Below are 48,876 nucleotides of genomic sequence, written 5' to 3' on the forward strand. Positions count from 1 at the left end.
GCACTGTCCACCGACCCCACCACACCCACCGATCTCACCCCGCCGTCCCGGCCACACCTCGATACCGCAACAGCCCCTGGGACGACCAGAAAGGCGCACGGGCGCGAAGCGCCTAATGCAGGCGGTTCTGCGCCGCCTCGAGCCCCACGCGCAGGACCAGTTCGACGGCGTCGGCGGATTCCTCGCAGACGAGGTCGAGTTCCTTGCGTTCCACCGACGAGAACGGCTTCAGCACGTACGACGCCGGATCCATGCGGCCGGGGGGACGGCCGATCCCGACGCGGGTGCGCAGATAGTCCTTGGTGCCGAGTGACTGCGAGATGGACCGCAGTCCGTTGTGCCCGCCCTCGCCGCCGCCCTGCTTGAGGCGGATGGTCCCGAAGTCGAGGTCGAGTTCGTCGTGGATGACGACGATGTTGCCCGGGTCGACGGAGAAGAAGCGGGCCAGCCCGGCGACGGCGGAACCGGACAGGTTCATGAACGACCGCGGTTTGGCGAGGATCGTCGGCCGGCCCTCGAGCCGTCCCTGGACGATCTCGGCGCCGCTCTTCTTGTGCGCGCTGAACTTGCCACCCATGCGCGCGGACAGCACGCCGGCCACCATGAAGCCGACGTTGTGCCGGGTCTTCTCGTACTGCGGTCCGGGGTTGCCCAGACCCACCACCAGGGCGGTGTCTTCACTCACCGACAGGGTCCTTCCGTGCGTGAGGGGGTCGTGTCAGACGACAGCGGCGCGTCACCCCGGGACAATCCGGGACGACGCGCCGCCGACATCAGTGCGGTTGCGAGAGGATCAGCTCTCGGCGCCCTCTTCGGCCGGAGCCTCGGCGGTCTCGGCCGCGGCTTCGCCGGTCTCCTCTTCGAGGTCGGCAGCGGTCGGGGCTGCGACGACGTTCACGATGAGCAGTTCCTCGTCGGCCTGCAGGGTCGAACCCTTGGGCAGCTCGAGCTGGTTGGCCAGGATCTGGGTGCCGACCTCGAGGCCCTCGACCGAAACCTCGATCTGCTCGGGGATGTGCAGCGCGTCCGCTTCGAGGGAGATGGTGGCGGCGTCCTGCGCGACGAGGGTGCCGGAAGCGGCTTCACCGGTGACGACGACGGGGACGTCGACGGTGACCTTCTCGCCCTTCTTGATGACGAGGAGGTCGGCGTGCTCGATGTAGTTGCGGATCGGGTGAACCACGACCGACTTGGTGAGCGCGACCTGCTCCTTGCCCTCGATGTCGAGGGTCAGGATGGCGTTGGTGCCGTGCGCGCGCAGGATGGCGGCGAAGTCGCGGGAGGGCACGTTCAGGTGGCGGGGATCCTCACCGTGGCCGTACAGGACTGCGGGGACCTGGCCGTCGCGGCGTGCGCGGCGGGCGGCGCCCTTGCCGAACTCGGTGCGCACGGCGGCTACGAGGCGATTTTCGTCAGACATGGTGAAACGGCTCCTACAACTCACGGTGGTAACTGGCGGGCGGTTCGAGTCGGCGAGGGACGAACGCGCGACGGCCAGGAGCGAAACGCTCGAGCAGAGCCGTAGCCGCGTCGATCACGGTGAGCCAGCCAATTGGAACTTTCTGGTTCACCCTCGCCGAGACAACTTATGGAACTCTACCGGATGGGCCGCTGACCTGCTAATCGGGTGTCCTCCGGCGGGTGGCGCGGCCACCACGGTCCGGCGGCGGGCAGTGGTGTGGCTCACAACGCTGCGGGTAGCCTCGGCGTTGTGAGCACTGAACGTCCGACCGCCGACCGGCTGACCGCAGTGGCGACCGGTGTGGATCTGCCGCGGCATGCGCGGCTGCTCAGCCAGGTGCACGACGCCGTGCTCTCCGGGCAGCGGCCACCCGCGCTTCCGCGGGACGTGGTGGCTCGGTCGTGGTCCCGTCTGCAGGCGGGCGGTATGAGCCCGGACCACTGCGCGGACGTCGAGCCCGCCGATTTCTCCGAGATCGAGGCGCGGCGCACCCGGACGGCGCTGCGCACCGTGCTCCCGGAGTTGCGCAGCACGCTGACGCAGGTCGCGGAGGACGCGAATTTTATCGTCGTCATCGCCGACGCCGACGGTGTCCTGTTGTGGCGGGAGGGTTCTCGCGGGGTTCGGAAAGCGGCCGACGCGCTCGGGTTCACGGAGGGTGCGCGCTGGGCCGAACAGGCCGTGGGCACCAACGCGATCGGCACGGCCCTGATCGAAGATGCTGCGGTGCAACTGTTCTCGGCCGAACACTACGCGCCCACGCACCACGGCTGGTCCTGCACCGGGTCGCCGGTGCACGACCCGCGCACCGGCGAGATCCTCGGCGTGGTCGACATCAGCGGGTCGGCGATGTCCGTCCACCCGACCACCGTCGCGCTGGTCCGCACCGCGGTGCGACTGGCCGAGGCGACGTTGTGGCGTGAGCACACGGCGCAACTGGACAGGCTGCGCGGCCGGGCGGCACCGCTGCTCGCGTCGGCGGGAGGTCCGGCGCTGGTCGTCGACAAGCACGGGTGGGTCGCGGAGGCGAGTGGCATCGCGGCGCCGGAGCGCGTCGCGCCGCCGAGCCTCGACAAACCGCTACTCGTCCCGGGCCTCGGGTTGTGTGTGCCCGAACCGCTCGGCGACGGCTGGCTGGTGCGCCGCCGCGTCGACGGCGCGGCCATCGAACTGGAACTCGACCTCGGCGATGCGCCGCAGGTGACGGTCCGCGGCGACGTCAACTGGACGCGGGCGCTCTCGCCGCGGCACGCCCAGATCCTGCGGGTGCTGTCGGCGGCCGGAACGGCGGGCGTCGACGCCGCCTCGCTCAGTGAAGCGTTGTTCGGCGACCGCGACCACGTGGTGGCGGTCCGCGCCGAGGTCTCGCGTCTGCGCAAGAATCTCGGCGCGGTCCTGAGCACTCAGCCGTACCGGTTCGCGGCCGGTGTGACGGTCCGGCGCGTCGGGTAGGTTCGGTCCGGGGGGTGGGTCCGGTCAGGCCTGCTTCGCCGCACTGATGCCGGCGCGGCGACCGTAGAAGCTGCCGTCGCCGAGGGACGTGCCGCTCGCGTAGCCGCCGGCGCACACCCCGGACGTGCACCGTCCCGCCGCGAAGAGGCCGGGGATGGGTTCACCGGAGACGTGCAGGACCTCGGAGTTCACGGTGGTCCGCAGGCCGCCGAGGGTGAAGCCGAGCGTGAACCCGCGCAGGTCGAGGGCGGCGACGGGGGAGCCGATCGGCTTCACCCACTCGGACTTCTTGTGCAGCAACGGGTCCGACCCTTCGACGGCGTGCTGGTTGTACACCTCGACGGTCGACTGGAGTGCGCCTGCGGGCAGGCCCATATCGGATTCGAGTTCCTCGACGGTCTCCGCGGCCCACTTCGGCTGGGCGCGCAGGAACGGCGTTGCCGTGGTCGCGGCCGCGCCCTCCTCGTACGACGCCTCGTCGATGACGAGGAACGCCTGGTTGTCCTGGTGGAACAGGGTCATCTGGCCGATCCGACCGGAGTAGGTGTCCTCCGGGACGTAGCGCTGCCCCCGGCCGTTGACGAGGATGCCGCGGACGACCAACTGGGGGTCGCAGAGGAACGCGACCTCGGTGGCGTCCATGTGGGCGAGATCGGCGCCGAGGGCCTGCGCCATGAGGATCGAGCGTCCGTCGTGCTCCTCGATGGCGGCGCCGGGGCGGCCGATGAGCCGCGGCGCGTGGGCCTCGATCATCTTGTCGTTGTACGCGAAGCTGCCGGTCGCGAGGACGACGCCGCGACGCGCCCGCACGGCCGCCTCCTTGCCGTACTGTTTGGCGACGATCCCGACGACGCGTCCGGTGTCGTCGGTGACGAGCGTCTGGACGCGCATGTCGTATTCGGCTCGGACCCCGAGCTTTTCGGCGGTCTCGACGAGCGGCTTCATCAGCATGTAGCCGCCGCCCTTCTCGCCGGTCCGCTTGCCGTCCATCTGCGGAACGTGCCCGCGCGGTGCGGGGGTGGCGATCTCGTTGAACGGCGCCGCGTTCTCGCCACCGGAGTACATGAGCCCGTCGTCGAACGGCGGCTCCCAGCCGGGTTCGCCCCAGAAGCTCTCCTTGAACGGGACCCCGCAGTCGACGAGCCAGTTGTAGTGCGCGACGCTGCCCTCGCAGTAGTCGGTGATCTTCTCCTCGTCGGCGCCCGGGCCGAGCGCCGCCATCATGAACGTCTTCATGTTCTCGACGGAGTCGTCGAACCCGCACGCCTTCTGCAGCGGCGTCCCGCCGCCGAGGTAGATGAAGCCGCCGGCGAGTGCGGCGGCACCGCCCCATCCGCTGGTGCGCTCGAGGACCAGGACGTCGGCGCCGGCTCGTGCCGCCTCGATGGCGGCGGACACACCGGCGATGCCGTAACCCGCGACCACGACGTCGGCCTCGTACTCCCACTCGGTGACCGTTGCTGCGGACCGGGGGCGGATCGGTGTGGCGTCGACCATGGGTGGAAGTCCTCTCGGGCGGTCACGGGGAATGTGACGTGGGTTACCCTCGAACTGTAACCTGTTACAAAACCCGATCCGGTGGATCTCCCGGTGAGTGGGACGCGGTGCCGGGAGGTCGGCTATCCGGGCAGGTCCGTGACGCCGGACAGCTCGTAGTGCAGGGTCGGAGTCCGCGCCAGACGGTGCGCGAGATGAACCCCGATCCGCTGCACCACGGGATACTTCTTGTCGATCAGCGCGCCCGCGGCCCGCGCCTCCTCACCGGACAGCAGTCGCGCCGTGGCCTGCGCCGGCGGACCCGTGGGCTTCCCGGACCACGTGCACGGGCGGATCCGGACGTCCGGGAAATTGCGCAGCCGCTTGTTCTTCGACGCCCGGCCCGGGGTGCGGAAGTACGCCCGATCGCCCTTCACGGCGATATTGACCGGGGTGTCCACCCACGACCCGTCGCGTTTGCGTGTCTGTAATTGCACGACCTTCTCCGCGGCGAAGCGTCGCAGCGCCGGTGATGCCTCATCGGTCATCTCGAAGTCCTGAATCTCGGGTGTATTCCAGCCTACTGCGCTAATTCGCGAGTGTCCGGACCTCGGCGAGGAACCGGTCGAGATCGTCGGGGGAGCAGAAGTAGTGCGGCGACGCCCGCACCACGGCGTCCAGTCCGCGGGCGCTCATGTCCAGCAGCGTCGAACCGCGCAGACTGGCCGTGACGGTGACGTCGCGGGCGGCCAACTGTTTCCGGACGTCGCCCGGATCGAACCCGTCGACGGTGAACGAGACGATTCCGCAGCGGCGGGCGCCGAGGTCGCGCACGGTGACCCCCGGGATCGCCGCGAGCCCCGACCGGAGGTGCTCGGCCCCGGCCACCACGGCCGCCTCGACCTCGTCCACTCCGAGGGCGAGGAGATAGTCGGCCGCCACCCCGAGTCCGAGGCGGGCGGCGACGTCGCATTCCCAGAACTCGAACCGGCTGGCATCGGTCGCGAGGCGGTACGCATCCGCCGCGGTCCACTCCGCGCTGTGGAGGTCGAGCGAGGCCGGCTCGAGCGTCGCGGCCAGATCCGGCCGGACGTACAGGAAGCCGGTGCCCCGCGGCGCGCGCAGCCATTTGCGTCCCGTGGCGGAGAGCGCGTCGACGCCGAGTTCGCCCACGTCGAGGGCGATCTGGCCGACGGACTGGCACGCGTCGAGCAGCACGAGTGCGCCGTGTGCGTGTGCCAGTTCCGTCACCTCGCGGACGGGGTTGACCAGGCCGCCGTTGGTGGGCACGTGCACGAGGGACACGAGACGGACCCGGTCGTCGAGGAGCGTCCCGAGCGCGGCGACGTCGATCTGGCCCGCGGGGTCGCTGGGAACGACGTCGACCGTCGCGCCGACGGACCGGGCCCGCTGCAGGACGGCGATGGCGTTGCTGGCGTACTCGACCTCCGAGATCAGGACGCGGTCACCGGCCTCGAGCGGGACGGCGTGGAAGAAGTCGTTCCAGGCGGTGGTGGCGCTGTCCACCAGTGCGATGCCGTCGGCGCCCGCCCCGATCAGGCGGCCCAGCGACGACTTCACGGCTGCGAGATCGTCGGCTCGTTCCGCCGCCGCGACGTAGCCCCCGACGTCGGCCTCCCGGCGCAGGTGCGCGAACACCGCGTCCAGGACCGGGGCCGGAGGAAGCGAGGAGCCCGCGCTGTCCAGGAACACCTTGTCGAGGCACCCGGGGGTGTCCCGTCGCGCCTGCTCGAGGTCGAGCATGTCCGATACCTCCCGTTTTGCGGTAATTGGACTCGAACGTACCCGTGAGGTTCCTCGAAAAGTATGCCGATGGGGCGTGCATCGACGGCCGAGGCGCTCTAATGTCGATAACGACGTTCAGGCGGCGCCCGAAGGGGAGGGTCGAATGGCTACTGCAGTTCAGTCCGTCGAAGCAACGTGTCTCACGTCGCGACCGGCGGCGGAGGCGTATCTGGGTGGTGTGTGCTTCAAACTGGGGCCACCGCAGTTGATCGGCGCGGAATTGGAGTGGCTGACCGCGCAACTGCCGGAATACGTGCGTCCCGACCTCGCCGCTCTCGCCGAAGCTCTCGGGCCGCACACCCCCAGAACCATCGATCCCTCTTCTCCTGCCCAGCCCCTTCCCGGTGGCAGCGCCGTCACGGTCGAACCTGGCGGACAGATCGAACTGTCCAGCGCCCCCTATCACTCCGCACGGGAACTGTGCGACTACCTCGCCGCCGATCAGGCGGTACTCGCCGAACTGTTGTCGGCGCGGTCGATTCAGATGTCGTCCGAGGCCGCGGACACCCGCAGGCCCGCTCAGCGTCTCCTCCAGTCACCGCGGTACTGCGCCATGGAATCCCGCTTCACCGGCATCGGGCCCTTCGGCAAACTGATGATGTGCAATACCGCCGCCACCCAGATCAGCGTGGACGCCGGAGTCGATCCGGTTGCCGTGGAGAAGCGGTGGCACCTGCTGCATGCGGTCGGACCCGCGCTGATCGCGGCGTTCGCGTGTTCACCGCGGCTCTACGGGGTACCCGACGGGCAGTGGGCGTCGCAGCGGATGCGGACGTGGCTCGAACTCGATTCGCCGCGAACCACCGGGCCCCCGCACAGCGCGGACTATGCGGCGTGGGTGCTGGACGTTCCGTTGCTGTGCATCCGCAACGACGGACCGGACTGGACGGCGCCCGACGGTGCAACTTTCGCGGACTGGGTGGAGGGGGCGCTGGACGACGTGATCGGACGCCCGACGTCCGCCGACCTCGACTATCACCTCACCACGCTGTTCCCGCCGGTTCGCGCAGCCGGGCATCTCGAGGTGCGCTACCTCGACGCGCAACCCGGTGACCAGTGGCGGGTCCCGATCGCAGCTATCGACGCACTGCTGTCGGGACCGGGAGCGATGGCCGAGGCGCTCGCCGCGGCCCTGCCCACCGCCGAACGCTGGCGGGACGCCGCCGAGTTCGGCCTGGCCGACCTCGAACTGCGTGCTGCGGCAACAGCTCTGCTGTCGCTGGCGGCGGCGTACTCGCCCGACCCCGAATTCGTCAGACTGCTCGACACCGCCGCCGAACGATGTTGCCGGGGCCAGGCCCCGAGCGAGGAACGCTGATGGGAACTCGCGAGAAGATCGAGACGGTGCTGACACGGGCACGGGAGCGCACCGCCGGGTTGACGGACTGTGTCGACGGGGAAGACCTCGTCGCGCAGCATTCCCCGCTGATGAGCCCGCTCGTGTGGGATCTCGCGCACATCGGCAACCAGGAAGAACTGTGGCTCGTACGGGACGTCGGCGGCCGCGAACCCGTCCGCCGCGACATCGACGAGTTGTACGACGCGTTCAAACATTCCAGGAACTCGCGGCCCTCCCTGCCGCTGCTGAACCCGGACGAGGCCAGGGAATACCTCCGTACCGTCCGAGACAAGGCGTGGGACGTCCTCGACGGCAGCACGTTCCGGGGCCGCCCGCTCGAGGAGAACGGATTCGCGTTCGGCATGATCGCGCAACACGAGCAGCAGCACGCCGAGACGATGCTCGCCACCCACCAACTACGTTCCGGTGCAGCGGTGTTGACCGCGGAAAGCGCGCCGCGTGTCGGTGGGGCGATCGCCGAGGACGAGGTGGTCGTTCCGTCCGGCGAATTCACGATGGGAACGTCGGACGATCCGTGGGCGCTCGACAACGAGAGGTCCGCACATCCGGTGCACGTTCCGGCGTTCGTGATCGACGCCGTCCCCGTCACCAACGGCCGCTACCTCGAGTTCGTCGACGACGGCGGGTACGCGCGCCCCGAGTTGTGGAGCGAGCGGGGGTGGGCCCATCGCCTCGACGCGCGGCTGGAAGCACCCCAGTTCTTGGAGAACGACGGCTGCGGAACGTGGTGGCGCCGCAGGTTTGGGGTCACCGAGCCGATTCATCCCCAGGAACCGGTGGTGCACGTCTGCTTCTTCGAGGCCGAGGCGTTCGCGCGCTGGGACGGCAAGAGGCTGCCGACGGAGGCCGAATGGGAGAAGGCGGCGCGGTGGGATCCCTTCAGCGGCCGTTCGCGCCGATTCCCCTGGGGGGACGGCGAACCCGACGCGTCGCTGGCCAACCTCGGGCAGCGCCACCTCGGACCCGCGGTGGTCGGGGCATATCCGTCGGGGGCGTCCCCGCTCGGCGTGCATCAGCTGATCGGGGACGTATGGGAGTGGACGTCGTCGCCCTTCGAGCCCTATCCCGGTTTCGCGGCGTTCCCGTACCGCGAATACTCGGAGGTGTTCTACGGCGGCGACTACCGCGTACTGCGCGGCGGTTCGTTCGGCACCGATCCGGTGGCGTGCCGCGGGACGTTCCGCAACTGGGACCACCCGATCCGCAGGCAGATCTTCTCCGGATTCCGCTGTGCCCGGGACCTTCCGGGAGACGACCGCTGAGATGTGCCGACACCTGGGCTATCTGGGACCGGAACGATCAGTGGCCGACCTCGTCGGTTGCGGCGAGAACTCGCTCCTGCACCAGTCCTACGCGCCACGCGACATGAGGGGCGGCGGAACCGTCAACGCCGACGGGTTCGGCTTCGGGTGGTGGGGCGCGGACGGATTCTCCCGCTACCGCAGTGCCGCGCCGCTGTGGTCGGATCCCGTCGTGCGAGAGATGTTGCCGAACATCCGCTCCCACGCCGTGGTCGCCGCCACCCGGTCGGCGACGATCGGTATGCCCGTGCAGCACACGGCCTGCGCACCGTTCTCCGACGACACCTGGGCCTTCAGTCACAACGGGGTGGTGCGCGGGTGGCCCGAGTCGCTCGCCGGGATCGCCGCGGAACTGCCCGTGGCCGATCTGCTGCAACTCGAGGCGCCAACCGATTCGGCCGCGCTGTGGCTGCTGCTGCGCCGGGCGCTAGGCGAGCAGGACCCCGAGAAGGCGATGAGTGCACTCGTCCAGTCCGTCGTCGCTGCGGCCCCGAACTCGCGACTGAATCTGCTGCTGGGCAACGGCACGGAACTGTGGGCCACCACCTGGCATCACTCGCTGTCGGCGCTCGTCGACGACGAACGGGCCATCGTGATGTCCGAACCCTACGACGACGACCCCGCGTGGCAATCGATTCCGGACCGTCACTTCGTCAGCGCACGTCCCGGACACCTGATCGTCACCCCGCTCGAGATGGGAGCACGATGACCACCACACCGACCCTCGAGGTGTACCTGCAGCCCGAACAGCTGAAGGCCGCACTCCGCAAGGACGCCACAGTCGGGCTCACGTCGAGCCCGAAGTGGCTGCCGCCCAAATACTTCTACGACGCCCGCGGCAGCGAACTGTTCGAGCAGATCACCGCGTTACCCGAGTACTTCCCGACGCGCACGGAACGGGAACTGCTCAGAAGATATTCGGGGGAGATCGCCGAGGTCGCGGCGCCGGAGATCCTCGTGGAGCTCGGGTCGGGGTCCTCGGAGAAGACCCGGCTGCTGCTCGACGCCGGCACCCGGCACGGAACCCTCCACACCTACGTGCCGCAGGACGTGTCGGTATCCGCGCTCGAGGGGGCGGCGGAGCAGATTGGAACGGAGTTCCCGAATCTGACCGTACGCGGTGTCGTCAGCGACTTCACCGAGTCGTTGCACCATCTTCCGCGCGGTGGTCGCCGCACGATCGCATTCCTCGGGGGCACCCTCGGAAACATGGTGCCCGCCGAGCGTGCCGAGTTCCTCTCCGGGATCGCCGACGTCCTCGAACCCGGGGAGCACCTCCTCCTCGGCGTCGGGCTGGTCGTCGATCCCGGCGTTCTCGTCCCCGCATACGACGACGCCGCCGGGGTGACCGCACAGTTCAACCGCAATGTGCTGCAGGTACTCAACACTCAACTCGACGCGGACTTCCCGGTGGACGAGTTCCGGCACGTCGCGCTGTGGGACGCCGGCAACGAGTGGATCGAGATGCGGCTCGAGGCCGAGCGTGCGATGTCGATCCGCATCGCCGAGCTTGATCTGGACGTCGAGTTCGCCGCGGGTGAGCAGCTGCGGACGGAGATCTCCGCCAAGTTCACCCTCGACGGCATTCGACTGGAGTTGGCGGAGGCGGGATTCGGCGTCGACCGTGTCTGGACCGACCCGGACGCGCGATTCGCGCTGGTGTGCGCCGCGCGGAGGTGACCCCCACGTGAGTGGCGTAGTGTGCCGCCGCACGCTTTGCCGCTCACCTGCCCTACGAACGGGACGCTCGTCGCGTCAGATCGAACGGGCGTCCCGTTCGTCCGCATCGTGTGCGGCCAGTGCTGGGGCGACGAACTGCTCGAGCATGGTGCGTTCGTCGGTGTCGTCGACGCCCGGGACGGTGAGCAGGGAGACGATGATCCGGACGAGCCAGCGGGCCTTCCGGGACGTCTCCTCTCCCGAGAACCCCGCCTGCCCGAGGAAGGCGGTGCCCAACGACTCGATGACGTCCGACGAGTGCGCGATCTGCGCGGCCAGGCCCGAGTCGCCGAGCTGAAACCACGCGGCCAGGGCCGGGTCGGCGCGCACCAGCCGGATCGCGGCCAGCATCGCCTCGACGATCACGCCCTTCGGGTCGGCGGTCCCGGACACCTCGTCCGCGACCAGTGCACCGATGCGCCGCGCCTCGCGGTGGACGAACGCCAGCTGCAACGCCTGCCTGCTGTCGAAATAGCGGTACAGCGTGGCACGGGAACATCCGGCCGCCCGGGCGACGTCGGCCATGCCGACAGCGGCGATGCCCTTCTCGACGTACAGCTGCGCGGCGACGTCGAGAAGTCGCTCGGCGGCGAGGCGGGGGCGTTCGTCGCGCATCCAGTCGGCGTTCATTCGCGCACCCGGAACGGGACGCTCGTCGGGCGGCGCACATAGTTGCCCCCGGCGTAGACGACGGCGTCGACGTCGACGGTGAAGTCGGGGCAGCGGGCCAGCAGTTCTTCCAGCGCGACCCGGGCCTGCATCCGGGCCGCGGCCGCGCCCAGGCAGTGGTGGGCCCCGTGACTGAACGTGAGGATCTGCGTCGGTCTGCGGCGCACGTCCAGCTCCTCCGAATCCGGTCCGAACCGGCGCGGGTCGCGGTTCGCGGAGCCGTACAGCAGGAACACCTTCCGGCCCTCGGGGATGGCGGTGCCCTCGATCTCGACGTCGCGGGTCACAGTGCGGGCGAGGCCCTGGACGGGGGCCGTGAGCCGCAGTAGTTCCTCGACGGCGTCGCCGACGAGCTCCGGGTTGTCGATCAGATCGCGGCGCTGATCGCGGTGTTCGGTGAGCAACTGGACTGCGCCGCCGAGCATTCCGGTGGTCGTGTCGTTGCCGCCGGTGACCATCGTGAACGCGAAACCGAGGATGGAGAGCAGTCCGGTGAGATCGCCGTCGGCCCCCATCCCGCTCGCGACGAGGTGTGAGACCGTGTCGTCTCCGGGGTCGGTGCGCCGCCGCTCGATCAGTCCGCCGAAGTAGCCCATCAGATCGGTGACCGCACTCGTCGCCTGCAGCGTGTCGCCCTGCGCGTTGGCCGCGACGATGGCATCGGTCCAGCCGTCGAATTGCGCCCGGTCCTCCTCGGGGACGCCGAGGTAGTGGGCAACGACCATGCTCGGCAGCGGCTTGAACAGCTCCTTCACGACATCCCCCTCGCCGGCTTCCCGCAGTCGTTCGAGGCGCTCCACCACGAACGCCCGGACCGCCGGTTCGACGGCCGTGACCTGCCGCGGGGTGAATCCCTTCGACACGAGGCGGCGGAACGCGGTGTGGTCGGGCGGGTCGAGCATCACCAGCGGCGGATTGTCCTGCAGGCCGATCTTCTCCAGCTCGCCGTACGTCGTGGTGAGGCCGGCGGCGGACGAGAACGTCTCGGCGTCGCGGGCGGCGGCGTAGACGTCGGCGTGCCGGGACAACACCCAGTAGTCGTTCCCGGGGCCGTTCTCGGGGACGACGTGATGGACGGGGTCGTGGTCGCGCAGCGCAGCGTACATCTGCCACGGGGCGCGCCACGTGGGTCCGGACCTCGGCACGAACGAGACGCTCGACACATGTGCGGTCATGTATCGATGGTGAGACACATCGGCAGAAGTGTCAATGGTGCGATGCCGGGTACCTAGCCGAACAGGGCGAACGCCACCACGGCGAGGATCACGACGAGTACCGGGGTGAGAATGAGCAGCAACCCGAGCAGGCCGGGATTCTTCACCGGCCGATGGTCGATGGCGCCCTTGCTGAAACTGCTGAACGGCGACGCGTAATACACCGGGGGAGCCGGGTGATACCGGTTGTCGACGGTGATCTGCGCCTTGCCCTGCTCCCAGATCCACGGGACCGCGATCTCGATGTGGTGCACACCGGGAGGCGCCGGAATGACGTTGTGACCCCACCGAAGCGGCACGGGAAAGCCGTTGATCCGGGCGTTGGGCGTCACCAGCATCGGGCCCATCGGCGGTTTCTTCGCGTCGATGACCAGCGCGGTGGGAGAGGAGGCGGGCTGCACGAAGGGCGACGGTATCACCCTGCGGCAGCCCGGGCAGTGTGGCCTACTGGCCGGCCGCTATCCGGGCCTTCTCCAGTGCCGCGAGGGTGCGGAGCACGGTGGCGCGCTGCTTCTCGAGGTCGCTGATCCGGGCGCGTGCGGCGAGGCCGGCGGGCTCACCGATCAGATTCATCTGCGCGTCGATGGTCGAGAGCTGATCGAGCAGTCCGGTGACGCGCGATTCGAGCGCAGCGACGTCGACGGCGTCGGTGCGCACCGGTGCCACCGGCGGCGTCGCGGACGTGCGGGACGCGCTCGGGCGGGACGACGCGGTGGCCGACGACGTTCCGGAATGGGCGGTGCTGCGCGGCTCCGACACCACACTGGCAGCCCGAGGGCGGAGGGCCTTGCGCACGGCGGCCGGGTCCGGGAGTTCCGAGAGCTTCGTCTCGTTGAGGTCGCGGCGCGCGTCGCGGGCGTTGACCCGGTGCTCGCGCTCTTCGTCGTCGTCGGACTGCAACGTGCCGCCGAGTGGACGCAGACCGTACATGCCAAGGAAGCGGCGGGCCTCGTCGATGACCGTTTCCTTCTCGCGGCAAGTGCCACACCGAGGTTCGTTACGGAACATCTCGACTGCGTTGTCGTCTCCGCACCATACGCACGCTCCCGGCGACCAACGCCGGACGTTTCGAATTGCAGCGATATCGATAGGGCCGGAGAGAGTCTGCGCGTCGATCACGACGAGCCACAGTAGGGGAATTCGCGCGTGCGAGTCACATCGCCGTAAGTACGACCTGCGGTTCTGCGGACAAGCGTGACGAAGATCATGCCAACGCCCGGAAAATGCCGAGGAAACGTTGTGTGCCACACATGTTTTCCCGACCGGTAAGTTTCATTCTCCGGCGCCGATCACCGTGGTCAGCCAGTCGACGAGCGGGCGCATCGAACGCCAGGCGGTGCGCACTTCGTCAGCGGCGCGGGGAGTTTCGATCCAGTCGGGGGAGAGGTAGCTGCGGCTGGCGGTGAGCGATTTGTGCCGCATCAGCTCGAGGCGCGGGTGGTCCTCGGCGACGCCGCGGGGTCGCGTCTTCAGCGTGTCGCCGCCGATCTCGAAACCGGACGACCGGACCTTCTTCACGAGCCGGACGAGTTCGCGGCCCCTGCGGTCGTCGTCGACGGCGTCACGGAAGCGCCCGACCTGCAGCGGAGTATGCGAGTAGAAGCCGCCCGCGACGAACAGCCCGGCCGCGTCGATCTGCACGTAGAAGCCCACGCCGGGGCGGGTCTCGACGAATCCGCCCTGATGGGTCTTGTAGGGCGTCTTGTCCTTCGAGAACCGGACGTCGCGGTAGGGGCGAAACACCTTGCCCGCGCCGAACTCCGATTCGAGTTCCGCGAGCAGTGCGGTCATGGGGGCGCGCACGGAGTCGTCGTAGACGGATTTGTGCGCGGTCCAGAAACTCTTGCTGTTGTCTGCCTCGAGGTCCTCGTAGAAGTCGAGAGCAGCGGTGGGGATCCCGGTGAACACACGGGCAAGGCTACGCCTGTGAGTGGTTGACGAGTCCCTGGACGCGTCGACCACTCACAGGCGCGAAGCGCCTAGGCGTTGCCGTTGAACAGCGACGTGACCGAGCCGTTCTCGAAAACTTCCTTGATCGTGCGAGCCAGCAGCGGCGCGATGGACAGCACCGTGAGGGTGGGGAACTTCTTCGACTCTTCGATCGGGAGCGTGTTGGTGACGATGACTTCCCGCGCACCACACGCGGCGAGGCGCTCGGCCGCCGGGTCGGACAGGACGCCGTGGGTGGCGGCGATGATCACGTCGCCCGCGCCGGCCTCCTTGAGGATCTTCACGGCGCCGGCGATGGTTCCACCGGTGTCGATCATGTCGTCGATGAGGATGCAGGTGCGGCCCTCGACGTCACCGACGACGCGGTTGGACTTCACCTGGTTGGGCACCAGTGGGTCGCGCGTCTTGTGGATGAACGCCAGCGGCGCGCCACCGAGGGTGTCGGCCCACTTCTCGGCGACCCGGACGCGACCGGAGTCGGGGGAGACGACGGCGATGTTGTCGGTGCCGTAGTTGCCGCGGATGTACTCGGCGAGCTGACCCTGGGCGTGCATGTGGTCGACAGGGCCGTCGAAGAAGCCCTGGATCTGGTCGGTGTGGAGGTCGACCGTGATGATGCGGTCAGCGCCCGCCGTCTTGAGGAGGTCGGCGATCAGGCGAGCCGAGATGGGCTCACGGCCGCGGTGCTTCTTGTCCTGGCGGGCGTACGGGTAGAACGGCAGGACCGCGGTGATGCGCTTGGCCGATCCGCGCTTGAGCGCGTCGATCATGATCAGCTGTTCCATCACCCACGTGTTCAGCGGGGCCGGGTGGCTCTGCAGCACGAAGGCGTCGGAACCGCGGACCGACTCCTCGAAACGGACGAAGATCTCGCCGTTCGCGAAGTCACGGGCAGTCTGCGGGGTGACCCGCACGTCGAGTTCCTTCGCGACCTGTTCGGCCAGCTCCGGATGCGCGCGACCAGAAAACAGCATGAGGTTCTTCTGGTTGTCGATCCAATTCGCGGTCACTGCTCTATGCCATCCTTTAAATCTTGCTTCTCGGTTTCGTGCAGATCTGAACTGTGGTGCGGTTCCGCAGCGGACGCCGCCTCGGCGGCGGCGGTACCGGGCCGATTTCGTTGCACCCAGCCCTCAATATTGCGCTGCTTGCCTCCGGAGACTGCGAGTGCCCCCGGCGGTACGTCGAAACGCAGCACCGTGCCGGCACCGGTGTAAGCACCGTCACCGACCTGTACCGGAGCGACGAACATGGTGTCCGATCCGGTCCGGACGTGTGACCCCACCACCGTACGGCTCTTGCCGACGCCGTCGTAATTGACGAACACGCTCGACGCACCGATGTTGCTGTACTCGCCGATCGTGGCGTCACCCACGTAGGTCAAATGAGGAACCTTGGAGTGCGCCCCGATGTCGGCGTTCTTCGTCTCGACGAAGGCGCCGAGCTTGCCGGACTCACCGAGGACGGTGCCGGGACGCAGGTAGGTGAACGGACCGACGGTGGCGCCTGCGCCGATCGTCGATTCCGAACCGTGGGTGCGCACCACGCTGGCGCCTTCGCCCACCGACACGTCGGTGAGGGTGGTGTCGGGACCGATGACGGCGTCCTCACCCACGGAGGTGGTGCCGAGCAGTTGCACGCCCGGGTGGATGGTGACGTCGCGAGCCAGCGTGACGCCGACGTCGATCCAGGTGGTCGCCGGATCGACGACGGCGACCCCGGCCCGCATCCAGCTCTCGACGGTCCGGCGGTTGAGTTCGGCGGCGAGCCTCGACAGCTGGACGCGGTCGTTGGCGCCTGCGACCTTCGCGGAGTCGGCCAGGTGGGCGGCGAAGACGGGTGCGCCGGCCTCGCGGGCGATCTTGACGACGTCGGTCAGGTACAGCTCGCCCTGCGCGTTGTTCGCGTTGAGCTGCCCGAGTGCGGAGCGCAGGAACTCGGCATCGAACGCATACACACCGGCGTTGACCTCGGTGATGGCTGCCTGCTCCTCCGTGGCGTCGGCCTCCTCCACGATTTCGGCGATCTCACCGTCGTGGGGGAGACGGACGATCCGGCCGTAGCCCCGGGGCTCGGGGGCGGTGAAGGTCAGCACCGTAACCGCCGCGGGGGTGGGTTCGCTGCGATGCTCGTCGACGAGAGTGTGCAGGGTGCGGCCGTCGAGCAGGGGGACGTCCGCGGCGGTGACCAGGACGGTCCCGCGGAAATCGGCGGGCAGGGCAGTCAGGCCGCATTCGACGGCATGGCCTGTGCCGTTCTGCTCGTCCTGGACGGCGACTGCGACGGGGCGGCCCAGTTCGGCCTCGAGAGCGCTGACGGCATCTCCGACACGTTCCTTGTCGTGACCGACGACGGTGACGAGGTGCGTCGGATCGACCTCCGCGGCGGCGTGCAGGGAATGCGCCAGCATCGTGCGTCCACCCAGGGTGTGTAACACCTTGGGGGTCTTCGACCGCATCCGAGTTCCCGCGCCGGCGGCGAGGACGACCACGGCGGTCTGCACTGGCATGAAGCTCCCTCTGGGTCGTTCCGCTCTTGCTGTTCTCGACAGCTCCACCTGCAGGAATTCTCTCCGCAGGCTTCTGCTCCGCCGCCAGGACTCGAACCTGAACTATCTGAACCAAAATCAGAGGTGCTGCCATTACACTACGGCGGATTGCCACACACACGGGGTGTCACGCCCGTTTGCGCGAGAGAATCCTCGCATGCCGACCCGCCGCCCGTCGAACCGCTCCGGAAATTTGTCTCGGTCGTCCCGATAGAGTGGGTGCTACCTGCAGTGTTTCCGCTGCCCGCGGCACTTCGTCGTCGCGAGTGTCAGGAAAGGATGGTGCCTCGGTGCCCCGACCCACGGACGTGGACGCGACCCCCGAGCGAGCGGTCCGCACCCGGATGACCGGTACGCAACGCCGGGAGCAGTTGATCGAGATCGGTCGTGCCCTGTTCGCCGAGCGCGGCTACGAGGCGACGTCGATCGAGGAGATCGCGCAGCGGGCCCACGTCTCCAAGCCGGTCGTCTACGAGCACTTCGGTGGCAAGGAGGGCCTCTACGCCGTGGTCGTGGATCGGGAGATGTCGCGGCTACTGGAGATGGTGACGTCGTCGCTGAAGCAGAACCGCTCCCGGATCCGGGTCGAGCGGGTGGCGCTGGCGCTGCTCACCTACGTGGAGGAGCACACCGACGGATTCCGCATCCTCGTTCGCGATTCGCCGGTGGCAGCGCCGGACGGAACGTATTCGAGCCTGCTCAACGAGGCCATCGGCCAGGTCGGGCACATCCTCGCCGGCGACTTCTCGCGGCGTGGCTTCAATCCGGATCTTGCCCTGCTGTACGCGCAGGCGCTGGTCGGAATGGTGTCCACCACCGCTACCTGGTGGCTGGACGAGCGGACGCCGCCGAAGGAGGTCGTCGCCGCGCATCTCGTCAACCTGTGTTGGAACGGGCTGACCAATCTCGAGGCGGATCCGCAGCTGGGCACCGATCTGCCTCGCACGACCCCTCGGTGAACGTGTTCTCGTTTTCCGACTCGCGGTTCAACTTCCGGAGGGCTGAGCCTGTCAAGTGCTAGGGTTCGCTGGAGTTTGCGCGCCCCGTCGGGGGGGTTGTTCGGGAGGCAGTCGATGGCGAGACAGGTTCGAGCAGAGGTAACTCGGGCTTCGGTCCTCATGGCGGCGGCCGACGTGTTCTTGAGGCTCGGCTACGCGAATGCGGGTCTCAACGAGATCATCGAGCAGTCCGGTGTGACCAAAGGTGCGTTGTACTTCCACTTCAGTTCCAAGGAAGATCTCGCCCGCGGTGTCATCGACGAGGGCCAGATCCGTCTCACAGCAGGCATGACGTCCGTGAGCGACGGGCCGACGCCGGCAATGGAGGCGCTCGTCGCCCTGTCCTACGTGGCGATCGAGGCGGCAAGTTCCGATCCGATCGTTGCCGCGATGTTGCGGCTGCAGCACGAGATCGGCGACTACCAGGGAACGCACGGCAACGTCGTGGCGTCGTGGCAGCAGGGTTTCGAACGACTCGTCACCCGCGCGGTCGAGGAGGGCGACATCCTCGCGGAGGACGACGTCTCGACGGCCACGCTGTCCACGTTCCTACTCGGGTCGCTCCTGGGGGCCCACGTCGTCGCGAGCGCGACCGGCGCCTTCGACGAACTGCCGCGTCGCATAGAACGGGTGTGGTACTTCATCCTTCCCGGTCTGGTCGAGCCGTCGAAGCTCGTGTACTTCCGCCAGTTCGCGTCGCGCCGCCTCCTGCGCTAGAAGATCGCTTTCGCGGGAAGAGGTTCCGCTACGGCCGTCGATCGGCGTTAGTTTGTCAATGCTTCGCAAGCCGGACACGGGCATTCGGGAAGCACACTTCGAATCGAATAAACCCGCTAAAAGAAGACTACAAGTATGTATTTTGGGGTCAAAACGGTGGCCGACCCTTCGTCGAGGGGAACGCGTAGGTGTAGCAACGGTTTGGCCAATTTGGCGCAGAGCTTTGCGGACTAATGGCGCAGTCGCCGTATGCCGGAGGATGTATTGTGAAATCTCGTCCCCGAATTATCGGCGGGCGAAAGATTAAGTGCCATTGCAAGCCCCAGTTTCGGTGACATCGGAGGGTGCCCGATGCCGTTCGTCATAGTCGACCGCGAAGCGACGCTTGTCGCCGGATTGGCCGTCCGCAGCCCGAAGAGGGCGCTGGGGAAAGCGCGTGACAAGGATCTCGAGAAGACGTGGTCTACCCTTCTGGCGCAGAACGTGGACAAGCCTTTGGCGTCTGCCTATGTCGACCATGCTCCCGAGATCAATTCGTACTACACGCAGATCGTGGGCTACGAGTGCACTTCGATCGATCAGGTCGGGCGCGGGCACCTGGTCTCACGGATTCCTGCGGGGACCTATGCGAAGTTCTCCTCGGTCGGCACCTTTCCCGACCTGTTCGATGCGCTCTGGGGGCAGATTCGTGACGCGGAGGAATCGCAGCAGATTCAACGGTCCTACACCGGCGACTTCGAGTTCTACCCGCATGCCTTCGGGATCGATTTGTATGTGGCGATAGTGCCACCCGCCAGGATGCAGGGGCTGCAATGAGTTTCGAGATCGTCAAGCGTGAGTCCGCCGACTTCGGGGGGCTCGTTCTGCCGCGCACGGAGCTCGGTTCGTCGGCACATTCGACCGATCTGATGAAGTTCACCCGCGAGCGCATCCAGCAACGCGGCACCACGGAGCTGATCACCGTATATGTTGCGGTCCCGGATCTGGGGTGGACCGCCGTGATCGGATATCGGTGTATCGACCTCGGTCATCTCGAGGTCGGCGACGCGCTGGTGCGCGTCCCGGCCGGCTACTTCGCCAAGTTCACACCCGACGGGCGGTCGTCCGACCCGATCGAGGACGTGTGGATTCAAGCCGAGCTGGCGGAGAAGGAAGGGCGCATCGAGCGCGCCTACGCGGAGGAGATCGAGGTCTTCCGCGCTCCGAACAACGTCGAGCTGTTCATTTCCCTCATCTAATTGCAGGGCGACAATTACCGACCTGAAGTTTGTTTTTGAGCGCGTTTCTGGCGTCTCAGGTGACAAATCCGGCGTAAACGCGGAAAATAAGTAGCCGCGGGGCTGTGACCGGGTTCGTGTGTCCAGTTCTTGGGGTCTTTACGTAACCCGTGAGTCCCCGGAATTGCCGCACCGACTCCGATGGGAAAGCCAATGCCAGTTGAACAGCTGTCGCGTCCGCAGGTCGACGCACTGTCGACAGATACCCTAATAGACCGAACCCTGAGCGTGTGGGATCCCCGGTCGGAGTGTCGCTTCGTCGTGGCCCAGCCCTCCGAGGAGCCTGAGCTGTGGGAAGCATATCTCGAGGGGGCGGTAGCGGGCTATCGCAAGTACGGCGCCGAGAAGGCTCTCGAGTACCGCCGGATTCAGGACGGCGACACCACCGCGATCTTCTTCGTCGCCATCGAGCCGAACGGCTCCGTTGCAGCGGGCGTTCGTGCGCAGGGACCGTACATTTACGCAGGTCAGGCGCATGCGATCATGGAATGGGCAAACGATCCCGGAGCACCCGCTGTCCGCCGGATGATCGAGGACCGGCTGCCGTTCGGTGTCGTGGAGGCGAAGGGCGCATGGGTGTCGGACACCGCCGCCCGGCGCGGTGAACTCGTCGGTGCATTGGGCCGTTTTGCTACCTTCGCGATGGATCTGCTCGACGTCCAGTTCATGCTCGCGACCGCCGCATCCCACGTCCTGGACACGTGGCGAACCACCGGTGGGGTGGTGGCCGACCACATCGCTCCCGTGCCCTATCCGGATGACCGGTACGAGACGCGGCTGATGTGGTGGGATCGGAGTAGGCGCAGGGGCCGCGCCGAAGCCATGCAGCTTGCCCAACTGTTACTCACGGCGTCCCGACCGACACCGTCGGCAGCCATCGCGACGGGGACGGGAGGAGGCGTCGTCCGGCCGATGCGGAGCGTCTCGTGAACGAAACCCATGGTGAGTACACCGCACTGCTGCTCGACGAGGGCCACTCCGGGGACGCGTCGGTACTCGACCGCCTCCGCGGCGACCCCGCGGTAGTCTTCATCGATCGGCTCGACCACCAGAGGGACGCTCTGCGTTCCCTCGTTCCCACACCGGGACCCGACGTGTTGGACGAGGCTTCGGTGTGGGCGTACTACTCGTGGCGACGGACCGTGGTGCGTCTGCTCGGCCCCACGTCGTTCCGGCGGCTGCGGTTGGACCGGAACCGGAACAAGATCACCGCGCAGGAGCAGGAACGCCTCAGGGACGTGACCGTCGGGATCGTCGGTCTGAGCGTCGGTCACGCTGTTGCGTTGGCTCTCACGCTGGAAGGTGCGTGCGGCGGCCTGCGGCTCGCGGACTTCGACACCCTCGAGTTGTCCAACCTGAACCGGGTTCCGGGCACCGTTCTGGACCTCGGCGTGAACAAAGCTGTGGTCGCTGCCCGCCGTATCGCTGAGATCGACCCCTACGTCACTGTGACGTTATGGAAGGACGGTCTCGACGTCGAATCGGTCGCCGAATTTCTAGACGGCACGGACGTGGTGATCGACGAATGCGACTCCCTCGACGTCAAGGTGTCCCTGCGGCGGGAGGCCAGGCGCAGGGGGTTACCGGTGTTGATGGCGACCAGTGACCGGGGTCTGCTGGACGTCGAGCGTTTCGACGTCGAACCCGATCGACCCGCGTTCCACGGAGTGATCGGTGACGTCGACGTGGAATCGCTGGCGGGTCTCGGCTCGCGGGACAAGTTTCCGCTCGTGCTGCAGATTCTCGACGCCGGACAGTTGTCGGCGTCGATGGCGGCGTCGTTGGTGGAGGTGGACGAAACCATCTCCACGTGGCCCCAGCTCGGGGGCGAAGTGCTGCTCGGTGGGGCGCAGGTCGCGGCGGCGGTGCGGCGCATCGGGCTCGGGCAGCCGCTCGCGTCGGGTCGGTGCCGGATGGATCTGGACGAGAATCTCGACGCCCTCGCCGATCCGCCGCTGCCGCAGGACCTGCCGGAGCATCCCGTGGGCCGGGGCACAGCGGCGGTTCCGCAGGACGCTGTCGACGCCGTCGTCAATGCCGCGGCCCGCGCGCCTTCCGGTGGCAACGTGCAGCCGTGGACGATCGCGGCGGAAGACGCGGGACTGACCATCTCCCTGGCCCCCGAGCACACGACGGCCATGGACGTCGGGTACCGCGGCAGTTGTGTCGCGGTCGGCGCCGCGCTGCACAACGCTCGGATCGCCGCGTCCGCCGCCGGGATTCTCGGCGCCGTGACGGTCCACGACGGCGATCCGGGGCTTCTCGTCGCCACGATGACGTTCGGCAGCGGGAAGGACCGGGAACTCGGCGACCGCTACGAGCACATGCTCGACCGGACCACCAACCGCAGGCTGGGCGCTCCCCGGCCGTTGGACGACTCGCAGGCCGGCCTTCTCGCGGAGGCCGCGGCTCGCGAAGGCGCCCGCCTCTGCCTGGTCACCGACCGGGACGACATCGCGGCGATCGGCGCCATCCTGGCGGAGTCGGACCGCATCCGTTTCCTCACACCCATCCTGCACCGCGAGATGATCGGCGAGTTGCGGTGGCCACCCCGGGATTCGGTCGAGACCGGCATCGACGTGCGCGCGCTGGAACTCGACTCGGCGGAACTGTCGACGCTCGCACTGTTGCGGAGACCCGAGGTCATGGAACGACTCGGCGCACAGGACGCGGGACAGTCGCTGGGCAAGTCCACTGCGGACCGCATCGCCTCGAGCTCGGCTGTCGCGGTCGTCGCGATTCCCGGCAGCACCTCACGGGACTATGTGCGCGGCGGTGAGGCGACCGAAAGCGTGTGGATCCACGCGCAGGCACTCGGCCTCGCCGTTCAGCCGATTTCGCCGGTGTTTCTCTACGGTGTGGAAAGTGCGGATCTCGAACAACTCTCACCGCGGTATGCGGCACCATTGGAGAGGCTGCGGGAAGAATTGTTCGACGTCGTCGGAGCGAAGGCAGATGAGGAGCTCGCCATGGTGTTACGGCTCAGCCATGCGCCGGGCCCGTCGGTCCGGAGCGAGCGCCGTGCCGACCGGGTGCGAAGGCGGATATCGTAACGACAGGAGGGCCCGTGAACACCGAGAAGCAAACCGAAAAGCTCGAGACCCTGGTGACAACCGTGGCGTCCCGGCTCACGCCTGTCGATGCGGTCTCGTTCAAGGACGTGGCCACCCGCGTGCTGCAGGATCTCGTGGAGCACTTCGAGGTCGACACCAGCTTTCTCCGTTTCACGGACCACGAGATCGCGGCGACGGTCCTGGTCGCGGAATACCCTAACCGGCCCTTCATCCCTGACCCCGACCCACTCGGCGTCGTCTACTTCAAGGACGCCGATTCGACGTTCGCCCAGATCGAGCACCAGAAGGAAGTGGCCATCTTCCGTCCGGAGGTGTCCGGTCCGGATTACAACGAACGGGTGCGCGAGGCGTCGGGGGTGCCGCAGGTGTCACTCGCCGCCGTTCCGCTGCTGTCCGGCGAGACGACGACGGGCACGCTTGGATTCATCAAGTTCGGCGACCGCGACTGGACGCCGCCGGAGCTCGACGTCCTCAAGGCGATCGCCGCCCTGCTCGCCCAGGTCCAGGCCCGCATCGTCGTAGAGGAGCAATTGCGCTACTCGGCCGATCACGATTCCCTCACCGGGCTCAGCAACCGGCGCGCCCTCTATCACCACCTGGACACCCGCCTGGCGTCGACCGAACCCGGGCCGGTCGCCATTCTGTTCCTGGACCTGGACCGCTTGAAACCCCTCAACGACTTCTTCGGTCACGGGGCGGGCGACGGGTTCATCTCGACGATCGCGGACCGGCTCAGATCGACCAGCGAGGCCGACGACCTCGTCTCGAGGCTGGGCGGCGACGAATTCGTGCTCGTGCTCGGAGGATCGGTGGGTCTCGAGGAGGCGGAGAGGCGCGCGCAGCACATCCGCGACGTCGTGACCGAACGGGTGCGTCTCGGCCGCGAGGTGGTCAGCCGCAGCGTCAGCATCGGGGTCGCGGCGGGGCGTCCGGGCAAGGCCACCACGAGTTCGCTCCTCAGCCAGGCCGACCAGGCCGTCATGGTTGCGAAGACCAAGGGCGGTAACGCGATCAGCGTCTTCACCGACGAGATGCAGGAGGAGAGCGAGAAACGCAACATGATCGAGCTCAGTCTGCGTGCGGCGATTGCGGACGAGTCGCTGTTTCTCGAGTACCAGCCCGAGGTCGACCTTCGGACCGGCCGGATCATTGGGGTGGAGGCCCTCGTGCGCTGGAATCATCCGTTGCTCGGGCTGCTGCAGCCGGGGTCGTTCATCGACGTCGCCGAGGCGACGAATGTGGCGGGGGAACTCGGACGCTGGGTCATCCGGAAGGCGTGCCGGCAGTGGGCCGACTGGCGGTCGCAGGTGCCCGAGCTGGATCTGGATCTCCGCGTCAATGTCTCACCAGGGCAGTTGGCCGGTCTGGATTTTCTCGACGTCGTCGCGAACGCGTTGACGGAGTTCGACCTTCGCAAGGGCGCACTGTGCCTAGAGATCACTGAGAACGCAGTGCTCAGTGACCTCACCTGGACGCGTGAAGCGCTCGAGGGACTGCACGCGATGGACGTGGAGGTCGCGATCGACGACTTCGGCACCGGATACAGCTCCCTCAGCCACCTCAAGGCACTGCCGGTGGGGACATTGAAGATCGACAAGGGGTTCGTGATGAACCTGGACACCAACCCCGAGGACCGCGCGATCGTGAAGTCGATCATCGGCCTCGCCGAGTCGTTCGGCCTGGAGTTGGTGGCGGAGGGCGTCGAGAACGTGGAGTCGGCCCGGCAACTTCTGGACATGGGATGTCATCGGGCCCAGGGATTCCTGTTCAGCCGTCCGGTCTCGGCGGAGACGATCGGCAAGTTGCTGGCGGCCGGAGCCATCGAGGTCGGGCTGTAGGTCGTCGACCTGCCTGACAATGCCATCCTTGGTCGATCGCACCGGACTTTGCTGCTCCACCGCGTCGAGAAGACAACGTTTCCGCCCGCGCGATCGTGGGGGGAGTTGCGGGTGCAGGTGCACACCCGCACGGGTTCGCGGGCGTTCGACGTCGCCGAACCGGTGACCGTCGCCGCGCACGCTTCCCGCCGGTGGTCGCTCGACACGCTGCTCGGGTGTTTCACCGACGCGACGCACGTCCACCGTTTCGGGGTCCGCGGCTACGAGAGCGTGACCGTCACGCTGTCGGGCGAGGACGGTGTCGTCGCCGACGCCGTTCACCTCGTCAGCGGTCCTGCGCGCGCCCTCGAACGCACCGTCGGCCTTACGGCGGCACTCGGATCGTGCCGGTGCGCAGGACCGGGACGGCCGAGTCGGTGACCGGGCAGGTGCGGGCGCTGAACTCGGTGAGCGTCGCCCCGGTGGTGCGGGCCGCCACCTGATCCGGACCCCGGTTCGTCGACGTGCGATATCGACTAGGCTAGCTCAGTCCGCAACTGGCCGCTCGTCCCGGCCCGAGCTGTTCGCCGGCAGTTCGTCATCACTGCTCAGGAGTGCGTCGTTGTCTTCCCCGCTCATCGCTGCCGAGCCCTCGTCCGACACCCCGCTCGCCGGGCTGGCGAAGATCGCGCTGGGCGACGCCGTCGTCGCGCAGGTGACCGAGGCCCTCGGGCGGCATCACCTCGACATCGTCGCGCCCGCACCCGCCCGGCCGTTCGTGGCCGCGGCCCTCGCCGAGCGCACCCACCTGCTTCTGGTCACCGCGACCGGTCGCGAGGCCGACGACCTCACCGCCGAACTGCAGGAGATGATCGGCGACGCCGTGGCGCAGTTCCCGTCGTGGGAGACGTTGCCGCACGAACGGCTGTCGCCGAGTGCCGACACGGTCGGTCGCCGGGTGGAGGTGCTCCGCAGGCTCGCGCGGCCCGACGACCGCTCGTACGGGGCGCCGCTCCAGGTGGTCGTCACCACCGTCCGTTCACTTGTGCAGCCCATGGCGCCCGGTCTCGGTGAGATCGAACCCGTCACGCTGCGGGTGGGGGTGGAGCACGACTTCGACGGGCTGATCCAGCGGCTCGTCGAAATGGCGTACACGCGCGTCGACATGGTCGGCAAGCGCGGTGAGTTCGCCGTCCGCGGCGGCATTCTGGACTTGTTCTCGCCCACCGCGGATCATCCGGTGCGCGTCGAGTTCTGGGGCGACGAGGTCACCGAGTTGCGCGCGTTCTCCGTCGCGGACCAGAGGTCGCTGGCCGAACTCGACATCGACGCCGTCATTGCGCCGCCGTGCCGTGAACTGCTCCTCACCGAGGACGTCCGCGATCGGGCCGCGCAGCTCGCGGTCGACAACCAGGCCGACGCCACGCTCGTCGAGATGCTCGACAAGATGTCGGCAGGCATCCCGGTGGAGGGCATGGAGGCCCTGCTGCCCGTGCTGCGGCCGGGGCAGCTGCAGCTGCTCACCGACGTGCTTCCCGAGAGCGCCCACGTGCTGCTGTGCGATCCGGAGAAGATCCGAACACGCGCCACCGACCTGGTGCGCACCGGTCAGGAGTTCCTCGAAGCCTCGTGGACGGCGGCCTCGATCGGCGGCGCCGCCCCCCTCGACACGTCGGTGCTCGAGGGCGACGGCATCGACCTCGGCGCCTCCGCCTACCGCTCGCTCAATCAGGTCCGCGAATCCGCGGAGACCGCCGGTCTGCCGTGGTGGACGCTGAGCCCCCTCGCGTCCGGCAACGGCGAGGAACTGGAACTGGCGGTCACCCCGGCACCCCAGGTCCGCGGTTCCGACGAGCTACTGTCCGAACTGTTCGTGAGCCTGCGCGCCCACGTCAGCACGGGCGGGCGCGCGGTCATCGTGGTCGCGGGCGCCGGTACCGCGCATCGTGTGCTCGAGCGTCTCCGCGAGGCCGAGGTGCCCGCGGCGGAACTCGCACCCGGTGCGGAGCCCGCGCGCGGTCAGGTCGGGGTGCTGCGCGGTTCGCTGCACGACGGCCTGGTCTTCCCCGGCGGCGACACCACCCCCGGGCTCGTCGTCGTCACGGAGTCCGATCTCACCGGCAACCGGGTGGCCGCGGTCGGCGACGGCAAGCGGCTGCCGGCCAAGCGCCGCAACCAGGTGGACCCGCTGGCCCTGACGGCCGGCGACATGGTGGTGCACGACCAGCACGGCATCGGACGCTTCGTCGAGATGGTCGAGCGGACCATCGGCGGCGCGCGGCGCGAATACCTCGTGATCGAGTACGCCGCCAGCAAGCGCGGCCACCCAGGCGACCGGCTGTTCGTCCCGATGGAGTCGCTCGACCAGCTGTCGCGGTACGTCGGCGGCGAACTGCCCGCACTGAGCAAGCTCGGCGGTTCCGACTGGGCCAACACCAAACGCAAGGCGCGCAAGGCGGTTCGGGAGATCGCCGGTGAACTCGTCCAGCTGTACGCGGCGCGGCAGGCCGCGCCCGGTCACGCGTTCGGCCCGGACACCCCGTGGCAGAAGGAGATGGAGGACGCGTTCGCGTTCACCGAGACCCACGACCAGCTGACGGTCATCAGCGAGGTCAAGGCCGACATGGAGAAGGCGGTGCCGATGGACCGCGTCGTCATCGGCGACGTCGGCTACGGCAAGACGGAGATCGCGGTGCGGGCCGCGTTCAAGGCCGTGCAGGACGGCAAGCAGGTGGCGGTCCTGGTGCCGACGACGCTTCTCGCCCAGCAGCACCTGCAGACGTTCACCGAGCGGATGGCGGCGTTCCCGGTAAACGTGCGCGGGCTGTCCCGCTTCACGGATACCGGTGAGTCCAAGGAGATCGTCGCCGGCATGGCCGACGGCGAGATCGACGTCGTCGTCGGCACCCACCGGCTGCTGCAGACCGGGATCCGGTGGAAGGACCTGGGCCTCGTCGTCGTCGACGAGGAACAGCGCTTCGGTGTGGAGCACAAGGAGCACATCAAGGCGCTGCGCACCCACGTGGACGTTCTCACGATGTCGGCGACCCCGATCCCGCGAACGCTCGAGATGAGCATGGCGGGCATCCGCGAGATGTCGACGATCCTCACGCCGCCGGAGGAGCGGCACCCGATCCTCACGTATGTCGGCGCATACGCCGACAAGCAGGTCGCCGCGGCGATCCGACGGGAACTGCTGCGCGACGGGCAGGTGTTCTACGTCCACAACCGGGTCAGCTCGATCGACAAGGCCGCCCAGCGGATCCGCGAACTCGTCCCCGAGGCGCGCGTCGTCGTTGCGCACGGCCAGATGAACGAGGACACGCTCGAGCGGACCGTGCAGGGCTTCTGGGAACGGGACTACGACGTGCTGGTGTGCACCACCATCATCGAGACCGGCCTCGACATCTCCAACGCCAACACGCTCATCGTCGAACGCGCCGATTCGCTGGGCCTGTCGCAGCTGCACCAGTTGCGCGGTCGCGTCGGGCGTAGCCGTGAACGCGGCTACGCGTACTTCCTGTACCCCCCGGAGAAGCCGCTCACCGAGACGGCCTACGACCGCCTGGCGACCATTTCGCAGAACTCCGACCTCGGCGCGGGCATGGCCGTCGCGATGAAGGACCTCGAGATCCGTGGCGCCGGAAACGTGCTGGGCGCCGAGCAGTCCGGTCACGTGGCGGGGGTCGGGTTCGACCTGTACGTGCGGCTGGTGGGGGAGGCGGTCGAGGCGTTCCGGGCGGCGGCCGACGGCAAACCGATCACGACGGAGGACGCCCCGAAGGAAGTGCGGATCGACCTTCCCGTCGACGCGCACATCCCCCCGGACTACGTGACCAGCGACCGTCTCCGGCTCGAGGGGTACCGCAAGCTCGCGGCCGCCACCGAACTCGACGGTATCACCGCCGTCGTGGACGAACTCGTCGACCGGTACGGCCCGCTCCCCGAGGAGGTCCGCCGGCTGGTGTCGGTGGCCAAACTGCGCCTGCTGGCCCGCGAATACGGCCTCGAGGAAATCGCCGTCGTCGGGACGCAGCTGAAAATCGCGCCGATGGCCCTGCCCGACTCGAAGCAGCTGCGTCTCAAGCGGATCTACCCGAGTGCGCAGTACCGCGCCACCACCGGCATGGTCCAGCTGCCGCTGCCCCGGGCAGGTTCGGGCGGGATCGGCGCCGAGCGGGTGCGCGACGTGGAGTTGCTGCAGTACATCGCGGACTTCGTGCTCGCGCTGGACGGCAAGGCCGCCGGGTCCGTGGTGATGGAGGCCTGACCCGATGACGGTGGTCCTGCTCGACCCGTTGCGGCCCACGACGATCCCGATGGAAGCCGTCGGGGTGGTCGGCGGCGGAGTGGAGTTCACCGACGAGGTGCCCGAGGCCGTGCGGGCGCTGCTGTCCGCAGCACCCGGCGCCGCCGTCCTGATCAGTACCGATCCCGACCATCCCACCGTGCGCGAATGGGTCGCGTGGGGGTCCCGGATCATCGCGGCACCGAAGGTCCCGGGCGACAACCTCGTCGAGGCCGCCGAGGTGATGGACCGGTTGTGGAGCTACGGCGGCTGGGAAGTGACGCAGACACACCGCACGTTGTCGCACTACCTCGTCGAGGAGACGTACGAGGTTCTCGACGCGATCGAGTCCGCCGAGCCCGGGGACCTCCGCGAAGAGCTCGGAGACCTGCTGCTGCAGGTCCTGTTCCATTCGCGCATCGCCTCGGCGTCGGGCAATTTCGACGTCGACGACGTGGCCGCGACACTGGTCGCCAAACTCGTGCACCGCAGTCCCCACCTCGGTGAGGACGTCGTCGGCCCGATCGACATCGCGGAGCAGGAACGGGCCTGGGAGGTCCGGAAGGCAGCAGAGAAGGCCCGGAGCTCCTGCCTCGACGGTGTCGCGATGAGCCAGCCCGCGGCATCCCTCGCCGCGAAGGTCATTGCCCGCGCGCGCAAGGCGGGCCTGCCGCCCGAGCTTGTGCCCGGGGAGATCACGGCGGACACCGCGGCTGTGGTCGCCGCCGAGTCGAGGCTGCAGGCGGCGACGGCCGACTTGATCGCCCGTGTCCGCGCAGCCGAGGATACTGCGCGCGCGGCGGGGAAGACCGTACTCGACGCCTCGGACTGGCTCGATTTCTGGTCGGCGTAGTCGCGTGATGCGATGTAGGAGCGGGGCCTCGAGCTGGAGGACGGCTCGGCGGTCCGAGCCCACCACTGCGCGATTCGTTCAACTGCACGAATTCGCCTTGACCGGTGGAGCTACCAGCGAGACGTCCGGGCGAGGAGCATGGTGAGGTGGGCTGCGCGGGAAGCGAGTCCGCGCATACCGTCAGCGCGCAGCTCGAGTACCGCGCACAGGACCGCGGTACGGCTCGGCATCTCCGGGCGCTGACACCGCGCGCAGGCGCCGGGCCGATGGCCGAGCAGGTCGGCGCACGCTTCCTCGAGTCCGGACTGATATGCACCGCGAGTCACCGGAATACCGGCCGCGCGGACCGCGGCGTTCGCGTTGCGCGGCGCGCGGGTGATCTCAGCCTCTGCGAGCATCGCCAAGTCTTCAGTGGAATCGCCGACGGCCAGCGCTACGGGACCTGCGATCCGACCGACCAATTCGCGCAACCCGGTACCCTTGTCGATGCCCACCGGGACGAAGTCGGATTGTCCCTCGCCGCTTATTACCCGTACCGAATACTTCGTGACCGATGCGACCTGGCTAGTCAGGTCTTCCGGAAGGGGGCCATGCCTCGATCGAGCACGGACGACGTACCGATACCGCTCGTCGACCTCGATCTCTCCGTGCTCGCCGAGCAATTTCCGTACTTGCTCCATATTCTCTACCGCCGCGCTGTTGCGCAGGTCCGTGGAGTGCCCGGTCCGATGGTCGTACAGCGCGGCGCCGTACTCGGCAACCGCGCCAGCAAGATTGAAACGCCGGCAACGAGCAATCGTGTCGGCGAGGCTTCGGCCGGTCACTAGGACGGGCCGGTAACCATGGGCCGACAGTGACCGTAAGGTGAGTGCCCCGGTCGGCGTCGTGCATGGGTATCCGAGTGGATCGGTTTCCAGCACCCCGTCCAAGTCGATCGCGCAGAGCGGCCCACCGATACGACCGTGCGTCGACCCGAGGTCGGCGAAGACGGCTGACAAGTAGTCGTGTACGGCGTCTGCCGAACGATCGCGAAATTGATCGCGGCTGAGTTCACGCGTACGGTCTAGGCGCCACAGCTGAGCGAGTCGGTACAATAACCACCGTTCGTGGTCGATCCTGACGCCGGTGCGCTGCTCATACTCATGGCGGAGCGTCCTCTCGAAGTCGTCAGACGGGGGGTCGGCGGCCGCACCAGCCAAGTCGAAGACCGGGTCGTAACACGTGAGTTCGAGATTGCTGAACGACTGTTGGTGGAAGTTCGCCTTGCGTAGCGGGCCCGTTGGCCCTGTCGATTGCCAGTGCCGCACGTGTGTCTGACCGTCGGTTACGCTAGCCGTGTCAACGCGGGTCAGGTTCTGGGTGATTCGCTCGAGCAGTGCAGTTTGCCCGACCGGGCCGAGTCGGCCGAAAAGCGGACTCAGGAGCATAGCCGCAACCTCCCAGGCTGGCTGGCGCCCGCGCAGCAACAACGTCGGGTCGGAGGCGACGCGAAGCGCGTGACTGCGGTCCACGACATAACTGGTGACGGCCTGGGCCAACTCGGGCTCGCAGTGCGGCGATGGCGTGCCGGATGTCCAGTCGCGGTAGAGCATGCCGTCGACGAATCCATAGACCCGGGGGCAATGAGCGGGTAGCGCTGCCGCGACGGCCATAGCGTGACGACCGAGGTATCCGAGACCAGCACCTTCGACGACGATCTGGCGGCGGACAACGCCGCCGCTCGACGTGATCTTGACCGAGAATCTGGCCCTCACATGGCCGCGGCGGTCGGTTTGCGCCCACGGGCGGTTGCGAGCCACCACCGCGTGACCGGGCCCGAGCAGCCCTGTCATAGCCTCGGCGACGGCCGCCTCGGTTATCCGGTCGTGAACGTTCCACTCCTGCCAGGGCAGGCACACTTTTCCCCAGCGGTCGAGCGTGGGCGGAGCGCCTGCTCCGGTAAGCGCGAGCAGAAGGACGATCGCGCCGGCCGGTACACCTAGGTCCTCGATCGCTCGACCAACCCGGGAGAGTGCCGTTCCCGAAACAGGGGGATCGTCGGTCACCAGGAATGTGCCACCCGCCGCCATTACATTGCGCACGGTTTTTGCTTCCCGTGTTTGCCATGGCCTGCCCGGGCGGTAGGTGAGCACCGACACCGCGGTTACGCCGGTCGCCTTGAGCGCTGCGGCGAACAGTGGCGCCAGATAGCTCCCCGAGGTCCGGACACCGATAACGCAGACCGGCGCCGAGTGTTCGGAGTCGTCCAGGAACCGACGGACCAACTCGACAATGTCGTCCGGGTGCTGGTCGAAACTGCGGAAACACGACGGAACGCGAAGAACGTCCGGACCGAGCACTCGGGCCGTCGACAGCGCCGCGTCGAACCCGTTCGGTAGTCGGGGCTCGGCGTTCGCGTGATCGAGGACGGCGCGTCCCAACTCAATTGATGCGGCGGTCAGCAAATCGTGCAGGTGCCAAAGTGTTCCGGCGCTACGACCGACCGCACTGCGATGGAGCGTCGAGGCCGCGCGGCGGGATAGTGTCCCGGCGAAACGTGCAGCCGTCGATCTGCGTTCACAAAGAAAATCCGCTACTCGATACAGCTGAAGCGGATCGGGATGCAAGTGATCCTCGACCATCTGATTGAGTCCCGCGGTTAGCAGATAGGCGTCCAGCCAATCCGTGTCGCGGATCGCTTGGTCCAGCAGATTGGCCAGCGCGCCCGCTGTGTAAAGCAGATCCGCTGGCGCCAGCGGACCGCTAGTCGCCACGCTACAGTCGCGAAATGCCAATCCTTCGTAGCTCATTAGGAAGGCTCTCTGTGGCATTGGTGTGCGCTCAGTGCACGGCTTTCGATTCGATTGCGTAACTCGGCGAGATTACGTTCCACGTACGAGATCGGCGCCCGTTCGAACGCATACTCTGCCACTGCGTGCGGCTTTGCGCCGAACCGCTTCTTGACGGTCGCGAGCCCAGCGGCACCGCCCGATTCGCCCATGTCGAAGTACCTGCATCCAATCCCGCAGGCGTGCTCGATAGCGAGGAACTGCACGAGCTCGTGCGCCCGCAGTGGGCCTGCCAGCTCACGGTCGCTGAAAGCACGCCAGCCGATGCCGATCGCCCCGTGATAGACCGCGAAGGCTGATGCGATGGGAGTGCCGTCGAGGCGCGCGACCCAGATTCGACACCGTTCGCCGAGTGCGGTTGCGACCGTGTGGAACCGGAGCATCGGCTCGGCCCTCTGGCCCCGCCAGCGTGCAACCGCGCGGGGCATCCGCCGCTCGCGTGCCCGCCGGTCCAGCCATCTCAGGTACAGGTCGTAGAAGTCGGCGAGCAGCTGAGGAGAATTGCCGACGTCGATCTCCAACTTGGCCTTGTCGGCCTTGCGCTGAGCATTACGGATGCCGGAGCGCGCCTTGGAACTGAGCCGGTTGGACCAGACCTTTTCGAGTCCACCCTCGAGGTCGAGTATGTATGTTGCCAGTGGCATCTTGAGAGGTCCACACTCGGAACCCCAGCCGTGCGACGATGCTTCTCGCCAGGTTGCCGCCGTCGAGAATCCGGGTCGGAGCAGCATCCGTAGTCCCGGGGCTGCGGCGAGGTCCGTGAGGGCGAATGCGACATCCTCTGTCGTGGCTCCGCCAGGTGCCACGATGCCCCCTGACGCCCACCCGCGCGGGAACGAGGCGTGGACGTCCAGCAGTCCGGATTGCCCCGGAGCTGCGGCAAATCCTTGGCGGACCAGCGGAATCACCATACGACGGCCGTCAGGAAACTCATAGAGCCGGCTGGCATCCGACCAGCCGCCGGCTTCGCAGATGCAGTCCAGCCAGGCGGGCAGATGCGACGGCCCGGCCAGCGGATCGGAAGCCACGATCTCTGCCCACGCCGATCGCGGCGCCGGACTCGTCATCCGCGCCGCACCACCCCGACAGACTACGTCCCGCGTCTGCGTCGCGACCGCCGACTTTGTACCTATGGTCAGCAACCTCGGCACGTCGCGACTGAATTGCGACCAACTCATCGTCGTCCCATCCCGACGTCGGTCAACGCGCGTATCGCCGTGGCTCGGGAGTAGATGACGCTGGCGAGGTTGCGTTCGGCGACGGTGATGTCGTGATTCTCCACGCTCGACAACTTCATCAGTATTTCGAAATAGATTCCGGCGGAAAGACCTTCGCGACCGACCCTTCTCATGTGGTCATCACCTTTCTCTGAACACACAGACTCGTGTACTGTCACGAGACCTCTTAACGAAAGACCCGGACGTGGTCAACGAGCATTCGTGCAGGAAACACGGTCGCCGAGTCGGGGGGGCCCGGCCACTCGCCACCCACCGCGAGGTTGAGCAAGATGTAGAACGGGTGGTCGAATACCCAACCAGCGCCAGCCTCCCCCTTGGCTAACGTCCTTGTCGTCTGCCCGTCCACTTGCCATGCAATCATTTCTGACGACCACTCGATCGAATACGTGTGCCAGTCCGTCACGGACTGCCCTAGGGGCAGGATGAATTCTGATCCGAACTCGAGCCCTGGCCCGTGCGCGTGCTGCTCTACCTCGTCGTTTCGCCTTCCCAGCGTCTCGACGACGTCTATCTCGCCGGCCTCGGGATGCCCGACTGAGTCGATGTTGTCGCCCAAGAGCCAGAACGCCGGCCAAAGCCCGGCGCCTGGCGGCATCTTGATTCGAGCCTCGAATCTGCCGTACTGCTGCACAAATGCGACGTGACGTGACTGCCGGGTGGTGACCTTGCCGCTGGTGTAGCGGCAAGGTCCGTACCAGCAGGTGTGCCCATCTGATCCAGCGCGGGCCTCGATCACGAGGTGTCCCTGCCCGTCGAGGTAGGTGTTGTCGCCGTCGGTGTAATACTGGAGTTCGTCGTTGCCCCATCCGGTTCCGCCCGTGTCAGTCAGCCACCTCGACGGGTCGGGTTCGGCGCCTGCGGGACCATCGAACTCGTCGCCGAACGTTCGCTGCAAGTTGGGCTGGAGGGAGACCGGGCTCGGTGGCAACGAGGTGGGTACCGGAATAGATGAGGCGGGTTGCCCGCAGCCGGCAACAACAGCGGCCACGGTGAAGACCGCGCCGATATTTGCTACCGCCCGGTGAACGGATTGCATGCTCACGTCGTCACCACCGCGATGCCTCGTGGGGTTCGGCCGATCGGGCCCGACCCCCTTGTTATCAAGGTCTGGGTATCAATCACTGTTACGTTGTTGGAATACATGTTCGCAACGTAGAGATGGCGTCCGTCCGGGCTCTCCGCCATCTGAGCCGGCGCAGCGCCCGTCATGATGGGTTCACCTACCACCTGCAGGGTGCTCGGGTCGATGACTCGCACGTCGTTCGAATTTTGGCTCGCAACGAAGACGCGCTTTCCGTCGGCGCTGGCCACCAGCCCGGTCGGGTACTTGCCGACCTTGATTGGTTCGCCGATGAGCTGGTCAGTTTGCGTGTCGATCACCGAGATGTCGTCGGAGTTTGCATTCGCGACGTAGGCGCGGTGGCCATCCGGACTTACCGCCACGCGCATCGGCGCTCGACCGACGGCGATCGGATCCCTGACCACAGCCAAGGTGCTGGTGTCGATTACGCGAACATCGTTCTGGTACTGGCTGGTGGCATAGACCCATTTACCATCTCGACTAATCGCCAGACCACCTGGTGCGTCGCCAACCTTCATCGGCCGCCCGATCATGCGCCGGGTGGTCGTGTCGAACACGCGTACATCGTTGGTCTCACCGCACGCAACGAAGATTCGATGACCATCAGGACTGACGACCACCGCTGACGGGTAGGTGCCGACCAGGATTGGATCCCCGATCGTGCGCCGGGTCGCGATGTCGATCACCGTCACCTCGCTCGCGGTCGGAATGACTATGTATGCGCGGTCGCCGTCCGGACTCACTGCCACGTCGGACGGAATCGGACCAACGTCTATCGAGTCTCCTACGGTGGTCAGTGTTGCAGCGTCGAGTACCTGCACGTCACTGGTCTGGGCGTACGCCACAACTGCATATTCTCCGTGCGGAAGCGGATTGACGGCGCTAGGGTTCGCGGTCGTGCCGCAGGCCGCCAAGGCTGCAGTCATGGCGAACCAGGTGGTCGCTAGGGCACGTGACACTGGTGGTGGGATAGAAATTCTACGCATCGTGGAAGCCGATCATCTTCTTGACGCAGCTTTTGATTGCCGTGTCGGCCCGATACACTGGGAACCGCTCGATCCAGTACTCACAGTAGTCGTATGGCTGAGCTCCAAATCGGCCCTTGAAACGTGCCAGACCCGCGGACGTGCCCGACTCCCCCATATGGTACGCGCGGCATCCACTGTTGCACGCAGCTTCGATCGCCACCTTGTGAAGTAGGGGATTGGCCTTAGTGCGGATGGCCAGAGAATCGTCCATCGCTCCGCGGGTGTAATGAGCGTTTGCTCCGCCGCGCAGCACGATCACCGCCGCCGCAGGGCGATCCTCGACCCACGCAACGGAGATCTGGCAGCGCGTACCCAGCTGCTCAGCGATCGTCCGGAACTTGTCGATCGGATCCCGACGGCGTCCACGCAGCCGAGCGAGCCGCACCGGCTCGTGCTGCTGCGCCGCCCAGCGATCGAACGACCGGATGAGCAAATCGTAGAATACCGGCACGAGGCGGCCAGTGGTGTCGGTGTCGACTGTAATACCGTCGTTTTCGGCGCGATGGATGTCGGTGCGCGTTCTCGGCTTGAACCGGCTCCGCCACACTCGCTCGAAGCCCCCGTCCAAGTTGAGGACGTGCGCGCGCGAGGGCACAGCGGTGACGCCGGCCCGTCCCGCCGCCGCCTCGGCCCACGCGGCCAAATGGAGCGGATTGGGGCGGATTCGAACCCGCAGCGCCGACGTGGTGGACAGATCGTCGAGCACTGTGTTTACCAGATCTGCGGTGACGCCGTCCGGGGTGATGAGCCCGCCGTAGCCCCAGCTTTTCGGCATCGATTGCAGGATCGCCGACCCGCCCGTCGGATAGGAACGGCGAACCAGGGGTAGCAACGCTACGCGCCCGTCGGCCAATTCGTATAGGCGGCTTGCATCCTGGTACCCTCCCGCAGCGACGAGGCAATCCAGCCATGCGGGTGCCTGGGTGGGTAGGGCGCACGGGTCTGCTTCATGGAGTTCATGCCACACCGAGCGGGGTACTGCGGCGCCGACGGTCACCCGCAGGGCCGATGCGTTGATGCTCGCTCTCTTTATCTCCATGCCCGGTCACGCCTCGGACGTCGCGGTGAGACTGATATCGAGGGCGTCGCGTAGCCACGCGAGAGTAAGGTAGACACCTTTGCGCACGTCGACAATCGGCTTCCACTGCAGTGTCGTGCGGGCCGCCGTATGGTCGAGTGCGATTGCCTGGATCTCCCCGGTTCGCGCGCCGGAGTACCGCGGTGGTTCGGAGATGCCGAGCGCTTCGGACATGAGTCCATGCAGTCCGACGGTGGTGGTCTGTACCCCTGTGCCGATGTTGAAGGTGCCGGTGACCGACGTTTGTGCCTCGCCGGCGCGGACGAATGCGTCGACGACATCGCCCACGTACACATAGTCACGAGTTGCCATGCCGTCACCGAAGATGGTGGTCGGATGCCCCGTGAGCAGCGCGCTCCCGAAAATTGCGACGACGCCGGCCTCGCCGTGCGGATTCTGGCGAGGCCCGTAGACATTGGACAGCGCAAGGTTGATAGGCGCCAGACCATACATCCCAGCGTAGGCACCCAGATAGAGTTCGCATGAGACTTTCGCCGCCGCATACGGAGAAAGTGGGTTTGTCGGCACATCCTCACCGACGGGCAGGGCGGTCGGCTCGCCGTAGCGGGAGCCTCCGGAGGCGGCGAAGACGATGCGACGTGTCCCGACCCGCCTGCACGCCTCCGCCACGTTGATCGTTCCGAGAACGTTCGTACTGGCGTCCTGGTAGGGATCGTCGACGGATCTGCGGACATCGACCTGAGCGGCCAGGTGAAACACGACCTGAGGGACGACGCCGGCGATGATCTCGCTGAGCTCGGGGGAGGCGACGCTTGCCTCGATGAAGGTGAACCTCTCGGAGCGTAGGGCGCCGGTCAGGTTGGCCGTTCGACCGGATGCGAGATTGTCGACGCCCACCACGAGGTGTCCGTCGGCGAGCAGGCGGTCGACAAGGTTCGAGCCGATGAATCCAGCTGCCCCAGTGACGAGGGTGCGCATGATTGTTAACTCCTATCGGTGGGAGTGGCTGACTTGGGGGGGTGGCGGTATGGCATGAGTGATGACTCCTCGCGAGGATCTGCTTCCGCGGACCCGTCGGTATGTTCGCCACGCCTTGGTCTTCCATCGCTCCGGATACGGGGCGACGGGGGCGTCCAGGCCTGCAAGCCAGCGGGTGAGTTGCTCAGTCGTGGTCGTCGCTTGAATCGTCAGCCGAGCAAGAGCGAACGGGTGATCGGAGGCCGAACTCAAGGAGTTCATCACCGCGCAGGAGGAGGTGTAACCGGCCGCTTTCACCGCGTCGCGGACTCGCGCCGAGTGGAATCCGTGGGGGTACGCGAAGCTCGGTACCTCATGGGCGAGGACGTCTTCGAGCAGGTTCTTGCTGCGGCGGATCTCGTCGTCGGCCGCCTGTTTGCCCAGCGTGTCGAGCTGCGGGTGGGTGTGCGTGTGGGCACCGATCTCGACGTCGTGGTCCGACAGCTCGGCCACCTGCGACCAGTAGAGCATCGACGCCGGCGGGAGGCACAGTTGCTGTGAGGAACGCCGTCCGCGCAGGGCGCCGGTTGTCACGTATAGCGTGCTGGGCAAGCCGTTTGCGGCGAGCATCCCGGCGGCGGCGGCGAAATCCGCGAAACCGTCGTCGAATGTGATGGCTAATGGTCGAGGCGGCAGTGTCGTCGGGTCGCGGAGTGCGGCGACCAGCGAGGAGATGGTCATCGCCGTCCGGCCGCTCGCCACCATCAGGTCTACGTGCTGTGCGAAGACCCGCGGAGACACCGAGTATGGCGCGATCCACCCGTCCGGCTCGGCGGAGACGGAATGATAGAGGAGGATCGGGACGATGGTCACGACTGTGCGTCCCGCTCGGTCGCCGAGGCGGCATGTCGAGCCGATCGGCAGATGTCCACCACGGTCGCGACCGTCGTGACAAGCGCCAGCGTCAACATGCGCAGCATCGTGGAGTCGTTTCTCAGGACGGTGAACGCGACGCTGACCAGCAGGCCGAAAGACATACTGAGCGCAACAGCGACTACCCAGAGTTCGGCGGGTTCCCGCGTCGGCAGCAATCGTGCCACTGCGAGCCCGGGGCATATGAGGACGAAGGCGAAGATGACCGGCGCGCGCAGTACCGACCACGATGATTCCAGGGCCAGATAGTGGACGCACGCCAGCGTCAACCAACCAGAGCTTGCCAGTATCCAGAGGCCGGCAGGCACCGCGCGCAACGAGCGTCGAGGGTTTGCGGCACCCGAACGACGAAGCCACAAAGGTCCACTGATCATCCAGTTCATTTCGCCTCCGGAGTTGGTTGAGTCAGCGTGATCACCACGGCCCTCGAGTTTTGGTAGATCACGGTGAACCTGGGCGAGTGGGCGAGGGTCTGCTCTATCCGAGGAAGTGCGTCGCGGGGCAAGTCACCGGACAGCTCCATGTCGGCCCATTGGCTGTGTGTCAGGATCAGGTACGCGTGGTGGTAGTTTTGCCCGGACATCATGTCGCTGAACATCCCGGTCGGGTCGGCGACGATCGCTTGTCGATCCGTCAGCTCGAAGGTGGAGAACCACATGTGGTCGTAGAACTCGAGGTTCATGAACGCCCAGGGATAGCCGCTCGTTGCGGAGACAATCAGCGACCCGCGTGGGGCGATGCCGTAGACGAACAGAGCTGCGTCGTACTCCGCCTGCGGAAAATAGGCGGTCTGCTCTTTGCCGTAGTAGCCGACGGTGAACCCGGACATGAGGAGTACGAGCACGGCGGGCAGCGCGAGGCGAGCCGGCCGAAGCAACCATGAGCGCTGCACGGGCGTATCGATGCGGCCTGATGCGTCGCGCGGGAAGAAGGCTGCTGCCGCGTAAAACGCCGCGAACGGCAGTCCCAGCAGGTAGACACGAAAGATCATCTCGCCGCCGTAGTCGTTGCTCAGGATCAGCGGTATCGGAGCGACGGCCAGCAGCGGGAGTGCGAGCTCACCCCGTCCGCGGAAGCGTTTGGCGCAGCCGACAACTGCTAGCGCCCAGATGGCGGCGCTGAGCAGTCGGTCGATCTTGGCCACGACGGCTTGGCTGTGGCTAGCGGCGCCCAGGTCGACGAAACCCGAACCTGTGTTGCCTCCCAGGTTCCCAAACGCCGACATCAGCCCCGCGAGGTTCTGAGTTATGAACGGGCCAGCGAAAAGTAAATCCCAGCCCAGCGTCAGGGCGACCATCAGCACTGTCAACAACGCAACCCGGCGTGTGCGGAACAGGGCCAACACGCCGAGACCGCAGATCACCATTAGTGGTGTGAGCTGGTGTGTGGGGACGATTGCAGCCATCATCGGCACAACGGCGACGGCGGCCACGATGCGTCGGTCGCGGGCTCGAACGTCGCGGCGAAGGTATCGCAGGACCAAAGCGACGATCGTGAGGTAGAGGAAGTACACGCAGGCCTGCGGCGCAAAGTAGTCCTGGCCAACCCATGCGCCGAGGAAATAGATCGTGATCCCAGTCCAGATCAGGCGCCGGTCGGTGGTGAATGTGCCGAAGATGAGGAAGAGCGGGCCGATCAACAGCAAGTTGAAAAACGGGGGTGCCCAGACGGCGTAGTCGAGGGCGGATTGCAACCCGGCGGCCTTGACCAGCATGGCATTGAGATTGAAGAAGCCGGGCCAGAATTGATACGCGGACAGCTCGTTCAGGGAGGTGTCGACACCTTGGTGGCGCTGGAAGTAATCGACGATCCCGATGTGCTTCCAGGCCCAGGAGTAGCGCAGAGTCCCGTATGTCAAGCACGGGGTCGCATGCAGTATCGCGATCAGCGTGACGACGTGAGCGACCAGCAGCCAGGTTGCGGTCGCCCTGCGCCGCACGGAAACGCTGAAGCTCACGAGTAGAACCACGAGTGCGGACCAGAACGTCAACGGCAGCAACGGAAGAAGTCCGTAGTCTCCCATCCTGCTCAATTCGATTCTCGGCAGCGACGCCAGCCACAGCGCAGCTGCCGTCAGTAAGCCCGCGAAATGCATGGCGGCCGCCACCCGGGTGCGGACGGAACGCCACTTCGCTGAGGCGTCACGTATGCCCCGGGTGCCCGCCACGTACCCGACCACGGTGGTGGCAACCCCGGACAACAACACCAGCGCGGCTACGAATGACCACAGCCGACCGCGCAGCCCCGCCGCGAGGTGCCGGACGATTCCGAACGGGACGATCGATGTCAGGTAACTGCGCTCGCTGGCGAGAGCGCGGTCCGGACCGGCGAGGACGCTGACTGTCGCCTTTGACAAGCCCTCCGCGTAGCAGCGCGAGCGAAAGTACGACCAGCTGCCGCGCGTGTCGGGGACGCTGTGCCAAACCCGCGCCGCGGGCTCGTAGATATGTGCACCGCGGGGGTGGGCCCGCTGGACGCGAATACACAGTTCGGTCTCTTCACAGCCCACTGGTCGCGTCCCGACACGACCCAGGGCAGTTTCGAATCCGCCGGCCTCGACGATGAGATCGCGCCGAAGAGACATGTTGGCGCCGATCATGTTGCGTACCGCGGCTCGCTCGGTGGGCATGCCGCGGTAGGTGCAACCCACCACCCAGTCGAATTCCGGTGGAAACCACGCCGGCCGGGCGTTGATCCAGTTGCCGATGACGAGACCGCCAACTCCGAGCACATCAGGATCGGCGTACGGGGCCGTGAGTTCGGCGAGCCAGTCGAACGCCGCGAATGCATCGTCGTCGAGGAACGCCACGATATCGCCCGTGACGACGGACACTCCACTGTTACGGGCGCCGGACAGCCCCTGCGGGCCCGCGTTCTGCACGACTGTCACGCCGTGCAGTTCGCGTTCGCTCCGGCTCAGTAGCGCGGCGTTGTGGTCGATGACTACCACGATCTCGTCGGCCGGTTCGGATTGCGATTGCGCAGATTCGACCGCCAGCACCAGGTTGTCCCAGCGGTCCTCGGTGTAGGCGCAAATGACGACCGATACCCTCGGTCGATCGAGCGGCCGTTCGAGGCATAGTGTCGGTCCCCATCCCGGCGCAATCTGGTGCTCGGCCGACGCAAACTCTGCGGTACCCTTCTGCGCCGCTACAAAATCGAGTGCCGGCGTCGGTCGAGCGCAATCCTCGATGGTGCCGACCGCAGAGATCAGCTCCGTAGCGCGCAGTTGTGCCTCCAGTGCGGGGGCGATCTCGGAGAATGCCCGCAACACCGGAACCGCGTTGAGTGCCCACCAGACTCGATGTTCACGGTAGACGCGGCACTTCCGAGACAACTCGGCGAGGTGGTGCATCCAGGTGAGTAGGATCGTCACCCGCTCGTCGATCTTCTCACCACGGTCGGTGTCGGATGCCGCACTATAGACGATCTCAAGCTGTCGACGTTCGTGCTTTGCCAGGCCGCCGGCGCGGAGCCGGTGTGCCACGATCGACCCGAGTTCTAGGCGCTCGACCGTACGGCTGGACGTCAGCAGCATGAAGTAGTCGTCGAGCAGGCCGAGCCGTTCCGGGCGAGCGCCGCCCCAGTCTACGATTCCGGTGACACCACCGCGTTCTGTTGCCAGCCGGACATTGCCCGCGTGGAAGTCTCCGTGTGCCCAGCCGACCAGTACTATGCGTTCGGTTAATACGCGGCGCACCAGTGTGCCGATTTGCGCCACGGTGGGCATCGACTCGGGTGAGAGAGCACGGCACATTTCGGTCAGGTCGTGTAGCGGCTGGTCCACCCATAGCTCCAGCAGGTGGTCGTCCACCGAGGAAAGTTCGCCAGTTCGTAGATGCAGTTCGTCGATCGAGGACAGTGCGATCGTGGTTAATGGTTCGAACTGTTCCGGGTTGCGGGACAGCACTGTTGCCAGGTCGACCATCGGGCGGAAGGTCTCGATCGACACGGATCCGATTGAGTTCTCACGGAATGCGAGGACTTCGGGGAGTAGTCGCCGCCAGCCGTCGAGTCGAGAATCTGTGGCGAGTATTGCCAGGATCTCACGCTGAGCCCTCAATTCGGCCGAAGCAAGCGGAGATCGGGCAACCTTGAGTACGGCGGTCGGTGTGCCTGAACCGCGGGTCAAGAACGCTACGGAGACGTCGGTGACCGTCCTGACTGGCCATACGCCGGTCCATTTGCCCAATGCCGGATCGTCGTCGAACTGTGTGGCCTGCAGCCGAAGTTCACGCCGATCATTACGGGAGGCGGCTCCGCGTAGCACGGCCTTCACGCGGTCCAGACAGGGCCGCAGGCGCGCGGCACTAGCGAAGCGAATCACGAAAACAGCTGTTGCACTTTGTAACCTATCGAAACGAGATGTTGGCGCACCGTGTGTGGACGCGTCTGTGCTCAACCAGAGGTCGCGGCGCACTGTCAGAAATATGGCGATAAGCGTTTGGCTCAGCAGGCAGGCCCAGCCAGCGCCGGTCAGCCCGACAACTTTCAGGAGTACCGAACAAAGGCCGAGAGTGAGGACGAAGTTCGTGACCTGGATCGAAAGAAGTAATCCCAGTCGACGATGCGCGCGCGCCGAACTGATCGCCGTCGAGACGAGGATGTTCGGGACGGCGGCAAGCGCGAGCAGCCGTAACACATCGCTGCCAGACTGGTACGCGGTCCCGAAAATGCCCAGCACGAAGGGTGCGAGCACGATTGCTGCGAGAACGATCGGGATGACCAGTCTGCAGCCGTGGACAATGATCTGGCGAGATTTGCGCGTGAACTGAGACTGGTCGGCCGCCGTCTCCACAACGAGAGAGGTGCCCAAATTGACGTTGATCAGATGGACAGTGTTCGCGATGGCCCACGCGACGGAGAAGTAGGCAGTCTGCGCTGGGCCCAGCTCGTGGAGGACGAGAAGGGGTAGCAGCATGACCGAGCCGACAGAGCAGACAGCCCCGACATAGTCGACTGCGACAAAGCGGGCGAGCTGTTTGACTGGAGGCAGTGTGTCTGTGCCTTTGGCGGCGTCCACTCGACGGGGAATTGCCCACATGAACAGGAAGGCGCCGACGACCGGCACCGTGACAGCCAACGATGTTGTCCAGGAGACGAAAATACCGTGCGAGGGCAACGCAGCGGCTAGGGCGACAATCAATCCGACCTTTGTCAGGGCGAAGGCGACGTTCTCCAGCGGGACCACCGCGGCCCGCCGGAGCCCAGTCAAGACGCCGTCCTGGAGGACGAACAATGTACCGCAGACGGTGCCGACGACGAATAGGGCCTGGGTGCGCTCGTCATCGAGAAAGTTTGTGCCAGGTGATATTACGCGTACCAAGAGAACCGAACAGAAGGCGACGACCAATGCGAGGAGACCGCAGGCGGCATACGCCCCTGCGACGAGCCGCTTCGTCCGATGTCCAGCGGTCGGCACGAAGCGGGCCATCGCACTTGACATGTTCAGCTGAGAGACCGCAGCTGCGAGCATCATCATCGAGATTGCCGCCGAGTTGCTCCCCACTGCGGCGGCGTCGTACTTTCGTGCGGCCACCGCCCAGTAGCCGAACCCTATCAACGCCGAGAGGACTGAACTGACGGTGAGGAGCATTCCGTTGCGCAGGAGTGGATTCTGGAAATCGCGGAGGAATCCGGGTGATGTGGACGCGCTCAGCAATTTCGGCTTGGTAGCTGAGGGTGGGCCTTCCCGCGCCGTGGCGCTGTTCACTGTCAGCTGCCGGTGGTGTCTGGGCATGCGCCCGCGTACCCGCGGCCGCTGCGCCATCTACTGATTGCGTACGCGGCCGGCCCGATTAACACGCCGCGCTTCTCCAAGCCGGCGAGTTCGTCGGGAAGGCCGTCGTAGCGGCCGCGGTTACGCTCGGATGATGCGCGGAACGTGTACGTGATGCCGTGTGGCAAGCGCCGTATTAGCGCGCCCAGCATTCTCGGCTCGTGTATCAGTGCGCTGGTCAGGAAGGCTCCTAGTCCGACTCCATAGCCGTAGGCTTGATTGCGCAGAGCGACCATGTCCCGGTGATGACGGTGCCACACAGCTGCGCTGGGCTGGTACACCAGCTGATGGCGCGCGACGACCACCCTGAAGAATCCCGCAAGATCGTCACCGCCGCGTGCGAACGTGCCGACGCCAATCGCCGGATCGAACCCGCCTAGTCGGCGCAGGACAGCAGAGTCAAAGGCCATGTTGGCGCCCGAGCCGAATTTGCCTGCGTTGAATGGAAAGAGCGGATCAGAAGGTCGGTTCAGGTCGGTGTCGAAGATCCTCATCTTGAACCCTTTGTCGAAACCGCCATGCTGTTCCAGTAACAACTGGGCCGGTGTTTCGAGTTGCGCCGGCAAGATCAGGCCGGTAACACATCCGACGTCACCGGCAGCGGCGAATCCCTCGGCGATGGCGGTGAGCCAATGGCGATCGACGACGACGTCGTCATCGACGAACGCAACGATCTCGCCGCGTGCTGCTTCCAGGCCGCAATTGTGCGCGGAGGAGAGTCCACGGCGGTTCTCTCGAACGTAGCGCACTTTGGAATTGTCCATGTTTGCAACCAGAGTCGAGGTTTCTTCGGTGCTAGGGTCGTTGTCGACGACCACGATCTCGAATTGGGGATATTGCACCCGCAGTAGGGCGACAAGGCAGGTGTACAGGCTTTTCGGCCGATCCCGCGTGGCGATGACCACGGTGATCAACGGCGCCTGCGCTAGGACGTTCTCGCGATTGCGGCGACAGTGCGCCGAAGGCGGGGGATCGGTGAGGGCGTCCGGGTGAAGCACCGTCGGCAGCCCATCGTCGGCAAGATGGGCATTTACCCTCTCACCCAGCATCTTCCACACATCGGGGGCATGAGTCTGCCAGGACAGGCCGCGGGTGCCGTCGAGCACAACGACGCCGACCGGGTGTGTGTGCACTCTGACCAGAGCGATAATCTTCCTCGGCTGCACCACTTCCTCCGCGAAAACGAGTTCAGCCTTCGGGGCGGTAAGCTCGATTTCGGTTCGGGCAATCGGAAGATCGCCGATCTCGAGCAGTCGAGCGGTCGCCTGCCGTCTGTCGGTTGGCGTTCCGGCATCGACTGGCCGACTGCTCACGTCGGTCCCAACGCGGTGGTGACGGGGGCTGATGCAACTCGACGCCGTTGCTGGATCCTTTGTGCGAGTTTCCCAGAGGTACCCGAGTTGTTGGTAATCAGTACCGTCCTCAGTACGCGTATGCCGTCTCGAATTGCATGGAGGTTCGACTTCCCACTGCGGCGAGGCATCTCGAGGCTTGGAACCTCGGCTATTCGCAGGCCCGCTTGCATCGCGCAGGCTGTCATTTCGGCTTCGATCTCGAATCCTGTCGCGGACAGCTTCAAGTGGTCGAGGTACCGGCGGTGAAACGCGCAGAATCCGTAGCAGAGGTCGGTGAGGTGAGTGCTGTACAGCGAGTTGAAGACTCCGAGGAGAAACCAGTTACCCAGGCTTCGGATCCGCGTGATGTCGAGCGATCCGCCGCCGACGACGAATCGCGAGCCCTTCACGAAGTCGTAACCATTGGTGAGGAAGTGGAGGTAATGGGATATCTCTTGTGGAGCCATGCTGCCGTCGGCATCCATCATCACGATCACGTCACCCTGCGCTGCGAGGAAGCCGGCTCGCAGCGCGTTTCCCTTACCGGTTCCCTCCTGGCGCACGACACGGATGTCTGGACGATAGCTGCGGGCGGTGGTAAGAGTCGCATCCGTCGAATGGCCGTCCACGAGGATGATCTCCGTGACGTTATCCGGGATTTGTTCTAGGACCCACGCAATATTGCGTGCTTCGTTCCGCACCGGGATGACAAGGCTGACCGATAGACATGCGGCCGGCGGCGTCGGCTCTGGGGGTGTGGAATCGGGTGGGCGACTGTTCGACGTTGCTGTGACGGTGGTTCGGGCCGGTGAGAGCCCGCCGCCGTTGGCGCCGTTTGTCGTTGAAAGGTGAACCATGGGTCAATCCATTCCCTTGTCGCGGGAGGGTGGGAGTCTCGCGGTCGCCAAGGCCCCTCAACGGACGGTGCAACACCGTGACCCCGCGCCAGCCGTCGAGAGGTCGGTTTGTACGCGCAAAACATACTCAAAGTCATCAAAACCGGTAGGTTTCAATATAGCGGTCTACTTGGCAATTGACAACGAGATCTCGGTTGTCGACTGAGATCAGTCCGTCCCAGCTCTGGCGACTCGGCACTCGACCGGCGGTGGGCCGCCCAGTGCGGTGACGCTGATCCGCAAGATGGTTGGGGAAGAGCGCATTTCGTGTTTCGCCGAGATGGATGCCCCGCCAGTCGGTTGCTTCCGGGTGCAATGTCCGTGCCGGATCGGTCGGGAGGCAAAGCGGGGACCAGTATCGGTTGGGGTAGACCTAGTCACGCCGGTCGATCCTGAACCTGAGGGTCGCCTTCTCGAGCACGAAAGCTTCGGCACGCGGGCGTCGGCAGTGGACCCCCTGTAGTCGGGACACGCTGAGGAACGTGTCCTCGTCGAACCAGTCGTGGGCGGCCTGCGACTCGTAGTGTTTGAGAATAACGCGGGCCTTTTCTTCGACGGCTGCGCGAGTGAGCGGGTGGTAGATCGCCGTACGAGTAGTGTCCGCTCGCCGACTCAGGATCTCGTAGCCCAGTATGAGATGGTCGTCGAAAACGGCTGGCGCCATGTCGGCCAGCATTTGGTGGTCTTGATGTGTACCGCCACCCTGGGGGGCAAAGACCACGTCGGGCGAGCATCTCCTGCGGAACGCCTCGAGTGCGGTCTTGATCGGATCCCAGTACGCACACGCATGTCCGTCTGGGACATCGAGAAATGTCAATTCGAGGTCGGCGCCAGGGCAGAGGGCCGCCAGCGCGTGTCGCTCCTCCATCTCCCTCCGTGAATCGGCACCGGACAGCACGCAGGCGCGAACCTGCAGTCCTGGCCGGGCTGATGTCACGGCGAGCAGGGTGCCCCCGACCCCGATAGCAATGTCAGCGCAGTGCGCGCCGAGAACCACCACCTCGTCCAGGCCTGCGATGTCAAGGGTGATCATGAGCTGTGATCGGGTTGTGGGGGATCTGACGCCATCCAGTGGTGGATGTTCTCGGCATGATGTGCGTCGAGCTCGGCACGATCCTTGAAGGCGCGGGCTGGCTTGCAGTACGCCTGATGACGGTGTCCGAACAGCTGCCTCTGGGCAGCTGTCAAGCCGCGGTTTATTTCCCATCGTCCGTGAAGCACGTCGGTATCCTTTCGCCACTTGCCATTCCACCCCGTCTGCTGTTGGACGGCGGCGACCCGAATTCGCGCGGAGGCGGATCGCATCCCGCGGTTGCTTGAGGCCTGCAATAGCTTCTTCCGGAATGATATTCCCGTCCAAAACCAACTTCAAGTACCGTTTGCCGACGGAACTATGCATGCCGGCCCACGCGGGTTCGCGGCCGGAGACCCGCGTCGATCTCGCGCGTGCAGCCCCGCGACTTTGCGAACAGCTTCTCTTTTCAGTGCTGCCCCTCGGCGAGGCCGGGCGGGTAGACGAAGAGAGCGGAACCGGCGTGCTGGATGTACTCGTCATCGCGTCGTTTCTCGACAGGTTGCGCGGCATCGGCACGAACTGTTCCTGCGGGGTGCGGTAGTAGGCGATGAAGAAGAGTCTGGCGTCGAGGTGGCAGAAACCGTCGGAGCCGTCCCGAACGCGCGCGCCAGGTTGCGGATGGCGTGCACGGCCACCTGCGGGTCGTTGGCGCACGCCTGGATCGCGATGTCGCCGCCGCTGCGCGCCGGATCCAGGTTGTCCGCCCG

General features: G+C 66.3%; 41 protein-coding genes, 1 tRNA gene and 1 pseudogene. 16 read left to right on the forward strand and 27 right to left on the reverse strand.

Going from position 1 to position 48,876, the window contains the following annotated elements; genetic code table 11:
- Positions 1 to 112: 112 nt before the first annotated feature.
- Together pth and MLGJGCBP_RS33420 are read right to left on the reverse strand one after the other, a co-directional pair.
- A complete protein-coding gene (pth, locus tag MLGJGCBP_RS33415; RefSeq protein WP_087560038.1) occupies positions 113 to 685 on the reverse strand; it encodes an aminoacyl-tRNA hydrolase in 573 nt (190 codons plus the stop codon).
- Positions 686 to 793: 108 nt separating this feature from the next.
- The gene (locus MLGJGCBP_RS33420; RefSeq protein WP_087560039.1) at positions 794 to 1,420 is read right to left on the reverse strand and encodes a 50S ribosomal protein L25/general stress protein Ctc; all 627 of its coding nucleotides are present in this window, start codon (positions 1,418 to 1,420) and stop codon (positions 794 to 796) included.
- A 291-nt stretch (positions 1,421 to 1,711) separates the two neighbouring features.
- Here MLGJGCBP_RS33420 and MLGJGCBP_RS33430 point away from each other — a divergent pair, with 291 nt between their 5' ends.
- Positions 1,712 to 2,914, forward strand: coding sequence for a GAF domain-containing protein (locus MLGJGCBP_RS33430; protein WP_087560040.1), 1,203 nt, complete (start codon positions 1,712 to 1,714; stop codon positions 2,912 to 2,914).
- 24 nt (positions 2,915 to 2,938) lie between these two features.
- Here the strand turns inward: MLGJGCBP_RS33430 and MLGJGCBP_RS33435 are convergent, their stop codons facing one another.
- From MLGJGCBP_RS33435 to MLGJGCBP_RS33445, 3 genes are all read right to left on the reverse strand, one after another.
- Complete coding sequence (locus MLGJGCBP_RS33435) at positions 2,939 to 4,411, reverse strand: FAD-dependent oxidoreductase (protein WP_160101080.1); 1,473 nt, start codon at positions 4,409 to 4,411, stop codon at positions 2,939 to 2,941.
- Between the two features lie 122 nt (positions 4,412 to 4,533).
- Positions 4,534 to 4,938, reverse strand: a complete 405-nt coding sequence (locus tag MLGJGCBP_RS33440; RefSeq protein WP_087560042.1) for a PPOX class F420-dependent oxidoreductase — start codon at positions 4,936 to 4,938, stop codon at positions 4,534 to 4,536.
- 40 nt (positions 4,939 to 4,978) lie between these two features.
- Positions 4,979 to 6,154: an aminotransferase class V-fold PLP-dependent enzyme gene (locus MLGJGCBP_RS33445; protein ID WP_160101082.1), complete on the reverse strand. Its 1,176-nt coding sequence runs from the start codon at positions 6,152 to 6,154 to the stop codon at positions 4,979 to 4,981.
- Between the two features lie 145 nt (positions 6,155 to 6,299).
- Here MLGJGCBP_RS33445 and egtA point away from each other — a divergent pair, with 145 nt between their 5' ends.
- The 4 genes from egtA to egtD are packed head-to-tail and all read left to right on the forward strand — an operon-like array spanning position 6,300 to position 10,537.
- On the forward strand, positions 6,300 to 7,514 hold the full coding sequence (gene egtA, locus MLGJGCBP_RS33450) for an ergothioneine biosynthesis glutamate--cysteine ligase EgtA (RefSeq protein WP_160101084.1): 1,215 nt from the start codon (positions 6,300 to 6,302) through the stop codon (positions 7,512 to 7,514).
- Positions 7,514 to 8,818 carry an ergothioneine biosynthesis protein EgtB gene (gene egtB / locus MLGJGCBP_RS33455; RefSeq protein WP_160101086.1) on the forward strand — a complete coding sequence of 435 codons (1,305 nt, stop codon included), beginning with the start codon at positions 7,514 to 7,516 and terminating at the stop codon, positions 8,816 to 8,818. Before egtA ends, egtB begins: the two co-directional genes overlap by 1 nt.
- A gap of 1 nt (position 8,819) precedes the next feature.
- Positions 8,820 to 9,566, forward strand: coding sequence for an ergothioneine biosynthesis protein EgtC (gene egtC / locus MLGJGCBP_RS33460; RefSeq protein ID WP_160101088.1), 747 nt, complete (start codon positions 8,820 to 8,822; stop codon positions 9,564 to 9,566).
- Positions 9,563 to 10,537, forward strand: a complete 975-nt coding sequence (gene egtD / locus MLGJGCBP_RS33465; RefSeq protein WP_160101090.1) for an L-histidine N(alpha)-methyltransferase — start codon at positions 9,563 to 9,565, stop codon at positions 10,535 to 10,537. Before egtC ends, egtD begins: the two co-directional genes overlap by 4 nt.
- Before the next feature lie 75 nt (positions 10,538 to 10,612).
- Here egtD and MLGJGCBP_RS33470 read toward each other — a convergent pair whose 3' ends face one another.
- From MLGJGCBP_RS33470 to MLGJGCBP_RS33505, 8 genes are all read right to left on the reverse strand, one after another.
- Positions 10,613 to 11,206, reverse strand: coding sequence for a TetR/AcrR family transcriptional regulator (locus tag MLGJGCBP_RS33470; protein WP_160101092.1), 594 nt, complete (start codon positions 11,204 to 11,206; stop codon positions 10,613 to 10,615).
- Positions 11,203 to 12,420: a cytochrome P450 gene (locus MLGJGCBP_RS33475; protein WP_160101094.1), complete on the reverse strand. Its 1,218-nt coding sequence runs from the start codon at positions 12,418 to 12,420 to the stop codon at positions 11,203 to 11,205. Before MLGJGCBP_RS33475 ends, MLGJGCBP_RS33470 begins: the two co-directional genes overlap by 4 nt.
- 53 nt (positions 12,421 to 12,473) lie before the next feature.
- Positions 12,474 to 12,860, reverse strand: a complete 387-nt coding sequence (locus MLGJGCBP_RS33480) for a hypothetical protein (protein WP_124389305.1) — start codon at positions 12,858 to 12,860, stop codon at positions 12,474 to 12,476.
- 43 nt (positions 12,861 to 12,903) lie between these two features.
- Positions 12,904 to 13,467, reverse strand: a complete 564-nt coding sequence (locus tag MLGJGCBP_RS33485) for a hypothetical protein (RefSeq protein WP_160101096.1) — start codon at positions 13,465 to 13,467, stop codon at positions 12,904 to 12,906.
- Positions 13,468 to 13,731: 264 nt separating this feature from the next.
- On the reverse strand, positions 13,732 to 14,367 hold the full coding sequence (locus tag MLGJGCBP_RS33490; protein WP_160101098.1) for a DUF2461 domain-containing protein: 636 nt from the start codon (positions 14,365 to 14,367) through the stop codon (positions 13,732 to 13,734).
- Positions 14,368 to 14,438: 71 nt separating this feature from the next.
- On the reverse strand, positions 14,439 to 15,419 hold the full coding sequence (locus tag MLGJGCBP_RS33495; protein WP_087560052.1) for a ribose-phosphate diphosphokinase: 981 nt from the start codon (positions 15,417 to 15,419) through the stop codon (positions 14,439 to 14,441).
- The gene (gene glmU / locus MLGJGCBP_RS33500) at positions 15,416 to 16,918 is read right to left on the reverse strand and encodes a bifunctional UDP-N-acetylglucosamine diphosphorylase/glucosamine-1-phosphate N-acetyltransferase GlmU (protein WP_160101100.1); all 1,503 of its coding nucleotides are present in this window, start codon (positions 16,916 to 16,918) and stop codon (positions 15,416 to 15,418) included. The genes MLGJGCBP_RS33495 and glmU overlap by 4 nt, the downstream gene beginning before the upstream one ends.
- 76 nt (positions 16,919 to 16,994) lie before the next feature.
- Positions 16,995 to 17,065: transfer RNA gene (locus tag MLGJGCBP_RS33505), tRNA-Gln, on the reverse strand.
- A 236-nt stretch (positions 17,066 to 17,301) separates the two neighbouring features.
- Here MLGJGCBP_RS33505 and MLGJGCBP_RS33510 point away from each other — a divergent pair.
- The 10 genes from MLGJGCBP_RS33510 (at position 17,302) to MLGJGCBP_RS33555 (ending at position 29,981) form a co-directional block, all read left to right on the forward strand.
- Positions 17,302 to 17,916, forward strand: a complete 615-nt coding sequence (locus MLGJGCBP_RS33510) for a TetR/AcrR family transcriptional regulator (protein ID WP_236581517.1) — start codon at positions 17,302 to 17,304, stop codon at positions 17,914 to 17,916.
- 114 nt (positions 17,917 to 18,030) lie between these two features.
- Entirely contained in the window at positions 18,031 to 18,672 is a 642-nt protein-coding gene (locus MLGJGCBP_RS33515) for a ScbR family autoregulator-binding transcription factor (protein ID WP_160101104.1), read from the forward strand.
- A gap of 351 nt (positions 18,673 to 19,023) precedes the next feature.
- Complete coding sequence (locus tag MLGJGCBP_RS33520) at positions 19,024 to 19,488, forward strand: GyrI-like domain-containing protein (RefSeq protein WP_160101106.1); 465 nt, start codon at positions 19,024 to 19,026, stop codon at positions 19,486 to 19,488.
- Positions 19,485 to 19,910, forward strand: a complete 426-nt coding sequence (locus MLGJGCBP_RS33525; protein ID WP_160101108.1) for a hypothetical protein — start codon at positions 19,485 to 19,487, stop codon at positions 19,908 to 19,910. The genes MLGJGCBP_RS33520 and MLGJGCBP_RS33525 overlap by 4 nt, the downstream gene beginning before the upstream one ends.
- A 192-nt stretch (positions 19,911 to 20,102) precedes the next feature.
- Positions 20,103 to 20,879, forward strand: a complete 777-nt coding sequence (locus tag MLGJGCBP_RS33530; RefSeq protein WP_160101110.1) for a hypothetical protein — start codon at positions 20,103 to 20,105, stop codon at positions 20,877 to 20,879.
- Entirely contained in the window at positions 20,876 to 23,002 is a 2,127-nt protein-coding gene (locus MLGJGCBP_RS33535; RefSeq protein WP_160101112.1) for an Rv1355c family protein, read from the forward strand. The genes MLGJGCBP_RS33530 and MLGJGCBP_RS33535 overlap by 4 nt, the downstream gene beginning before the upstream one ends.
- A 14-nt stretch (positions 23,003 to 23,016) precedes the next feature.
- Positions 23,017 to 24,861: a putative bifunctional diguanylate cyclase/phosphodiesterase gene (locus MLGJGCBP_RS33540; protein ID WP_160101114.1), complete on the forward strand. Its 1,845-nt coding sequence runs from the start codon at positions 23,017 to 23,019 to the stop codon at positions 24,859 to 24,861.
- 111 nt (positions 24,862 to 24,972) lie between these two features.
- The gene (locus MLGJGCBP_RS33545; RefSeq protein WP_236581516.1) at positions 24,973 to 25,281 is read left to right on the forward strand and encodes a hypothetical protein; all 309 of its coding nucleotides are present in this window, start codon (positions 24,973 to 24,975) and stop codon (positions 25,279 to 25,281) included.
- A gap of 181 nt (positions 25,282 to 25,462) precedes the next feature.
- Entirely contained in the window at positions 25,463 to 29,110 is a 3,648-nt protein-coding gene (gene mfd / locus MLGJGCBP_RS33550) for a transcription-repair coupling factor (protein WP_160101116.1), read from the forward strand.
- 4 nt (positions 29,111 to 29,114) lie between these two features.
- The gene (locus MLGJGCBP_RS33555; protein ID WP_160101118.1) at positions 29,115 to 29,981 is read left to right on the forward strand and encodes a MazG family protein; all 867 of its coding nucleotides are present in this window, start codon (positions 29,115 to 29,117) and stop codon (positions 29,979 to 29,981) included.
- Positions 29,982 to 30,091: 110 nt separating this feature from the next.
- On the opposite strand, the gene MLGJGCBP_RS33560 is transcribed toward MLGJGCBP_RS33555, so the two are convergent.
- From MLGJGCBP_RS33560 to MLGJGCBP_RS33615, 13 genes are all read right to left on the reverse strand, one after another.
- Positions 30,092 to 32,770, reverse strand: coding sequence for an HAD family hydrolase (locus MLGJGCBP_RS33560; protein WP_160101120.1), 2,679 nt, complete (start codon positions 32,768 to 32,770; stop codon positions 30,092 to 30,094).
- Positions 32,770 to 33,837, reverse strand: a complete 1,068-nt coding sequence (locus tag MLGJGCBP_RS33565; protein ID WP_160101122.1) for a GNAT family N-acetyltransferase — start codon at positions 33,835 to 33,837, stop codon at positions 32,770 to 32,772. The genes MLGJGCBP_RS33560 and MLGJGCBP_RS33565 overlap by 1 nt, the downstream gene beginning before the upstream one ends.
- 146 nt (positions 33,838 to 33,983) lie before the next feature.
- Positions 33,984 to 34,160 (reverse strand): hypothetical protein, encoded by a 177-nt coding sequence (locus tag MLGJGCBP_RS33570; protein ID WP_160101124.1) that lies wholly within the window; start codon positions 34,158 to 34,160, stop codon positions 33,984 to 33,986.
- 53 nt (positions 34,161 to 34,213) lie between these two features.
- On the reverse strand, positions 34,214 to 35,083 hold the full coding sequence (locus MLGJGCBP_RS33575) for a glycoside hydrolase family 16 protein (RefSeq protein ID WP_236581519.1): 870 nt from the start codon (positions 35,081 to 35,083) through the stop codon (positions 34,214 to 34,216).
- 2 nt (positions 35,084 to 35,085) lie between these two features.
- On the reverse strand, positions 35,086 to 36,054 hold the full coding sequence (locus tag MLGJGCBP_RS33580; protein ID WP_160101128.1) for a beta-propeller fold lactonase family protein: 969 nt from the start codon (positions 36,052 to 36,054) through the stop codon (positions 35,086 to 35,088).
- 52 nt (positions 36,055 to 36,106) lie between these two features.
- Positions 36,107 to 37,195 (reverse strand): GNAT family N-acetyltransferase, encoded by a 1,089-nt coding sequence (locus MLGJGCBP_RS33585; protein ID WP_160101130.1) that lies wholly within the window; start codon positions 37,193 to 37,195, stop codon positions 36,107 to 36,109.
- Between the two features lie 6 nt (positions 37,196 to 37,201).
- Entirely contained in the window at positions 37,202 to 38,173 is a 972-nt protein-coding gene (locus MLGJGCBP_RS33590) for an NAD-dependent epimerase/dehydratase family protein (RefSeq protein WP_160101132.1), read from the reverse strand.
- Positions 38,174 to 38,185: 12 nt separating this feature from the next.
- The gene (locus MLGJGCBP_RS33595; RefSeq protein ID WP_201453274.1) at positions 38,186 to 39,025 is read right to left on the reverse strand and encodes a polysaccharide deacetylase family protein; all 840 of its coding nucleotides are present in this window, start codon (positions 39,023 to 39,025) and stop codon (positions 38,186 to 38,188) included.
- Positions 39,022 to 39,354, reverse strand: a complete 333-nt coding sequence (locus MLGJGCBP_RS50755) for a hypothetical protein (protein WP_201453275.1) — start codon at positions 39,352 to 39,354, stop codon at positions 39,022 to 39,024. Before MLGJGCBP_RS50755 ends, MLGJGCBP_RS33595 begins: the two co-directional genes overlap by 4 nt.
- 110 nt (positions 39,355 to 39,464) lie before the next feature.
- On the reverse strand, positions 39,465 to 44,798 hold the full coding sequence (locus MLGJGCBP_RS33600; RefSeq protein WP_160101136.1) for a glycosyltransferase: 5,334 nt from the start codon (positions 44,796 to 44,798) through the stop codon (positions 39,465 to 39,467).
- A gap of 2 nt (positions 44,799 to 44,800) precedes the next feature.
- Positions 44,801 to 46,177, reverse strand: a complete 1,377-nt coding sequence (locus MLGJGCBP_RS33605) for a glycosyltransferase family 2 protein (RefSeq protein ID WP_160101138.1) — start codon at positions 46,175 to 46,177, stop codon at positions 44,801 to 44,803.
- The gene (locus MLGJGCBP_RS33610; protein WP_160101140.1) at positions 46,174 to 47,055 is read right to left on the reverse strand and encodes a glycosyltransferase family 2 protein; all 882 of its coding nucleotides are present in this window, start codon (positions 47,053 to 47,055) and stop codon (positions 46,174 to 46,176) included. The genes MLGJGCBP_RS33605 and MLGJGCBP_RS33610 overlap by 4 nt, the downstream gene beginning before the upstream one ends.
- A 412-nt stretch (positions 47,056 to 47,467) precedes the next feature.
- A complete protein-coding gene (locus tag MLGJGCBP_RS33615; RefSeq protein WP_160101142.1) occupies positions 47,468 to 48,127 on the reverse strand; it encodes a PIG-L deacetylase family protein in 660 nt (219 codons plus the stop codon).
- 38 nt (positions 48,128 to 48,165) lie between these two features.
- Here MLGJGCBP_RS33615 and MLGJGCBP_RS33620 point away from each other — a divergent pair, with 38 nt between their 5' ends.
- Positions 48,166 to 48,414, forward strand: coding sequence for a hypothetical protein (locus tag MLGJGCBP_RS33620; protein WP_160101144.1), 249 nt, complete (start codon positions 48,166 to 48,168; stop codon positions 48,412 to 48,414).
- A 161-nt stretch (positions 48,415 to 48,575) separates the two neighbouring features.
- On the opposite strand, the pseudogene MLGJGCBP_RS53850 reads toward MLGJGCBP_RS33620, so the two are convergent.
- A pseudogene (locus MLGJGCBP_RS53850) lies at positions 48,576 to 48,876 on the reverse strand (Dyp-type peroxidase domain-containing protein); the annotation flags it as partial.

Source organism: Rhodococcus sp. T7, assembly GCF_009872365.1.
Classification (GTDB): domain Bacteria; phylum Actinomycetota; class Actinomycetes; order Mycobacteriales; family Mycobacteriaceae; genus Rhodococcus_F.

Coding starts and splice junctions, on each gene's coding strand:
- MLGJGCBP_RS33420 (WP_087560039.1), bottom strand. CDS start 1,420: ATGTCTGACGAAAATCGCCTCGTAGCCGCCGTGCGCACCGAGTTCGGC.
- MLGJGCBP_RS33435 (WP_160101080.1), bottom strand. CDS start 4,411: ATGGTCGACGCCACACCGATCCGCCCCCGGTCCGCAGCAACGGTCACC.
- MLGJGCBP_RS33440 (WP_087560042.1), bottom strand. CDS start 4,938: ATGACCGATGAGGCATCACCGGCGCTGCGACGCTTCGCCGCGGAGAAG.
- MLGJGCBP_RS33445 (WP_160101082.1), bottom strand. CDS start 6,154: ATGCTCGACCTCGAGCAGGCGCGACGGGACACCCCCGGGTGCCTCGAC.
- egtA (WP_160101084.1), top strand. CDS start 6,300: ATGGCTACTGCAGTTCAGTCCGTCGAAGCAACGTGTCTCACGTCGCGA.
- egtB (WP_160101086.1), top strand. CDS start 7,514: ATGGGAACTCGCGAGAAGATCGAGACGGTGCTGACACGGGCACGGGAG.
- egtC (WP_160101088.1), top strand. CDS start 8,820: ATGTGCCGACACCTGGGCTATCTGGGACCGGAACGATCAGTGGCCGAC.
- egtD (WP_160101090.1), top strand. CDS start 9,563: ATGACCACCACACCGACCCTCGAGGTGTACCTGCAGCCCGAACAGCTG.
- MLGJGCBP_RS33470 (WP_160101092.1), bottom strand. CDS start 11,206: ATGAACGCCGACTGGATGCGCGACGAACGCCCCCGCCTCGCCGCCGAG.
- MLGJGCBP_RS33475 (WP_160101094.1), bottom strand. CDS start 12,420: ATGACCGCACATGTGTCGAGCGTCTCGTTCGTGCCGAGGTCCGGACCC.
- MLGJGCBP_RS33485 (WP_160101096.1), bottom strand. CDS start 13,467: ATGTTCCGTAACGAACCTCGGTGTGGCACTTGCCGCGAGAAGGAAACG.
- glmU (WP_160101100.1), bottom strand. CDS start 16,918: ATGCCAGTGCAGACCGCCGTGGTCGTCCTCGCCGCCGGCGCGGGAACT.
- MLGJGCBP_RS33510 (WP_236581517.1), top strand. CDS start 17,302: ATGACCGGTACGCAACGCCGGGAGCAGTTGATCGAGATCGGTCGTGCC.
- MLGJGCBP_RS33515 (WP_160101104.1), top strand. CDS start 18,031: ATGGCGAGACAGGTTCGAGCAGAGGTAACTCGGGCTTCGGTCCTCATG.
- MLGJGCBP_RS33520 (WP_160101106.1), top strand. CDS start 19,024: ATGCCGTTCGTCATAGTCGACCGCGAAGCGACGCTTGTCGCCGGATTG.
- MLGJGCBP_RS33525 (WP_160101108.1), top strand. CDS start 19,485: ATGAGTTTCGAGATCGTCAAGCGTGAGTCCGCCGACTTCGGGGGGCTC.
- MLGJGCBP_RS33530 (WP_160101110.1), top strand. CDS start 20,103: ATGCCAGTTGAACAGCTGTCGCGTCCGCAGGTCGACGCACTGTCGACA.
- MLGJGCBP_RS33555 (WP_160101118.1), top strand. CDS start 29,115: ATGACGGTGGTCCTGCTCGACCCGTTGCGGCCCACGACGATCCCGATG.
- MLGJGCBP_RS33560 (WP_160101120.1), bottom strand. CDS start 32,770: ATGAGCTACGAAGGATTGGCATTTCGCGACTGTAGCGTGGCGACTAGC.
- MLGJGCBP_RS33570 (WP_160101124.1), bottom strand. CDS start 34,160: ATGAGAAGGGTCGGTCGCGAAGGTCTTTCCGCCGGAATCTATTTCGAA.
- MLGJGCBP_RS33575 (WP_236581519.1), bottom strand. CDS start 35,083: ATGCAATCCGTTCACCGGGCGGTAGCAAATATCGGCGCGGTCTTCACC.
- MLGJGCBP_RS33580 (WP_160101128.1), bottom strand. CDS start 36,054: ATGACTGCAGCCTTGGCGGCCTGCGGCACGACCGCGAACCCTAGCGCC.
- MLGJGCBP_RS33585 (WP_160101130.1), bottom strand. CDS start 37,195: ATGGAGATAAAGAGAGCGAGCATCAACGCATCGGCCCTGCGGGTGACC.
- MLGJGCBP_RS33590 (WP_160101132.1), bottom strand. CDS start 38,173: ATGCGCACCCTCGTCACTGGGGCAGCTGGATTCATCGGCTCGAACCTT.
- MLGJGCBP_RS33610 (WP_160101140.1), bottom strand. CDS start 47,055: ATGGTTCACCTTTCAACGACAAACGGCGCCAACGGCGGCGGGCTCTCA.
- MLGJGCBP_RS33615 (WP_160101142.1), bottom strand. CDS start 48,127: ATGATCACCCTTGACATCGCAGGCCTGGACGAGGTGGTGGTTCTCGGC.